The organism is Pseudomonas sp. BAY1663 (assembly GCF_000582595.1).
Taxonomy (GTDB): Bacteria; Pseudomonadota; Gammaproteobacteria; order Pseudomonadales; family Pseudomonadaceae; genus Stutzerimonas; species Stutzerimonas stutzeri_AF.
In genome coordinates this window covers 1-46,669 of sequence record NZ_AZSV01000030.1, presented here as the reverse complement: position 1 = coordinate 46,669, position 46,669 = coordinate 1, and the positions used below count along the sequence as shown (strand labels likewise).

34 protein-coding genes, 3 tRNA genes and 11 pseudogenes are annotated in these 46,669 nt (G+C 66.3%); 24 read left to right on the top strand and 24 right to left on the bottom strand.

Annotation, left to right across the window (positions count from 1 at the left end; translation table 11 throughout):
* Positions 1–192: 192 nt before the first annotated feature.
* Both codB and codA read left to right on the top strand, forming a co-directional pair.
* Positions 193–1,470, top strand: coding sequence for a cytosine permease (gene codB / locus BAY1663_RS10895; RefSeq protein WP_037040493.1), 1,278 nt, complete (start codon positions 193–195; stop codon positions 1,468–1,470).
* Positions 1,471–1,483: 13 nt separating this feature from the next.
* Positions 1,484–2,719, top strand: a complete 1,236-nt coding sequence (gene codA, locus BAY1663_RS10890) for a cytosine deaminase (RefSeq protein ID WP_037040491.1) — start codon at positions 1,484–1,486, stop codon at positions 2,717–2,719.
* Here codA and BAY1663_RS10885 read toward each other — a convergent pair.
* Positions 2,713–3,399 carry a c-type cytochrome gene (locus BAY1663_RS10885; RefSeq protein ID WP_037040489.1) on the bottom strand — a complete coding sequence of 229 codons (687 nt, stop codon included), beginning with the start codon at positions 3,397–3,399 and terminating at the stop codon, positions 2,713–2,715. The two genes, codA and BAY1663_RS10885, sit on opposite strands and share 7 nt — an antisense overlap.
* Before the next feature lie 334 nt (positions 3,400–3,733).
* Between BAY1663_RS10885 and BAY1663_RS10880 the strand changes: the two genes are divergently transcribed.
* A complete protein-coding gene (locus tag BAY1663_RS10880; protein WP_037040487.1) occupies positions 3,734–4,237 on the top strand; it encodes an acyl-CoA thioesterase in 504 nt (167 codons plus the stop codon).
* 109 nt (positions 4,238–4,346) lie between these two features.
* Positions 4,347–4,688 (top strand): zinc ribbon domain-containing protein YjdM, encoded by a 342-nt coding sequence (locus BAY1663_RS10875; protein ID WP_037040483.1) that lies wholly within the window; start codon positions 4,347–4,349, stop codon positions 4,686–4,688.
* A gap of 196 nt (positions 4,689–4,884) precedes the next feature.
* On the opposite strand, the gene BAY1663_RS10870 is transcribed toward BAY1663_RS10875, so the two are convergent.
* Positions 4,885–5,523 (bottom strand): DUF1294 domain-containing protein, encoded by a 639-nt coding sequence (locus tag BAY1663_RS10870; RefSeq protein ID WP_037040481.1) that lies wholly within the window; start codon positions 5,521–5,523, stop codon positions 4,885–4,887.
* 134 nt (positions 5,524–5,657) lie between these two features.
* Here BAY1663_RS10870 and BAY1663_RS10865 point away from each other — a divergent pair, with 134 nt between their 5' ends.
* From BAY1663_RS10865 to zigA, 5 genes and pseudogenes are all read left to right on the top strand, one after another.
* A complete protein-coding gene (locus BAY1663_RS10865) occupies positions 5,658–6,491 on the top strand; it encodes an NYN domain-containing protein (protein ID WP_037040479.1) in 834 nt (277 codons plus the stop codon).
* A gap of 111 nt (positions 6,492–6,602) precedes the next feature.
* Positions 6,603–6,981 (top strand): annotated as a pseudogene (locus BAY1663_RS10860) (hypothetical protein).
* A 139-nt stretch (positions 6,982–7,120) separates the two neighbouring features.
* Positions 7,121–7,919: pseudogene (locus tag BAY1663_RS10855) on the top strand (AadA family aminoglycoside 3''-O-nucleotidyltransferase).
* Between the two features lie 157 nt (positions 7,920–8,076).
* Positions 8,077–8,480: pseudogene (dksA, locus tag BAY1663_RS10850) on the top strand (RNA polymerase-binding protein DksA).
* 271 nt (positions 8,481–8,751) lie between these two features.
* A complete protein-coding gene (gene zigA, locus BAY1663_RS10845) occupies positions 8,752–9,954 on the top strand; it encodes a zinc metallochaperone GTPase ZigA (protein WP_037040477.1) in 1,203 nt (400 codons plus the stop codon).
* A 102-nt stretch (positions 9,955–10,056) separates the two neighbouring features.
* On the opposite strand, the gene BAY1663_RS10840 is transcribed toward zigA, so the two are convergent.
* The gene (locus BAY1663_RS10840; RefSeq protein ID WP_037040472.1) at positions 10,057–10,386 is read right to left on the bottom strand and encodes a four-helix bundle copper-binding protein; all 330 of its coding nucleotides are present in this window, start codon (positions 10,384–10,386) and stop codon (positions 10,057–10,059) included.
* 210 nt (positions 10,387–10,596) lie between these two features.
* On the opposite strand from BAY1663_RS10840, the gene BAY1663_RS10835 reads away from it, so the two are divergent.
* From BAY1663_RS10835 to BAY1663_RS24470, 3 genes are all read left to right on the top strand, one after another.
* Entirely contained in the window at positions 10,597–11,187 is a 591-nt protein-coding gene (locus BAY1663_RS10835; RefSeq protein ID WP_037040504.1) for a YigZ family protein, read from the top strand.
* A 573-nt stretch (positions 11,188–11,760) separates the two neighbouring features.
* Positions 11,761–12,711 (top strand): adenosine deaminase, encoded by a 951-nt coding sequence (locus BAY1663_RS10830; RefSeq protein WP_037040469.1) that lies wholly within the window; start codon positions 11,761–11,763, stop codon positions 12,709–12,711.
* A 106-nt stretch (positions 12,712–12,817) separates the two neighbouring features.
* Positions 12,818–12,982, top strand: coding sequence for a hypothetical protein (locus tag BAY1663_RS24470; RefSeq protein WP_164838449.1), 165 nt, complete (start codon positions 12,818–12,820; stop codon positions 12,980–12,982).
* 6 nt (positions 12,983–12,988) lie between these two features.
* On the opposite strand, the gene BAY1663_RS10825 is transcribed toward BAY1663_RS24470, so the two are convergent.
* Positions 12,989–14,161, bottom strand: coding sequence for a Bcr/CflA family multidrug efflux MFS transporter (locus BAY1663_RS10825; protein ID WP_037040466.1), 1,173 nt, complete (start codon positions 14,159–14,161; stop codon positions 12,989–12,991).
* A 198-nt stretch (positions 14,162–14,359) separates the two neighbouring features.
* On the opposite strand from BAY1663_RS10825, the gene BAY1663_RS10820 reads away from it, so the two are divergent.
* Positions 14,360–15,007 (top strand): TetR family transcriptional regulator, encoded by a 648-nt coding sequence (locus BAY1663_RS10820; RefSeq protein ID WP_037040464.1) that lies wholly within the window; start codon positions 14,360–14,362, stop codon positions 15,005–15,007.
* A gap of 6 nt (positions 15,008–15,013) precedes the next feature.
* Here BAY1663_RS10820 and BAY1663_RS10815 read toward each other — a convergent pair whose 3' ends face one another.
* Complete coding sequence (locus BAY1663_RS10815; RefSeq protein ID WP_037040461.1) at positions 15,014–15,205, bottom strand: heavy-metal-associated domain-containing protein; 192 nt, start codon at positions 15,203–15,205, stop codon at positions 15,014–15,016.
* A gap of 152 nt (positions 15,206–15,357) precedes the next feature.
* Between BAY1663_RS10815 and BAY1663_RS10810 the strand changes: the two are divergent.
* Both BAY1663_RS10810 and cueR read left to right on the top strand, forming a co-directional pair.
* A pseudogene (locus BAY1663_RS10810) lies at positions 15,358–17,737 on the top strand (heavy metal translocating P-type ATPase).
* Between the two features lie 14 nt (positions 17,738–17,751).
* On the top strand, positions 17,752–18,162 hold the full coding sequence (gene cueR, locus BAY1663_RS10805; RefSeq protein WP_037040460.1) for a Cu(I)-responsive transcriptional regulator: 411 nt from the start codon (positions 17,752–17,754) through the stop codon (positions 18,160–18,162).
* Between the two features lie 25 nt (positions 18,163–18,187).
* Here cueR and bfr read toward each other — a convergent pair whose 3' ends face one another.
* The 4 genes and pseudogenes from bfr to BAY1663_RS10780 form a co-directional block, all read right to left on the bottom strand.
* Positions 18,188–18,655 carry a bacterioferritin gene (gene bfr / locus BAY1663_RS10800; RefSeq protein ID WP_037040458.1) on the bottom strand — a complete coding sequence of 156 codons (468 nt, stop codon included), beginning with the start codon at positions 18,653–18,655 and terminating at the stop codon, positions 18,188–18,190.
* A gap of 177 nt (positions 18,656–18,832) precedes the next feature.
* Positions 18,833–20,104: a serine hydroxymethyltransferase gene (gene glyA / locus BAY1663_RS10795; protein ID WP_037040456.1), complete on the bottom strand. Its 1,272-nt coding sequence runs from the start codon at positions 20,102–20,104 to the stop codon at positions 18,833–18,835.
* Between the two features lie 82 nt (positions 20,105–20,186).
* Positions 20,187–21,365, bottom strand: a pseudogene (locus BAY1663_RS23720) (aspartate aminotransferase family protein); the annotation flags it as partial.
* A 17-nt stretch (positions 21,366–21,382) separates the two neighbouring features.
* A pseudogene (locus BAY1663_RS10780) lies at positions 21,383–22,641 on the bottom strand (benzoate/H(+) symporter BenE family transporter).
* A 111-nt stretch (positions 22,642–22,752) separates the two neighbouring features.
* Between BAY1663_RS10780 and BAY1663_RS10775 the strand changes: the two are divergent.
* Positions 22,753–24,239: pseudogene (locus tag BAY1663_RS10775) on the top strand (PLP-dependent aminotransferase family protein).
* Positions 24,240–24,287: 48 nt separating this feature from the next.
* Here BAY1663_RS10775 and BAY1663_RS10770 read toward each other — a convergent pair.
* Positions 24,288–25,174: pseudogene (locus tag BAY1663_RS10770) on the bottom strand (PA4780 family RIO1-like protein kinase).
* Positions 25,175–25,331: 157 nt separating this feature from the next.
* Between BAY1663_RS10770 and ada the strand changes: the two are divergent.
* From ada to BAY1663_RS10755, 3 genes and pseudogenes are all read left to right on the top strand, one after another.
* Positions 25,332–26,370: pseudogene (ada, locus tag BAY1663_RS10765) on the top strand (bifunctional DNA-binding transcriptional regulator/O6-methylguanine-DNA methyltransferase Ada).
* Between the two features lie 51 nt (positions 26,371–26,421).
* Positions 26,422–26,664 (top strand): hypothetical protein, encoded by a 243-nt coding sequence (locus BAY1663_RS10760; RefSeq protein WP_037040451.1) that lies wholly within the window; start codon positions 26,422–26,424, stop codon positions 26,662–26,664.
* 51 nt (positions 26,665–26,715) lie between these two features.
* A complete protein-coding gene (locus tag BAY1663_RS10755) occupies positions 26,716–27,495 on the top strand; it encodes a TatD family hydrolase (protein ID WP_051497125.1) in 780 nt (259 codons plus the stop codon).
* Between the two features lie 39 nt (positions 27,496–27,534).
* On the opposite strand, the gene BAY1663_RS25950 is transcribed toward BAY1663_RS10755, so the two are convergent.
* From BAY1663_RS25950 to nfi, 5 genes and pseudogenes are all read right to left on the bottom strand, one after another.
* Entirely contained in the window at positions 27,535–28,239 is a 705-nt protein-coding gene (locus BAY1663_RS25950; protein ID WP_371257610.1) for a methyl-accepting chemotaxis protein, read from the bottom strand.
* A 150-nt stretch (positions 28,240–28,389) separates the two neighbouring features.
* Positions 28,390–28,596 (bottom strand): annotated as a pseudogene (locus tag BAY1663_RS25945) (HAMP domain-containing protein); the annotation flags it as partial.
* Positions 28,597–30,071: 1,475 nt separating this feature from the next.
* Positions 30,072–30,908: a regulatory signaling modulator protein AmpE gene (gene ampE, locus BAY1663_RS10745; RefSeq protein WP_037040447.1), complete on the bottom strand. Its 837-nt coding sequence runs from the start codon at positions 30,906–30,908 to the stop codon at positions 30,072–30,074.
* 15 nt (positions 30,909–30,923) lie between these two features.
* Positions 30,924–31,475 (bottom strand): 1,6-anhydro-N-acetylmuramyl-L-alanine amidase AmpD, encoded by a 552-nt coding sequence (ampD, locus tag BAY1663_RS10740; RefSeq protein WP_037040446.1) that lies wholly within the window; start codon positions 31,473–31,475, stop codon positions 30,924–30,926.
* Positions 31,476–31,585: 110 nt separating this feature from the next.
* Positions 31,586–32,311 (bottom strand): deoxyribonuclease V, encoded by a 726-nt coding sequence (nfi, locus tag BAY1663_RS10735; protein ID WP_037040445.1) that lies wholly within the window; start codon positions 32,309–32,311, stop codon positions 31,586–31,588.
* Positions 32,312–32,458: 147 nt separating this feature from the next.
* Here nfi and BAY1663_RS10730 point away from each other — a divergent pair, with 147 nt between their 5' ends.
* Complete coding sequence (locus BAY1663_RS10730) at positions 32,459–33,451, top strand: GlxA family transcriptional regulator (RefSeq protein ID WP_037040498.1); 993 nt, start codon at positions 32,459–32,461, stop codon at positions 33,449–33,451.
* A 201-nt stretch (positions 33,452–33,652) separates the two neighbouring features.
* On the opposite strand, the gene zapE is transcribed toward BAY1663_RS10730, so the two are convergent.
* The 3 genes and pseudogenes from zapE to BAY1663_RS10715 form a co-directional block, all read right to left on the bottom strand.
* Positions 33,653–34,747, bottom strand: coding sequence for a cell division protein ZapE (zapE, locus tag BAY1663_RS10725; protein WP_037040443.1), 1,095 nt, complete (start codon positions 34,745–34,747; stop codon positions 33,653–33,655).
* 157 nt (positions 34,748–34,904) lie between these two features.
* Entirely contained in the window at positions 34,905–36,263 is a 1,359-nt protein-coding gene (locus BAY1663_RS10720) for a tryptophan--tRNA ligase (protein WP_037040441.1), read from the bottom strand.
* A 39-nt stretch (positions 36,264–36,302) separates the two neighbouring features.
* A pseudogene (locus BAY1663_RS10715) lies at positions 36,303–36,928 on the bottom strand (alpha/beta hydrolase).
* A gap of 138 nt (positions 36,929–37,066) precedes the next feature.
* Here BAY1663_RS10715 and BAY1663_RS10710 point away from each other — a divergent pair.
* A complete protein-coding gene (locus BAY1663_RS10710; RefSeq protein WP_037040439.1) occupies positions 37,067–37,498 on the top strand; it encodes a YhcB family protein in 432 nt (143 codons plus the stop codon).
* Between the two features lie 168 nt (positions 37,499–37,666).
* Here the strand turns inward: BAY1663_RS10710 and nadC are convergent, their stop codons facing one another.
* Positions 37,667–38,515, bottom strand: coding sequence for a carboxylating nicotinate-nucleotide diphosphorylase (gene nadC / locus BAY1663_RS10705; protein WP_037040437.1), 849 nt, complete (start codon positions 38,513–38,515; stop codon positions 37,667–37,669).
* Between the two features lie 425 nt (positions 38,516–38,940).
* Between nadC and BAY1663_RS10700 the strand changes: the two genes are divergently transcribed.
* The 3 genes from BAY1663_RS10700 to BAY1663_RS10690 all read left to right on the top strand — a co-directional run bounded on the left by BAY1663_RS10700 (position 38,941) and on the right by BAY1663_RS10690 (position 42,856).
* On the top strand, positions 38,941–41,202 hold the full coding sequence (locus BAY1663_RS10700; RefSeq protein WP_037040434.1) for a DUF1631 domain-containing protein: 2,262 nt from the start codon (positions 38,941–38,943) through the stop codon (positions 41,200–41,202).
* Between the two features lie 131 nt (positions 41,203–41,333).
* A complete protein-coding gene (locus BAY1663_RS10695) occupies positions 41,334–41,507 on the top strand; it encodes a DUF3094 family protein (protein WP_037040433.1) in 174 nt (57 codons plus the stop codon).
* A 53-nt stretch (positions 41,508–41,560) separates the two neighbouring features.
* Positions 41,561–42,856, top strand: a complete 1,296-nt coding sequence (locus tag BAY1663_RS10690) for an NAD(P)/FAD-dependent oxidoreductase (protein ID WP_037040431.1) — start codon at positions 41,561–41,563, stop codon at positions 42,854–42,856.
* Between the two features lie 292 nt (positions 42,857–43,148).
* Here BAY1663_RS10690 and BAY1663_RS10685 read toward each other — a convergent pair.
* From BAY1663_RS10685 to BAY1663_RS10665, 5 genes are all read right to left on the bottom strand, one after another.
* Positions 43,149–43,224: transfer RNA gene (locus BAY1663_RS10685), tRNA-Lys, on the bottom strand.
* 5 nt (positions 43,225–43,229) lie between these two features.
* A tRNA-Pro gene (locus BAY1663_RS10680) sits at positions 43,230–43,306 on the bottom strand.
* A gap of 9 nt (positions 43,307–43,315) precedes the next feature.
* Positions 43,316–43,391, bottom strand: a tRNA-Asn gene (locus BAY1663_RS10675).
* Positions 43,392–43,589: 198 nt separating this feature from the next.
* Positions 43,590–46,154, bottom strand: a complete 2,565-nt coding sequence (clpB, locus tag BAY1663_RS10670; protein ID WP_037040430.1) for an ATP-dependent chaperone ClpB — start codon at positions 46,152–46,154, stop codon at positions 43,590–43,592.
* A 165-nt stretch (positions 46,155–46,319) separates the two neighbouring features.
* The coding region (locus tag BAY1663_RS10665; RefSeq protein ID WP_037040428.1) for a polyphenol oxidase family protein at positions 46,320–46,669 on the bottom strand (350 nt) is incomplete at its 5' end.

Genomic DNA, 46,669 nt, shown 5'->3' with positions numbered 1-46,669 from the left:
CCGCCACCGTGCACAGCGGCGCCGGCGCGGTCGAAACCGGTGCACGCCCCCGGCGCGGCGCACCATTGCGTGCCCCCTCGCACGCTCGGCTCGCCGGCGTTTCCCGCGACACTGGCGGCCTGTCCACTCGGTCAACTAATGGCATGACACCTGCTACACCCCGCCACCCCTTCTCGACGCGGAGCAACGACGATGACCCAGCACAGCGACAGCGATTTCCCCTTGAGCGAAGTCCCGGCGAGCGCGCGCAAGGGCCTGTGGTCCACCTCGATCCTGCTGTTCGGCTTCACCTTCTTCACCGCCACCATGTTCGCCGGCGGCAAGCTCGGCCTGGCCTTCGACTTCAAGACCATGCTCTGGGCGGCGGTGATCGGCAACCTGCTGCTCGGCCTCTATGCCGCCGCGCTCGGGCTGATCGCCTGCCGCAGCGGGCTGAACTCGGTGCTGATGGGGCGCTTCTGCTTCGGCGAAAGTGGCAGCCGGCTCTCGGACCTGCTGCTCGGCTTCACCCAGGTCGGCTGGTATGCCTGGGGCACCGCGACCATCGCCATCGTGCTGGTCCGGCTGCTCGAACTGCCGCAAGGCTGGACGATGCCACTGATGGTGCTGTTCGGTTTCGGCTTCTGCCTGACCGCCTTCGTCGGCTACCGCGGCCTGGACCTGCTGTCGCGCGTGGCGGTGCCGGCGATGCTGATCCTGCTGCTGGTGTCGCTGTGGATCGCTACCCGCGACATCGGCGGCCTGCAACCGCTGCTGGCGGTCCAGCCGAGCGAAGAGCTGACCCTGGGCATGGCCATCACCCTGATCTTCGGCACCTTCGTCAGCGGCGCGACCCAGGCCACCAACTGGACACGTTTCGCCAAGAGCGGCAAGGTCGCGGTATGGGCCAGCCTGGTCGGCTTCTTCATCGGCAACGGCCTGATGATCGTCGCCGGTGCCTACGGAGCCATCGTCTACCAGCAGCCGGACATCGTCGAGGTGCTGGTGCTGCAGGGCCTGTCCATGGCCGCGGTGGTGATGCTGTTTCTCAACCTTTGGACCACCCAGGACAACACCATCTACAACTTCGCCGCCGCCGGCTGCAACCTGCTGCGTACCGAGCGGCGCCGGCTGGTGACCCTGGGTGGCGCCTGCATCGGCACGCTGCTGGCGCTCGGCGGCATGTACGAGTTGCTGATCCCGTTCCTGATCCTGCTCGGCTCGATCATCCCGCCGATCGGCGGGGTGATCATGGCCGACTTCTTCTACCGGCACCGCGGCCAGTACCCGAAGCTGGCCGAGGCGCGCCTGCCGAAGTACAACGGCCTGGGCCTGGCGGCCTACGTGCTCGGCGCCGCCTGCGCCTATTTCTCGCCCTGGATCGCTCCCATCGTCGGCATACTGGTGAGCGCCACGGCCTATATTGTCCTGCACGAGGGCCGGCGCCTGGCCCTGTCGCGCACGGTACTGACGCAATCGAGCTCACGCTGAACAAGGAGTCGCCATGAACATCCTCAACGCCCGCCTGCGCGGCCGCAGCGGCCTGTACCGCATCGAACTGGACGGCGCGCGCATCGCCGCCATCAGCGCGCAGCAGGCGCCGGCCGAAGCCAGCGAGGGCGATATCGACGCCGCCAGCAACCTGGTGGTGCCGCCCTTCATCGAACCGCACATCCACCTGGACGCCACCCTTACCGCCGGCGAGCCGGCATGGAACATGAGCGGCACGCTGTTCGAGGGTATCGAGCGCTGGGGCGAGCGCAAGGCGCTGGTCACCCACGAGGACACCAAGGCGCGGGCGAAGAAGACCATCGACATGCTGGTCGAGCACGGCATCCAGCATGTGCGCACGCATGTCGACGTCACTGATCCGACGTTGTCGGCGCTCAAATCGATGCTCGAGGTGCGCGAGGAAACCCGCCACCTGATCGACCTGCAGATCGTCGCCTTCCCGCAGGAGGGCATCGAGTCGTTCAAGAGCGGTCGCGAGCTGATGACCGAGGCGATCGCCATGGGCGCCGACGTGGTCGGCGGCATTCCGCACTTCGAGAACACCCGCGACCAGGGCGTCAGCTCCATCCACTTCCTCATGGACCTGGCCGAGCGCAGCGGCTGTCTGGTGGACGTGCACTGCGATGAAACTGACGACCCGCAGTCGCGCTTTCTCGAAGTGCTGGCCGAAGAGGCGCGGGTACGCGAGATGGGCGAGCGCGTCACCGCCAGCCACACCACGGCGATGGGTTCCTACGATAACGCCTACTGTTCCAAGCTGTTCCGCCTGCTCAAGCTGTCGAAGATCAACTTCGTCTCCTGCCCGACCGAGAGCATCCACCTGCAGGGCCGCTTCGACAGCTACCCCAAGCGCCGCGGGCTGACCCGCGTGGCCGAGATCGACCGCGCCGGAATGAACGTCTGCTTCGGCCAGGACTCCATCGTCGATCCCTGGTATCCCTTGGGCAACGGCAACATCCTGCGCATCCTCGAAGCCGGCCTGCACATCTGCCACATGCTCGGCTACGAAGACCTGCAGCGTTGCCTCGACCTGATCAGCGACAACAGCGCACGCACGCTGAACCTCGGCGAACGCTACGGGCTGGAGGCGGGACGGCCGGCGAACCTGCTGATCCTCTCGGCGCCGGACGATTACGAACTGCTGCGCACCCAGGGCCATGCGCGGGTGTCGATCCGCGCGGGCAAGGTGCTGATGCGCCGGACGCCGGCGCATATCGAGCGTTACTGAGCGGCCACCTTGCGCAGCCGGGTGATGGTGGCCATCTCCTCGGCCGGGCTCAGCTGCAGGTGCGACAGGTAGCTCGCCAGGGCCTCGACGTCCGCCGCGGAGAGGTGCGCGGCCACACCGATCATCACCGACCCGGCACGGCTGGGGTCGTTCTCGCGAAAGCGCGTCAACGCCTTGCGGATGTACTCGTCCGGCTGCCCGGCCAGCCGCGGCATGGTCTCCATACCCTCGGCATGGGTACCATGGCAGCCGGTGCAAGTCGTCCGGAAGATGCGCTCACCCGTCTTGCGCAGCGCCTCGTTCGGCGCGCCTTCCGGCGGGTTGACCTTCTGCTGGCTGAAGTACACCGCGACGTTCACCCGATCTTCCAGGGTGAGGTTCTGGGCCAGCTTGGACATGACGAAGTCGATGCGCTCGCCACTGGCGAACTTCTCGAAGGAGTGGAACAGGTAGAGCGGGTTCTGCCCGGCGAGATTGGGGATGTGCTTGCGCTTGCTGTTGCCGGTCTCGCCATGGCAATAGGTGCAGAACACCGCCCGCTCCTGCCCCGCCAGGCTGGCCTGCTGGCGACGCTGCTCATCGGCCATCAGGTAGTTGAAACGCTCCATCGCCTCCTCGCTGGCATGGGAAAACGGGACGAAGCAGCTGAGCAGGACGAGAACGAGAACAAGAACACGCATGGGGATCATCCGGTACCGAGGTGGTCAGTGGGGCGCTTTTTGTCGCCCGACTATAGGGATGGGAAAAACCCCGAACCCCGGCATAAATCAACAAAAGGCGTTCCCGGCCGGACCGCCCGGCGTCTTTCGTGAAAACCATCACAGTTCACCGCCCCTGGGCCCGATCCGCATGGCAATCCTGCCGTTACGGCAGCCATTACCGCCAACCCACTGCGCGCTTGCGCCGCATTGACGATCGAAAAAAAAGATGAAGCGAATCGAAAAATGCCACACACAGCGGCCGCGTGTTCGACTAAAGTAGCACCCCTTCATCCACCGAGGAGCCGTGACCCCCATGCTAGATGGACATGCAGAGCTGACCATGACCGTACTGATGACGCCGGACAAAGCCAATTTTTCCGGCAATGTACATGGCGGCACGCTGCTCAAGTATCTCGACGAAGTCGCCTATGCCTGCGCCAGCCGCTACGCCGGGCAGTACGTCGTGACGCTCTCGGTGGACCAGGTGGTGTTTCGCCAGCCGGTGCACGTCGGCGAACTGGTCACCTTCCTCGCGTCGGTCAACTACACCGGCACCACGTCGATGGAGATCGGCATCAAGGTGGTCACCGAGGACATCCGTTCGAAGACCGTACGCCATACCAACAGCTGCTTCTTCACCATGGTCGCCCTCGGTGAGGACGGCAAGCCGGTGCCGGTGCCGCCGCTGAATCCGAAGACGCCCGAGCAGCAGCGCCGCTTCGCCCAGGCCTACCAGCGCCGCGAAATCCGCCGCGAGCTGGAACAGCGCTATCGCGACCTGCGCACCGGCAACGAGCCCCTCGCCGCGGTGAAATGACCCTGCCACGCTGCCATGGATGACACGCCGCGTCTCGCGCGGCGCCCCAAGCGGGGCAAAACCTTATACAATGCGCGGCTTTCCGCAAATTCCGACTCGAGGACCTGCCGTGAGCACGCTGCCCCCCTGCCCCAAATGCAACTCCGAATACACCTATGAAGATGGCCAGATGCTGGTCTGCCCGGAGTGCGCCCACGAGTGGTCTGCCACCGAGGAGGCAGCCGCCGGCGAGCAGGACAAGGTGATCAAGGACTCGGTCGGCAACACCCTGCAGGACGGCGACACCGTCACCGTGATCAAGGACCTGAAGGTCAAGGGCTCGTCCCTGGTGGTCAAGGTCGGCACCAAGGTGAAGAACATCCGCCTGTGCGACGGCGACCACGACATCGACTGCAAGATCGACGGCATCGGCGCCATGAAGCTGAAGTCCGAATTCGTCAAGAAAGTCTGAGGCCCCGGCGCTCGACGAAGCCCGGCATCTCGCCGTAATGCTGTTCACTTAACGTCTCAAGCTGGATGTTGGATCTGTAGGAGCGGGCCACCACGCCCGCGATTCGCGCGCATGGCGCGCTCCTACAAACTACTCTCCGTGCTTATCTGAACAGCATTAGGCATCTCGCCGGGCTTTTTCATGCCCGCCATTCGACTCACAGCAAACGCAGCAGCCAGTCCCAGCGCTCGCGGGTGAACCCGCCGCCGATGAACAGCAAATCGATCCAGAACGCCTGGTGCAACGCCACGATCGCCCAGCACAGCAACTGGTAGCCGGGCTTGCGCGTCTTGTGCCGCAGCAGTTGCTGCGCCAGCAGTGCGCCGGGCCAGCCGCCGGCGAGTTCGAACAGATGCAGCGTGGTTTCCGGCGTGCGCCAGCGGTCCTTCAGCGCGCTGCGCTTGTCGCGCCAGTAGAGCCAGAAGGTCAGCAGGCTGGCGAGGGCATAGATCATCAGCGGCACTGCCGAACCCAACCGGTACAGGCTGCCCACCAGCGGCAGCAGGCAGAGCAGCGCGAGCACCAGCAGCTTGGCCGGCCATTGCCGCACCGTACCGGCAAGCCGCCGCGGCGGATGGTTGCGCGTCGACGACACCTCGAGACGCAGCCACTCGGCCCGTGGGCGCCCCTGGCGGTCGTGCCCGAGCACGTAGAGCACCGGGTCTCCCGCCATGGGCCGCTGGCCGCCGCGCACCGCCGAGACATGCACGAACACCTCCTCGCCGCCCTGCTCGGGGCGGATGAAACCGAAGCCCTGCCGGTCGTTCCAGCTTTTCAGGGTGCCACGCCGCTCCATACCCGATTCCGTATCGACGAAAGCGCCATGCTAACCGAGCCCGCACCGCTCGGCATCGCTCGCCACCAGCCGCCTATGGCCATCAGCCGGCCGTCGGCGTTATGGTCAGGCCATCTCCAGTCCAGGGACGCACCATGGCCAGTAAACCCAGCAGTTCGAACAAGCAGAAGCATCTCGCGGTCCTGATCGACGCCGACAACGCCCCGGCGGCCATCGTCGAGGGCCTGTTCGAGGAGATCGCCAAGTACGGCGTCGCCAGCGTCAAGCGCATCTACGGCGACTGGACCAAACCCAACCTGGGCAGCTGGAAGAAGGTGCTGCTGGACCACTCGATCCAGCCGATCCAGCAGTTCGCCTACACCTCGGGCAAGAACGCCACCGACAGCTCGCTGATCATCGACGCCATGGACCTGCTCTACACCCGCCGCTTCGACGGCTTCTGCCTGGTCTCCAGCGACAGCGACTTCACCCGCCTGGCCGCGCGCATTCGTGAAGAGGGCCTGACCGTCTACGGCTTCGGCGAACAGAAGACGCCCTCGCCGTTCGTCTCCGCCTGCGACAAGTTCGTCTACACCGAGATCCTGCGTGCCGACGCGCCGAAGAACGCCGCCGAGGCCCCGGCGCCGGAAAAGCTCGCCGCGGCCGCTGCACAGGTGGAACAGGCGCACGACAAGCCGACCCGCGCAGGCGACAAGGGCACCCCGATCGAGTGCCCGCAGGTTCCGGTGGACTTCATCGCCAAGGTGCTCGACGACCTTTCCGAGGAGGACGACTGGATCCAGCTCGGCACCCTCGGACAGAACATCAGCAAGCTGCGCCCGGCCTTCGACCCGCGCCTGTACGGCTGCAAGAAACTGAGCGACCTGATCGCCGGCCAGCCCAAGCGCTTCGAGCTGGAATCGCGGGGCAGCAGCGCGACCGGCGGCAAGGACCTGTACGTGCGGATCAAGAAGCCGGCCAGAAGCTGAATGGCCTGCCGCACCACCTTGCGCCTCATCATTTGCAACCATTCCTTCGGCGCCGCGCCGAACCGACGACCTCCGCCCCCTTCTAAAGGGGACCGAACTATGGAGGTTCCCATGAGCAAGCAGCTACTCGTCGCCTGCGGCCTGGCGCTCTGCGCGCCGGTCGCCCTGGCCCAGACGCCCGAGCCGGAGATCATCACCCACCTCAACGGCCTGGATATCGAGATCAGCCCATGGGCGTGCCGACCGGGCCCCCGGGGTCGACGGGGAACTGCTCGGCGTGCGGGCGGTGAAGGTGTTCAACCACAGCGGCCAGCAGGTGTCGTGCGAGTTCCACGTGCCGGACGAGGCCCGCTCCGACACCTCCGCCTCGCCGGTATTCAACGTGGCGCCCGGCGCCCAGGCGACCGAGCGCGTGCCGGGCGAGTACTCGCCGGACCAGCCCTACGCCGAGATCACCTGCCGGCCGACCGAACGCACGCCGGGCAATTGAAGCGCGGCCGGTTGATCTTGACCGGCCCGGATCACCGCCACTCGCTTCGCCCGGCATCGACACGAAAGCCCGGGGTCGCCTGCCGCGCCAAGCGCCGGTATCTTCCTTCCGGCTCACGGTCCGCCCAGACTAGGCCACCATGAATCCGCCCATACCCACCGAAATCGCCGAACAGCTGGCCAACGCCTGCGCCGTGCTCAAGCAGCATCTGGGCGAAACGCTGCTGGCCATCCACCTGTTCGGCTCGGCAGTCGACGGCGGCCTCAGGCCGCACAGCGACATCGACCTGCTGGTGACGGTGGGCACGCCCTTGCCCGGCGCGGTACGGCGAGCGCTGATGCTGGACCTGCTGTCGGTTTCGGCATGGCCCGGCACCGATCCATCGCTGCGCGCGCTGGAGGTCACGGTGCTGGTCCGCGACCAGCTGGTGCCTTGGCGCTACCCGCCGCAGCGTGAACTGCAGTTCGGCGAATGGCTGCGCGAACAATTGCTGACCGGCTGCATCCCGCCCGCCCACCCCCGACCCCGATATCGCCATCCTGCTGACCCAAGCCAGGCAGCACAGCCTGTGCCTGACCGGGCCGCCCATGCCCGAGCTGTTCGGGCCGGTCCCCCGGGAAGATCTCGCCAGGGCGCTGGCGGCTACCGTTGCCCAGTGGGGCGAGGCGCCGGACTGGCAGGGAGACGAGCGCAACGTGGTGCTGGCGCTGGCGCGCATCTGGTTCAGCGCCGCCACCGGCGCCATCGCCCCCAAGGATGTCGCCGCATGTTGGGCCCTCGAACGCCTGCCGCCGGAGCATCGCCCCGTCCTGGCCTACGCGCGGGCCGCTTATCTGCAAGGCGCCGACCACACGCTCTCCGGCCGCGCCGAGCAGGTGGCCGCATTCATGCGCTATGCCAGGAGTGTGATCGAGCACCGCCTTTCAGGCACGCGTTAGGCCCGACGCGGCTGCAAGCCCACCCCACCACGCCGCCCTATCAACGTCCGAAACTCTCTGCCGAACGCAGCACCTCTCAAGCAAGACAGGCGGTAGCCTATTCTTCCAAAATATTCGTTATGTTATAACAACAACTAACGATTCACAGAATACCACCATGACCGAAGCCGAACTCCTCGCCCAGCCCGCCAATGCCTACATGAGCGCCGAACAGCAGGCCTTCTTCCGCGACCTGCTGCTGCGCCAGCGCGAAGCGCTGCAGGCGCGCATCGCCGATGAATTCGACGCACTACGCGAGCAGGAGCCCAGCAGCGACCCGGCCGACATCGGCAGCGCCGAGGAGCAACGCCAGTGGCAACTGCGTGTGCTGGGGCGCGAGAAGAAGCTGCTCGACAAGATCGACCATGCGCTCGATACGCTGGCCCGCGGCGAATACGGCTGGTGCCGCGAAACCGGCGAACCGATCGGCCTGCAGCGGCTGCTGCTGCGCCCCACCACGACGTTGTCCATCGAGCGAAGGAACGCCAGGAACAGCGCGAAAAACACACCAGGGTTTGTTGACGTTTCGCTCGCGGCCGCGCCGGAGCCAGTTTTGCGCGGAGCAAGGCATGAGGAGAGAAGTTTGGTTATTCCAAATGAACGACGAGTAACGCAGCACCGCGCAAAACTGGCCCGGCCCGAAGGGTTGCGCGGCAAATGGCACCCGCTGTCGTTGCAGGACTTGGCAAGGGCATAACCATTGTCTGCATCCTGCGCCTAACCGGGTGCCATTTGGCGCAGCAACGCGGCTCGCGCCGAAACGTCAACAGACCCTAACGCCTGAGAGAATCCCATGAAGCGCCTTCCCGTTACCGTACTGTCCGGCTTCCTCGGCGCCGGCAAGAGCACCCTGCTCAACCATGTCCTGAAGAACCGCGAGAACCGCCGCGTCGCGGTGATCGTCAACGACATGAGCGAGATCAACATCGACGGCGGCGAGGTGCAGCGCGGCGTCAGCCTCAACCGCGCCGAGGAGAAGCTGGTGGAGATGAGCAACGGCTGCATCTGCTGCACCCTGCGCGAGGACCTGCTGGAGGAGGTCAGCCGGCTGGCCCGCGATGGGCGCTTCGACTACCTGCTGATCGAATCCACCGGCATTTCCGAGCCACTGCCGGTGGCCGAGACCTTCACCTTCCGCGACGAGCAGGGCCGCAGCCTGAGTGACCTGGCGCGGCTGGATACCATGGTCACGGTGGTCGACGGGGTGAACTTCCTGCGCGACTTCCACGAAGCCGAAAGCCTGGCCAGCCGCGGCGAAACCCTCGGCGAGGAGGACGAGCGCTCGATCACCGAATTGCTGATCGAGCAGGTGGAGTTCGCCGACGTTATCCTGGTCAGCAAAATCGACCTGATCGGCGCCGCCGAACGCGAGGAACTGACCGCCATCCTCGCTCGCCTCAACACCCATGCCGAGATCCTGCCGATGAGCATGGGCCAGGTGGCGCTGGAGCGCATCCTCGACACCGGCCGCTTCGACTTCGAGCGCGCGGCCCTGGCACCGGGCTGGCTCAAGGAAATGCGCGGCGAGCACGTTCCGGAAACCGAGGAGTTCGGCATCGCTTCCAGCAGCTACCAAGCCCGTCGCCCCTTCCATCCGCAACGCTTCTTCGACTTTCTCGCCCGCGAGTGGCGCAACGGCCGGCTGCTGCGCTCCAAGGGCTTCTTCTGGCTGGCCAGCCGGCCGGAGGAGGCCGGCAGCTGGTCGCAGGCCGGTGGCTTGATGCGCTACGACTATGCCGGGCGCTGGTGGCACTTCACGCCCGAGTCGCAGTGGCCGGCGGATGCCGAGAGCCGCGCGGCGATACTCGGCAAATGCCACGGCGAGTTCGGCGATTGTCGGCAGGAACTGGTGTTCATCGGGCAGAACATCGACTTCGCGCGGCTGCGCAGCGAGCTGGACGCCTGCCTGCTGAGCGATGCGGAATGGCTGCTGGGCGTCGAGCACTGGCTACGCCTGCCGGATCCGTTCGGGCCATGGCATGAACAGGTGGCCTGATACGCCAGGCCGGACGTTGCGCCGTACGCGGGCAGCTTGCCGGTTCGGGCTCTCCTGGCAGGACAGGTGAACCAGCAAGCGATCCGATTCAGCCGGCTGGCATCAAGCCGCCATCCGCTCGCATTCCTCGGCACACTGACGACAAGCCCGCGCGCACGCCTGACAGTGGTCGTGCGGATGCTTGGCGCACTCCTCGGCGCAATCGCGGCAGACCTGCGCGCAGAGCTTGCAGGCAGCCGCGGCATAGGCGCTGTCACGCGTCATCAGTACCGAGGCAATCGCACAGGTGTCGGCGCAATCGCGGTCGAGCTCGATACAGCGCGCCATCATCTTCACGTCTTCCTCGCGCAGGCAGGACGCCGCGCAGGTCTCGCAGGCCAGCGCACAGCTGGAACAGGCCTGGATGCACGACTGGTAACTGGAATTGAGCATGGAATTTCCTCCGTTGGCTGCCGGCGGTATGCGGTATCGCCGGGGCCATCGAGCCCACGCGATCCGCGCCTACTAGATAGGCGCCCCGGCAACAGCCGAAGTTCAGCCCATTCGCCCGACGGTAGCCGCGGCCCCGCCCGGACGAAGCACGGCCAGATCGGGGCCGCTACAATGGCCGCCCCATTCATGATCGCCTGCGCCAGACCCGCCATGCCCTTCACCCTTGCCACGCCCTGTGAACTGCTGGAAGTCATCAGCAAGAGCCGCTTTCTCGCCAAGGCAGCGCCGATATCGAGCGCCGAAGAAGCACAGGCATTCATCCAGGCGGTCAGCGACCCCAGCGCCACGCACAACTGCTGGGCCTGGAAGCTCGGCAACCAGTACCGTTTCAGCGATGACGGCGAGCCGGGAGGCACCGCCGGACGACCGATGCTGACGGCCATCGAAGGGCAGGATTTCGACCGGGTGGTGGTGGTGGTGATCCGCTGGTTCGGCGGGATCAAGCTCGGTACCGGCGGCCTGGCACGCGCCTATGGCGGCACCACGGCGAAATGCCTGCAGGCCGGTGAGCGCAGCGAACTGGTGGCGCGCTCGCGCTGCCGCTGCCATTGCCGGTTCGCCGAGCTGGCCTTGCTCAAGGCACGCCTGGCGGATTTCGAAGCGCTGCTCGAGGGCGAGCAGTTCGATGCCGAAGGCGCCACCCTGGATATCGCCCTGCCCGCCGCCAACCTGCCGCCTCTCGAACGGCTGCTCGCCGACATCAGTCGCGGCCGCAGCCAGCTGGAAATGCTGGACGAATAACTTGGCCAAGGCGATCGGAGCCCTGTAGGTTGGCGCTGAGCGCAGCGAAGCCCGACAGGCTCTGGCACGAACGTGTTGGGCTTCGTCGCGCCCTCAGGCTGCGCGCTCCATAACTCTTTCTTTGCCCACAGATACTGTGGACGTCGCTGTGGATAACCCCTGGATGCCGCGCTGCAGCAGCGGACCTGCGCGGCCCGGAAGAAACTGCTCGTTTTTGAACAGACCACCCGATAGCCACCAACGCCGATACTTAACTTGTTGAATTACGTGGTTTTCGACCGACCGGCCCGATAATGACCCATTGCCATCCACCGGCATTCGCAAGGCCTGCAAGTTATGCCCGAATGACGTGGAGAACCTTGTGGATAACATTGGGAACAAACGCGCCGGCACCCGCCAGCACTGGGCTGCAGAGCGCTGGTCGTTTTTTCGCCAATCGCCGGTTCGTCATCAAAGGGCAACGCTGTGCGAGTAGAAGCGCCGCGGCGGCGTATCTTCTGCCACACGACAAATGCCCCATCGCCGGCACAGCCCACTAGAATGAGCCGATACCCGAACGACGAGAATCCAGCAATGTACGAATCGCTCAACAACCTGCCCAAGGCCGAATTGCACTTGCACCTCGAAGGCTCGCTGGAACCCGAACTGCTGTTCAGCCTGGCCGAGCGCAACAAGGTCGCCCTGCCCTGGAAGGATGTGGAAACCCTGCGCAAGGCCTATGCCTTCAACAACCTGCAGGAATTCCTCGACCTCTACTACCGCGGCGCCGACGTGCTGCGCAGCGAGCAGGACTTCTACGACCTGACCTGGGCCTACCTGCAAAAATGCGAAGAGCAGAATGTTATCCACACCGAGCCGTTCTTCGATCCACAGACCCATACCGACCGCGGCGTGCCGTTCGAGGCGGCGCTCAACGGCATCAGCGCGGCGCTGGCTGACGGCCGCGAGTTGCTCGGCATCAGCAGCGGGCTGATCCTCAGCTTCCTGCGCCACCTGCCGGAGGAGGCAGCCTTCAAGACGCTGGAGCAGGCCATGCCCTACCGCGACGCCTTCTTCGCCGTGGGCCTGGACAGCGCCGAAGTCGGCCATCCGCCGAGCAAGTTCCAGCGGGTCTTCGACAAGGCCCGCGCCGAAGGCTTCCTCAGCGTCGCCCATGCCGGCGAGGAGGGCCCGCCGGAGTACATCTGGCAGGCGCTGGACCTGCTCAAGGTCAGTCGCATCGACCATGGCGTGCGCGCCGCCGAAGATCCCAGGCTGATCGCCCGGTTGATCGAGGAGCAGATCCCGCTGACCGTCTGCCCGCTGTCCAACACCAAGCTCAAGGTGTTCGCCGACATGCGCCAGCACAACATCCTGCAGCTGCTGGAGCAGGGGGTGAAGGTCACGGTGAATTCGGACGACCCGGCCTATTTCGGCGGCTACGTCACGGAGAACTTCATGGCCCTGCACGAAAGCCTGGGGATGACCGAGGAGCAGGCCCGTCGCCTGGCGCAGAACAGCCTGGACGCACGCCTGGCGTACTGAGAACCCGGCCCCACCACGTCAGCGGTCGGCGGGTATTGATACCCATCAAAAGCGCAAGGCCCGGTCTCGACTAGACTGGGCTTTCCTTTTCCACGAGGTGATCGCCATGAACATTCTCGTCCGCCCCTTGGCCCCCTTCCCCGACAGCCCCTGGCAGGTGCGACTCGACCACCACAGCGTCACCTTCCGCAGCGAGGCCGAGGCCAAGGCCTTCGTCGATACCCTGCGCCAGCGCCTGAAAGCGCCGCACCCGCTGCCAATCAGCGCCTGAGCCGCCTCACTCGGTACTGGCGCGTGCCGTACCGTAGGCAATCAGCGCCGCCAGCAGCCCGCACAGGCTGATGATCGCCGCCAGCGGCACCGCCGTGCCGTTGTGCAGCGCACCGACCGCCGAGGCGGTCGCCGCGGCGACGCCGAACTGCAGGCTGCCGAGCAGTGCCGAAGCGCTGCCGGCATTGGCGCGCTGATCGGCCATGGCACAGGCCGTGGCGTTGGGCAGCAGGCAGCCGAGGCAGGCCACGCAGCAGAACAGCGGGATCAGCAATGGCCACAGCGCTGCCGGTCGCGCCGCGGCGACGGCCAGCAACACCAGCGCACTGCCGAAGAAGAACCACACCCAGCGCCGCACCCAGAACTCCGGACCGCGCCGGCGCACCAGGCGTACGTTGACTTGCGACATCAGGATGAAGCCGGCGGCATTGATGCCGAACAACCAGCCGAAATGCTCGGCGGGCACGCCGTACAGTTCGATGAAAACGAACGGCGAGCCGGCGATATAGGCGAACATGCCACCCATGCACAGCGCGCCGGTGAGCACGTGCCCGAGGAAGAAGCGATCCCGGAACAGCCGCCGGTATTGGCCCAGCGCACCGGACATGGGCTGGCGGGCGAGCCCGGCCGGGTAGGTTTCCGGCAGCCACAGCGCCACCGCAGCCAGACAGGCGGCACTGAACAACGTCAGCGCGATGAAGATCGAGGGCCAGCCGAACGCCGCCAGCAGCGCACCGCCGCCCAGCGGGGCGAGGATCGGCGCCAGCCCCATCACCAGCATCAGCTGCGAGAACACCTTGGCGCTGGTCCTCGGGTCGCAGAGGTCGCGCACCACCGCACGCGCCACCACCATCCCGGCGCAGCCACCCAGGGCCTGGACGAAACGGACACCGATCAGCCAGTCCATCGAGGGCGCGAAGGCGCTCGCCAGCGAGGCCAGCGCGAACAGCACCACGCCGACCAGCAACGGGCCGCGCCGGCCGTAGCGATCGGCCAGCGGCCCGTAGCCCAACTGGCCGATCGCCAGCCCGATGAAATAGGCCGCCAGCGAAAGCTGCACATGCTCGACGCTGGTTGCAAAATGTCGCGCCAGGCTGGGGAAGGCCGGCAGGTACATATCGATGGCCAGGGGGCCGAAGGCGCTGAGCGCGCCCAGTATGAGGAGGATCCGCAGGGGCATCAGAGGCTCACAGGCAAGGGAAAATGGGGCACCGATGGCATTCGAGCCGACTCGAATGAAGACCCCGGACATTTACAGGAGTGCAAGATGCTGTTACATACACAACCGATTGTAAACCTGCAACGCAACGAGCCGCGCCATTACACTGCCCGGCCCCATCGCTGTTCCTGAAGCGGCCACCCGCCCGAACCTGTCGTCATGCGCCGAACCAAAGAAGAAGCCGAGAAAACCCGTCATGCCATCCTCGCATCCGCCGAGCGGCTGTTCCTGGACAAGGGCGTGGCCCATACCAGCCTCGACCAGATCGCGCGCGATGCCGGCGTGACGCGCGGTGCGGTGTATTGGCATTTCCAGAACAAGGCGCACCTGTTCCACGAGATGCTCGACCAGGTTCGCCTGCCCCCCGAGCAGATGACCGAACGACTCTGCAGCTGCAATCAGCAGCAGTCGCTGCAATCGTTGATCGCCCTGCGCGACCTGAGTGTCGAGGCCATCGGCGCCCTCGCCAGCAACGAGCAGAAGCGGCGCATCTTCACCATCCTGCTGCACCGCTGCGAGTTCACCGAGGAGCTGCGCGACGCCGAGGAGCGCCACGAAGCCTTCATCAACCAGTTCATCGATATGTGCGAGAAGCTGCTGGAGAATGCCGCCGAACATCTGCGCCCCGGTGTCACGCCGCGACTGGCCGCGCTGTCGCTGCATGCATTGATGGTCGGCCTGTTCACCGACTGGACGCGCGACCCACAGCTGTTCGCGGCACAGACCGACGCCCGTGCCCTGATCGATCCGCTGTTCCGCGGCCTGTTGCGCGACTGGCCGGACGACCCGGGCCCGCCCTGCACCTGACCCGCCTCAGCGAACCTGATAGCCCTCCGCCTCGATCGCCGCGCGGATCGCTTGCTCATCCAGCGCGCTATCGACCCGCACCGTACCGGCGGCCAGGTCCACTCGCACCTGCGCCGCCGGGTCGAGCGCCTGGATCGCCTGGATCACCGCACGCTCGCAATGGCCGCAGCTCATGCCCGTCACATTGAATACTTGCATCGTTCTACTCCTTTAGCGGGTGGAGCGCCGATTCTCGACCTTGCCACCCTGGCAAGGTCAATGGGCGCAACTGTCGCAGGTCAAAGGCTTGACCTTTCCATAGGGTTAAGGTCGATCCTGTCCGCCATCGCTATCCAGGAGTACCTCAGCCCATGTCCAGCGCTACCTATACCCTGCCGGTCAGCGGCATGACCTGCGCCAGCTGTGCCGGCCGCGTCGAACGCGCCCTGCTGAAAGTCCCGGGCGTGGAAGCAGCGAGCGTCAACCTGGCCAACGAACAGGTCCGTGTCGAGGCCGCCAGCGGCGATCTCGCCGAGCTGATCCAGGCAGTGGAAAAGGCCGGCTACGGGGTGCCGGCGCAGAGCCTCGAGCTGGCTATCGAAGGCATGACCTGCGCCAGTTGCGTCGGCCGCGTCGAGCGCGCCCTGCTCAAGGTCCCCGGCGTGCGTAGCGCCTCGGTGAACCTGGCCAGCGAACGCGCCCATGTCGAGGTGCTCGGCGCGCCGGAGCCAGCGGCACTGATCCAGGCCGTGGAGAACGCCGGTTACCACGCCACGGCCAGCGCCGACGCACAACCGCAGGCTGACAGGGCCGAACAGCGCCTGCGCCGCGAACGCTGGACGGTCATCGCCGGGCTGCTGCTGGCCGCGCCGCTGGTGCTGCCTATGTTCGCCGAGCTGTTCGGCGGACACTGGATGCTGCCGCCATGCTGCAGTTCCTGCTCGCCACGCCGGTGCAGTTCGTCCTCGGCGCACGCTTCTACGTCGCCGGCTGGAAGGCGCTGCGCGCCGGGGCCGGCAACATGGACCTGCTGGTCGCCATCGGCACCAGCGCCGGCTACGGGCTGAGCCTCTACCAGTGGTGGGCGACGCCGGCCGGGCAGATGCCGCACCTGTATTTCGAGGCCTCGGCCGTGGTCATTGCCCTGGTGCTGCTCGGCAAGTACCTGGAAAGCCGCGCCAAGCGCCAGACCAGCGCGGCGATCCGCGCGCTCGAAGCGCTGCGCCCGGAACGCGCCACGCGGCTGGTCGACGGCCGCGAGGAAGACGTCGCCATCGCCGCTTTGCGCCTCGATGACCTGGTGCTGGTCAAGCCCGGCGAGCGTTTTCCGGTGGACGGCGAAGTGGTCGAAGGCGAAAGCCAGGCCGACGAGGCGCTGATCAGCGGCGAAAGCCTGCCGGTCAGCAAGCAGCCCGGCGATCGCGTCACCGGCGGCGCCATCAATGGCGAAGGCCGCCTGCTGGTGCGCACCACCGCGCTCGGCGGGGAAACCGTGCTGGCGCGGATCATCCGCCTGGTGGAGGATGCCCAGGCGGCCAAGGCGCCGATCCAGAAGCTGGTGGACAAGGTCAGCCAGGTGTTCGTCCCGGCGGTGCTGATGATCGCCGTCGCCACCCTGTTCGGCTGGCTGCTGGCCGGCGCGCCGCTGGAAGTCGCGCTGATCAACGCCGTCGCCGTGCTGGTCATCGCCTGCCCCTGCGCCCTCGGCCTGGCCACCCCGGCGGCGATCATGGCCGGCACCGGCGTGGCCGCGCGCCACGGCATCCTGATCAAGGACGCCGAAGCGCTGGAGGTGGCCCATGCGGTGAATGCCGTGGCGTTCGACAAGACCGGCACGCTCACCTCGGGCAAGCCGCAGATCATCCATCTGCATACCGTGGACGGCGACGAATCCACCTGCTGCGGCTGGCCGGCGCCCTGCAGCGCGGCAGCGAGCATCCGCTGGCGCGGGCGGTGCTGGAGCGTTGCGAAACGGACGGCATCGAGGTGCCGGATGTCGAGAAAAGCCAGGCGCTGAGCGGCCGCGGCATCGCCGGCAGCCTCGACGGCCGGCAGCTGGCGCTGGGCAACCGGCGCATGCTCGAAGAATTCGGCTTGCAGCCGGGCGAGCTGCTGGACACTGCCCAGCGTTGGGAAGCCGAGGGCCGCACGCTGTCCTGGCTGGTGGAAAGCGCGCCGCAGCCGCGCGTGCTCGGCCTGTTCGCCTTCGGCGACAGCCTCAAGGATGGCGCCGCCGCCGCCATCGCCGCGCTCGATGCCCGGCACATCCGCAGCCACCTGATCACCGGCGACAACCGCGGCAGCGCCCGCGTGGTGGCCGAAGCGCTACGCATCGACGACGTGCACGCCGAAGTGCTGCCAGCGGACAAGGCCGCCACCGTCGCCACGCTGAAGCAGGGCGGCGCGGTGGTGGCGATGGTCGGCGACGGCATCAACGACGCCCCGGCACTGGCCGCGGCGGACGTCGGCATCGCCATGGGCGGCGGCACCGACGTGGCCATGCACGCCGCCGGCATCACCCTGATGCGCGGCGACCCGCGGCTGGTGCCGGCGGCGCTGGAGATCAGCCGGCGCACCTACCGCAAGATCCAGCAGAACCTGTTCTGGGCGTTCATCTACAACCTGGTGGGCATCCCGCTGGCGGCCCTCGGCTTTCTCAGCCCGGTGGTGGCCGGTGCGGCGATGGCCTTGTCCAGCGTCAGCGTGGTGAGCAACGCATTGCTGCTCAAGACCTGGAAACCGCAAGACTGAGCGAGGGCAATCCCATGAATATCGGCCAAGCCGCCAAGCACAGCGGGCTCACGGCGAAGATGATCCGCTACTACGAATCCATCGGCCTGCTGACGCCAGCCGGACGCGGCATCAACGGCTACCGCCACTACAGCGAGCGCGATCTGCACCAGCTGGCGTTCATCCGCCGGGCGCGGGACCTGGGTTTTTCGCTGGAGGAAGTCGGCAAGCTGCTGGCACTGTGGCAGGATCGCCAGCGGGCCAGCGCCGACGTGAAGGCGCTGGCCGGCACCCATATCGAGAAGCTGAACCGCAAGATCAGCGAGCTCGTCGGCCTGCGCGATACCCTGCAGGAGCTGGTCAGCCACTGCCAGGGCGACGACCGCCCGGACTGCCCGATCCTCAAGGATCTGGAGTCCGGCGGTTGCTGCGCAACCGCGGAGTGATCGCCGCGCGGCCCGCCGTCGCCGATCAGCTGGCCTGGGATTGCAGGTAGTTCTGCAGGCCGATGCGGTCGATCAGGCCCAGCTGCTGCTCCAGCCAGTAGGCGTGATCTTCCTCGGTGTCCTTGAGCTGGGCAGCGAGCAGGTCACGGGTGGCGTAGTCGCCGTGCTGTTCGGCCAGGGCGATGCCCTTGGCCAGCGCGGCGCGCACCTTGTACTCCAGCGCCAGGTCATTGCGCAGCATCTCCGGTACGCTGTGGCCCGGATTGATCGGCTCCGGCGTCATGTCCGGCGTGCCTTCGAGGAAGAGAATCCGGGTCAGCAGGACATCGGCGTGCTGGGTCTCTTCCTCCATCTCGTGATTGATGCGCTCGTAGAGCCGGGTGAAGCCCCAGTCGGCGTACATGCGCGAGTGCAGGAAATACTGGTCGCGGGCCGCCAGCTCACCGCGCAGCAGCTCCTTCAGGTAGTCGATTACCGGTGCCTGGCCTTGCATTGCGTTCTCTCCATATCCGATGCCGCCCTTCAAGCGGGCAAGCATCCCCGTTGAGCCAGCGGGGGTCAAGCGCGCGAAAGCCGCAGCCGCGCCTCCTGCAAGTGTGGCAGAGCTCCGGCGAAAGTCGACTGCCGCCGCCAATGCCTCAGGGCTCCGCCCGGCCCGCGCAGAGCTTTCTCATTTCGCCGCATATACCGGATAGCGGCGGCACAGAGCCGTCACCTGGTCCCGCACCCGACGCGTCACCTCTTCGCCCGCACCGGATTCCAGCGAATCCAGCACGTCGCACAACCAGCCGGCCAGCCGCTCGCACTCGGCCACGGCGAACCCTCGGGTAGTCACGGCCGGCGTGCCGATGCGCAGCCCCGATGTCACAAAAGGCGAACGAGGGTCATTGGGGACCGAGTTCTTGTTCGCAGTGATATGGGCGGCGCTCAAGGCCCTATCCGCATCCTTGCCGGTATAGGGCCTGGCGGTCAGGTCGATCAGCATCATGTGATTGTCGGTGCCGCCGGAGACGATCCGGTAGCCGCGCTGCTGGAGCATGGCGGCCATGGCCCGGGCATTGGCCACGACCTGCTGCTGGTAGGTCTTGAAGCCGGGCGACAATGCCTCCTTGAAGGCGATCGCCTTGGCAGCGATCAGGTGCATCAGCGGCCCGCCCTGGATGCCAGGGAACACCGCCGCGTCGAGCCTCCTGTAGAAGGCATCACCCTGCGCGCTGGACAGGATGATGCCGCCACGTGGGCCACGCAACGTCTTGTGGGTGGTACTGGTCACCACGTGGGCATGGGGCAGCGGATCGGGGTACTCACCGGCCGCGACCAGGCCGGCCACGTGGGCCATGTCCACCCAGAAGAGTGCGCCCACCCGGTCGGCGATGGCGCGCATGCGAGCCCAGTCCATCTGCCGGGAATATGCGGAGAAGCCGCCGATGAGCAGCTTCGGCCGGGTCTGAAGGGCGATACGCTCCATCTCGTCGTAGTCGATCAGCCCGGTCTCCGGGTCGAGGCCATAGGGAACGATCCTGTAGTGCCGACCGGAAAAGTTGGCCGGATTGCCATGCGTCAGGTGTCCGCCTTGGGCCAGGTTCATCCCCATGACGGTATCGCCGGGATTGACCAAGGCCAGGAAAACGGCGGCATTGGCCTGCGCACCGGCATGCGGCTGGACGTTGGCGTAGTCGCAGCCGAACAGCGCCTTGGCTCGCTCGATGGCCAGGCGCTCGGCTGCGTCGACGTATTCGCAGCCGCTGTAATAGCGTTTGCCGGGGTAGCCTTCGGCATACTTGTTGGTGAAGACCGAATCCTGAACGGCCATTACCAGCGGGCTGGCGTAGTTCTCGGAAGCGATCAGTTCGGCATGGTCTTCCTGACGGCACTCTTCGTGCTGGACAGCCGCAGCGAGTTCGGCGTCGAATTCGGCAAGGGTCACCGACGATTCGTACATGTTGCCCCATGGTGGATGGATGAATAGCGGTTGGCACCGGCCGCCTGCCCGCAGGTTCCTGATGAACCCGGTCAGCGGACCGGGCACCAGCGTTCAAGAGCAGCGCCAGGCGCGCCACGATGTCCTCTATCTGTGCCTCCTCGCATACCAGGGGCGGCAGCAGCCGGATGGTCCGCTCGCGCGTCACGCTGATCAGCAGGCGCTGCTCCTCCAGCGCGCGCCCGACCAGCTCGGTGCAACAGCGGTCCAGCTCGATGCCGACCATCAACCCCAGCCCCCGGATGGAGACGATGCCGGGATGTCCGCCCAACGCTTCCTGGAGCCCCGCCAGCAAACGCCGCCCCAGCGTGGCGGCGCGCTCCGGGATACGGTCGCGTGCCATGATGTCGAGTACCGTGCAACCGACCCGACAGGCAAGCGGGTTGCCGCCGAAGGTGGAACCGTGATGGCCGGGCGAAAACAGCTCCGCTGCCGATCCGCGGGCCAGGCAAGCGCCGACGGGAAAACCGTTGCCCAGCCCCTTGGCCAGGGTGATGACATCCGGTAGCACGCCCGCGTGCTGGTAGCCGAACCAGGTTCCGGTACGGCCCATGCCGGCCTGCACCTCGTCGATGATCAACAACCAGTCGTGCCGGTCGCATAGCGCCCGCAGTGCCTCCAGGTAGCCAGCGGAGGGCGTGCGGACGCCGCCTTCACCCTGTACCGACTCGAGTAGCACCGCCACGATGTCCGGCGTGCTGCCAGCCGCGCGGCGGGCCGCTTCGATGTCGTCATAGGGTATGCGCAGGAATCCCGGCAGCAGCGGCTCGAAACCTCGCTGCACCGCCGGATTGCCGGTGGCGGCCAGGGTCGCGATGGTGCGACCGTGAAAGCTGTTTTCCATCACCAGCACCTGGGGCTGCGTCACCTTTCTTCGGTTGCCGTGCAGCCGCGCCAGCTTGAGCGCGGTCTCGTTGGCTTCGGCCCCGGAGTTGCAGAAAAACGCCCGCTGCATCCCGGATAGCTCGCACAGCCGCTGGCCCAGGCGCTCCTGCCAGGCAATGCCGAACAGGTTCGAGGTGTGCAGCAGCAATCCAGCCTGCTCGGCGATGGCCGCGGCGACTTCCGGATGAGCATGGCCGAGGTTGGCGACAGCGACACCGGCGATGGCATCCAGGTATTCGACCCCGCGGTCATCCCAAAGGCGCGCGCCGCATCCACGAACGAAGGAAACCGACTGCCGTGCATAGGCCTGCATCAAATGAGCGTCGGCTGGGGGCATGGACGGAGCTGACGGCATCATTTACCCACCTCCTGACCGCCGGCGGGGGCGGCAGCAGGATCGAACGCGCTCGTGGAAGCGCCCTGGCGACGCGGCAAACGGCCATTGAGCAGCGCATAGGCCACCAGGCCGATCACCAGCCCCCAGAAGGCACCGCCAATCCCTAACAGGGTGATGTTGGCGGCGGCGGCCAGGAAGGTGATCAGGGCCGCTTCGCGGGTGTTCGGATCGGACATCGCACTGGCGAGGCTGCCGCCAAGGGTGCCCAGCAGAGCCAGCCCTGCCAGCGTGGTGATGAACGTCGCCGGAAAGGCCATGAACACGGCGGCGAGCGTGACGCCGAAGACACCGACGAGGATGTAGAAGACACCTGCCGCAACACCTGCAATCCAGCGCTTGGATGGATCTTCATGGGCCTGCTTGCCGGTACAGATCGCTGCGGTGATCGCTGCGATGTTGAATGCATGCGAGCCGAACGGAGCCATGAGCAGCGAGCCCAGCCCGGTGACGGTCACGATGGGATTGGCACTGGTGGTGTACCCGTCATTGCGCAGCACCAGCATGCCGGGCATGTACTGCCCGGTCAGGGTGATCAGGAATAACGGCAAGGCGACACTCAGCAAGGCGTTGAACGAGAACGCCGGCATGGTGAGGATAGGCGCGGCGAGCTCGAACTCCAGCCTCGACAGATCGACCCGCCCCTGAACAAGCATGAGGACCACCCCCAGCAGCAGGATGCCGACCACCGCGTAGCGTGCGGTCAGGCGCTTGAACGCGACATAGGCGACGATCAGCAAGCCCGCCAGCAGGGGGTCGAGGCTCATCCCGCCGAAAGCGCCGATGCCGAACTGAAGCAGAATGCCGGCCAGCAGTCCGGCAGCCAGGCCCGGAGGGACTCGCTGGATGATCCTGTCGAAACAGCCCGATAGGCCGAGCGCTATGAAGCAGCGGCCGAGATCAGATACGCCCCCACCGCCTCGGCATAGGACGTCGTCCCCAGCGCCACGACGAGAAACGCCGCCGCCGGCGTCGACCAGGCGGTGATGATTGGCGCACGGGTGATCCAGCTGAGGAGTATCCCGGTCACCCCCACGCCGATGGACACGGACCACACCCACGAGGCCGTCAGTTGCGGGCTGAGTCCCGCCGCCTTGGCAGCCTGGAAGACCAGGATAAAGGTGCCACCATAGTTGACGATGACCGAAACGAGCCCCGCCACGATGGGATGGGTGAGATCGCCTGGGCGGATGGACGATGGTGCTGTGAAGGACGACATGTTCTATCCCCGACTCCTTGGAAGATTGGCGCCTGGCCCGAAGTGAAGTAGGTTTATACGCCCGAAATGGAAGGCTGTTCCCCGCCACTTTCCTGAAGGAAGGCAGACCAATTGTTCAAGCATTCCCAACTCGAATCCGTCAAAGCCTGGCTAGCGAACCCCGCACATGCAGCCTTTCCGTTGCATTCACGCATCCAGCGGGCGATCCGGCAGTTGATCCTCGACGGAGCGCTCGGCGTCGGGAAGCCGCTCCCGGCATCGCGGGCACTGGCCAAGTCGCTCGGCGTCTCCCGGGATACCGTCGAGGCCGCATACGGCCAGTTGCACGGCGAGGGTTACATCGAGCGGCGCGTAGGCAGCGGCAGCTTCGTTTCGCACATGGCGCAGCGCGTGCCGGGACGCCACCTGTCGCAGCGCCGCAAGCCGTCGCAGGACCCGCCCCCCAACCTCAGCCGGCGCGGTAGCGCGATGCTTGAGGGGGGCGGAGTGCGTGATTTCCTGACACCCCGCCCGTTCGCACCGGGCGTGCCGGAAACGCGGGGGTTCCCTCTACAGATCTGGGAGCGCCTGGAACGGCAGGTTCTGAAGGAGTATGCAAACAAGGCCCTGCTGCATGGCCATCCGCAAGGAATGGAACCGCTGCGCCGCGCCATTGCCGATTACGTCAATCTCGAACGTGGCGCACATGCTACGGCCGAGCGCGTGCTGATCCTGACCAGCTCGCAGCAAGCCATGACGTTGTGCGCCCACGTACTGCTCGATGCCGGCGACCGGATCTTCGTCGAAGATCCGCTATACCACGGGGCCCGCAAGGCATTCGATGCCGCCGGCCTCGCATGCCTCCCCATCCCCGTGGACGCTCACGGCATGCGGGTCGAAGTCCTGCGCAATGCCTCGACCCCCGCCAAGGCGGTCTTCGTGACCCCGTCGCACCAGTTCCCGACCGGCACCACACTGCCCCTGGATCGGCGGCTGTCGCTGATCGAATGGGCCAGGCAACACCCGGCCTGGATCATCGAAGACGACTACGACAGCGAATTCCACTATGCCGGCAAACCGACAGCCTGCGTTCAAGGGCTGGATTCGCACGAGCGCACGATCTATATCGGCACGTTCACCAAATCGCTGTTTCCCGGCCTGCGGATCGCCTATGCCGTGCTGCCCGCGCAACTGGTGCAGCCCATGACCGTGGCCCGCACGCTGCTCGACGGGCACAGCGCCACGATCCCGCAGCTGACCTTGGCCCGGTTCATCGAAGGCGGTCATTTCGGCGCGCATGTGCGCACCATGCGCAGCATCTATGCACACAGCTCGCGACACTGGAGCGCCTCGTCCGCCAGCACCTTGGCGCCTACGTCGAGCCGAGTGTGCCGACCGGGGGCATGCAGATGCCCTGCCTGCTCACCAGCGGTCTTTCCGAGCAGGCGGCTATCAACGCCGCACGCCGGGCCGGCATCGAACTCATGGGGTTGACGGGGTTGCACGCGTCGAGCGATTGCAGGGCCGGATTCCTGATGGGGTTTGCCGCCTATACGCCCACCGAGCTGGAAGCGGCGGTCAAGCAGCTCGCCTGCGCGTTCCAGGCGCTCGAAGACTGACTACGGCCCGCAACCACGCGCGCGCGGAGCGAACCCGCGGCGGCGGCTTCACCCGCGCAGCCACGGCGGCGGCGGCTCGTCCTCGGCGCCTCGTCGGCGTTGCGCAGCGCCTCGCGCCGCGCCTGCTCGGCCAGGGTCGCCTTGATTTCGCGCATCACCGCGGCGATGTCGGCGGCGTCCTCCGGCTCGGCGAACGCGCCGGTGAGCGCCGTCTCCGGCGTCAGCTTGCCCTGCTCGTAGAGCGCCCACATCTCCTTGGCGTAACGGGTGTACTTGAGCTCCGGCGCGAAGCGGCCGAAATAGGCGGCCATGTTGCCGACGTCGCGTTCGAGCATCCCGAACGCGTGGTTGTTGCCGGCGGCATCCACCGCCTGCGGCAGGTCGATGATCACCGGGCCGTGCTCGTCGAGCAGCACGTTGAACTCCGACAGGTCGCCATGCACCAGCCCCGCGCAGAGCATCTTCACCACCTCGTGGATCATGAAGGCATGGAATTCGCGGGCATCGTCCGGATGCAGCTCGACGTCGTTGAGCCGCGGCGCCGCATCGCCATCCTCGCCGGCGATCATCTCCATCAGCAGCACGCCGTCGAGGAAATCGTAGGGTTTGGGCACCCGCACGCCGGCGTCGGCCAGGCGGAACAGCGCGGCGACCTCGGCGTTCTGCCAGCTCTCTTCCTTCTCCTTGCGCCCGTGCCGGGAACCCTTGGCCATGGCGCGGGCATCGCGGCTGTTGCGCACCTTGCGCCCCTCCTGATACTTCACGGCCTGGCGGAAACTGCGTTTGTTGGCTTCCTTGTAGACCTTGGCGCAGCGCAGCTCGTCGCCACAGCGCACCACGTATACCGCCGCTTCCTTGCCGCTCATCAGCGGCCGCAGCACCTCGTCGATCAGGCCATCCTCGATCAGCGGTTCGAGTCGTTTAGGCGTTTTCATCAGCGGCTTGCAGGTCCTTCTCGTCAATGCGGTGCTGCAGGTTACGGTAATCGCCAGCGGGCTTCCATGTTCCCCATCGAGTTTGAAAGCACGCTTTGGATTGGCGCACAACCGGCCCAGGGACGACAATCGCACCATCGGATCATGGAGCACCGTCATGCTCGACCAAGACCGCTGCTGGCAAGCCCTGTGCGAACGCGACGCCGCCTTCGACGGCCGCTTCGTGTTCGCCGTGCGCTCGACCGGCATCTTCTGCCGCCCCAGCTGCCCGGCCCGCCGGCCGCTGCGCGAACGGGTGAATTTCTATGACAACGCCGCAGCGGCCGAAGCCGCCGGCTTTCGCCCATGCCGGCGCTGCTCGCCGCAGGGCAGAGCCGAGCCAGCAGCTCGATGCGCTGGTGATCGCCGCCTGCCGCCTGCTCGACGAAGCCGAAGGACCACTGCCCTTGCGGCAGTTGGCGGCGCGCATCGGCCTGTCGCCGGCCTACCTGTCGCGCGCCTTCAAGGCGCGTACCGGGCTGACGCCGCGCGCCTGGGCCGCAGCCCGGCGCCGCGAACGGCTGGAAGCGCAGCTGCCGGATGCCACGTCGGTGCTGGGTGCCGCCCTCGCCGCCGGCTATTCCGGAACCCGCGCGCCCTATACCGAAGCCACGGCGCTGACCCCAGCCCAACGCCGGCGCAAAGGCGCCGGGGAAAGCCTGCGCTACGCGCTGGCGCCCTGCCCGCTCGGCCTGCTGTTGGTCGCCGCCAGCGACAAGGGCGTCTGCGCGCTGCTGTTCGGCGACGACGAGGCGACGCTGGAGGACGAGCTGCGCACGCGCTTCGGCGCCGCCCAGCTACAGCGCGACCAGGCCGGGCTGGGCGACTGGCTGCAGGCGATCGTCGAGCAGCTGGAGGAGCCCCGGCACGCCGCACAGCTGCCGCTGGACCTGCGCGGCAGCGCCTTCCAGCAGCGCGTCTGGCAGGCACTGCAGCAGATTCCGGTCGGCGAGACCCGCCGCTACGGCGAACTCGCCGAAGCGCTCGGCAGCCATGCCCGCGCGGTGGCGCGGGCCTGTGCCAGCAATCCGGTCGGGCTGCTGGTGCCCTGCCACCGGGTGGTCGGCAGCCAGCAGGCGCTGACCGGCTATCGCTGGGGGCTGGCGCGCAAGGCGGCGCTGCTCGAGCACGAGGCACGGCACAAGACGGGAGATTGAGCGAATTCTGGCGGTCGGATGGTTTAGCCCCCCGCGAAACCGAGAACCGCCATGACCGAATTGAAGCGCTACCGCATCCACTACCGCATCAACGGCCAGCCCGCCTCGCTGGTCATCAGCTCCTTCGAGCAGCCGGGTCTCGAGCAGGCCGAGCTGGAGATCCTCCTGCAGCACGTGCACGAGCCGCGCGCGGCGATCGATGCGCCGTGGGAAAGTCCGATCCGCCCGAGCGAGGAGAGCCGCATGGCCGAACTGGGTGTCAGCGACATCCAGATCGAGGAGGAAACCCGTTGATCCCGCGGTAGCATTGTCCTTATCCAGCCGCAGGCCGAACGGAATTTCATCGTGCAGTTGATCGACACCCACACCCATCTCGACTTCGAGCATTTCGATGCCGACCGCGAGCAGGTCCTGGCGCGCTGCGCGGCCAGCGGCGTCGAGCGTATCGTCGTGCTCGGCGTGCACGAAGGAAACTGGCAGCGGGTCTGGCAGCTGGCCTGCGAGCAGCCGGCGGTGCATGCCGCGCTGGGCCTGCATCCGGTGTTCCTCGAACGGCACCGCGACGAACACCTGCAGGCGCTGCACAGCTGGCTGCAGCGCCTGCATGGCGAGCGCAAGCTCTGCGCCATTGGCGAGATCGGCCTGGACTACTACATCGACGATCCCGACAGCGAGCGCCAGCAGCGTCTGCTCGAAGCGCAGCTGGACATGGCCGCGGAATTCGCCCTGCCGGTGCTGCTGCACGTGCGCCGCGCCCATGCGCCGATGATCGCCACGCTCAAGCGGCACCGGCTCGAACGGGCCGGCATCGTCCATGCCTTCAGCGGCAGCTGGGAGGAAGCGCGCGAGTACCTGCGCCTGGGTTTCAGGCTCGGCCTCGGCGGCGCCGGCACCTGGCCGCAGGCGCGGCGCATGCAGCGCGTGCTCCGCCAGTTGCCGCTGGACGGCATCGTGCTGGAAACCGACGCCCCGGATATTCCGCCGGCCGGCCACGGCGGCGAGCGCAACAGCCCGGAGCTGCTGCCGGAAATCTGCCGGAGCCTGGCCAGCATCAAGGGCATCGACGCCGAGGAACTGGCCGCCGCCAGCTACCGCAACAGCTGCGAGCTGTTCGGCTGGCCTTGAGCCCGCCCCTCTCCTGACGCGGCCTTTGTCGCCGAGCGCTCAGACGCGGAACGCCGCGATCAACGTCTGCAACCGCCCCACCAGCTGGGTCAGCTCGCGGCTGGCTTGTTCGGTGTGCCCGGCGCCTTCGGCGGTGCGCTGGCCGGCCTCGTTGATGGCGACGATATTGCGGTCGATATCGTGCGCCACCGCGGTCTGCTGCTCGGCGGCGGCGGCGATCTGCTGGTTCTGGTCGACGATCAGGCCCACCGCCCCGAGGATATTCTCCAGCGCCTGCTCCACCTGCGCCGACTGGCCAACGGTGTCTTCGGCCAGTGTGTGGCTGGCGTGCATGGTCTTCACCGCCGCGCCGACGCCCCCCTGCAGCCGCGCGATCATCTGCTCGATCTCCGCAGTCGACTGCTGCGTGCGCTGGGCCAGCCCGCGCACCTCGTCGGCGACCACGGCGAAACCACGGCCCTGCTCGCCGGCCCTCGCCGCCTCGATGGCGGCGTTGAGTGCGAGCAGGTTGGTCTGTTCGGCGATGCCCTTGATCACGTCGAGCACCTGGCTGATCGCCTTGCTGTCGCCAGCCAGCTGATTGATCACGCCAACCGACTGCTCGATCTCCTCGGCCAGCCGCTGGATACCACCGACCTGCGCCACCACCAGGCTGCGACCGCTGACGGTTTCCTCGTTGACGCTCTGCGCGCTGCCCACGGCGGCCTCGGCACTGGTGGCGACGGCCTGGGCGGTGGCCGACATCTGGTTCATCGCCGTGGCCACCTGCTCGATCTGGCTGCGCTGCTCGGAGACCGTCTGGTTGCTCTCGCCGGAAACGCTTTCGACCCGGCCGGCCTGGCGCTCGACCTCGGCGACGGTCTGCCCGACCCGCTCGATCAACTCGCGGATCTGCGCCACGGTGGTGTTGAAGACCTGGCCCAGTTCGCCCAGCTCGTCGCGGCTCTGCACCGCGTAGCGCACGGTCATGTCGCCGGCGGCGACCTGGTCCATGACCACGCCCAGGCGCTTCAGCGAGGCCCGCGTGGAGACATAGAAACCGGCGTAGAGGTAGGCCACCAGCCCCAGCACCACCGCCAGCGCCGACAGCAGCAAGGTCATCAGCAGGCGCTTCTGCTCCAGCCGTTCGCCGAGTTGCACCTCGAGGAAATCGAGAATGGCGTCGTTCAGCTGGTAGGTCTTCGCCATCTCGGCGCTGATCTGGTCGTAGAACGCGTCCCAGGGGCGCTCGAAGGCATCGGCCATGATCACCTCGTCCTGGAAGATGTCCGCGCTGGCCTGCAGCGATTCGCGGCTGGCGCCGGCATGCACGTCCAGCCGGCTGCGCACGGCCGCGCTGCCGCCGATGGCGTCCTGCAGCTGCACCGCGTATTGCGCCTGCTGTTTCTCCAGCTCCAGCACGAGGTTGTCCAGCGTGTTGCTGGCATCGGAATTGAGGTAGCCCTGGCCAAAGGTGTACGCGCCCACCGCACGCCCCTGGCCCAGCAGCATGCTGATGGCCGGCGTCACCGAGGTCAGCAGCTCGGAGAGCTGGCGCACCTCGCGGTCGGCGTCCTGGCTCAGGCCCGACTGCCCGGCGACCAGCTTGATCAGTACCTGCGACTGGCCCAGCAGCACCTGCGCCATCGCCGCCTTCGACTGCAGCGACTGCTCGGCCTGGGCGGCGCCCAGCGCGGCGACGAGTTCGTCGCGGCGACCGTTGAACTCGGCCACCTGCTCCGCGGCCTCGCTGACCGGTTCGAGCGCCTGCAGCTGCGCCGAGAGTTCGCCCTCCACCTTGCCCAACCGGGCGATCAGCGTCTCGACGTTGCCGGCCTGGCCGATGATCGACTCGATCTGCACCAGGTCCTTCCAATCCTCCATGCTGCGCCGCACTTGCAGCGCCGCACCGAGCAGCTCGAGGCTGCGCAGCTCCGTGCGGGTGCCGACGAACTCCCGGTACGAATCGCGCACCAGGTAGAAGTTGCTCAGCAGCATGGGAACGAAGAAGAGGACGCTGACCAGGCTGAACTTCATGCCGAAACTCAGCCGGTTCATGAACGCGACAGCGGGATATAGCAGGCTATTCACACGACGTCTCCCAAATATTATTGGTATCGCTTACGGCCGGCGCGGGCCGTAGCAGGGTTCGTCAGAGAGGTGGCATCGAGCCGAGTTATACGGGATATCGGTTCGCTGTTTTGTAACTTAAGGTAATGGCCAGGTGACATCAGCCCGACGAGCGGTCGGCCGCGGATGGCAAGACGTCTGGCATGCGGGTTATGCGGATGCACCCCGAAACGATCATGGAACGATCATATGAGTCGGTATTCAGATGGCAGGCCTGCATCACCACCAGGGCACGCTCGCAGGGCCGAGATGCACGAGTCTTTCCTAGGGAGCGGCCGAAATCGACTTGCCTGACTCAGATCTCTTGCCGTTTCGCGCCGAGTACTCCGGCTCGTACCTGCAGCGCTCTGTCTCCTTATGTAGGAGCAGGCCATGCCTGCGAACAGGGCCGACAACATCGGTACGGCTGCTTTTTCGCGGGCATGGCCCGCTCCCACGACGGTCGGGAACCGGAACGGCAACAGGCCCTAGGCCAGGATCGTCCAGATCGCGATGACCGCATACCAGAGCACGCGGGTGCGCACCAGCAGCGCAGTCAGGCCATCGAGCCGGTCGATGCCGGCCTCACCGTCGCTCGCTGCCGGCAGGTCGGCGGCCAGCGGTCCGGCATCGGCGAGCAGGCGCGGGGCCGGGACGTCCCAGCTCAGCAGCTCGTGCAGCAGCGCGCGATTGACCGCGACGAAGTTGCCGACCAGGGCGAAGCTGGCCAGCAACAGGCGTACCGGCAGCCAGTCGAAGGCATGTCGCAGCTGCTCGGCGCGCTCGCGCAACCCGGCCTGCTGCGCGTGCGCCATGCACAGCGCCAGCAGCCGATAGGCCAGCGCCGCCATCGGCCCGAGCAGCAGGTACCAGAAGATCACCGCGAAGAAGCCTTCGTAACTGCGCCACAGCAGGTGCGCCTGGACCGCCTGCAGCAGGCCCGACGGACTCTCCGCGCGCAAGCCGGCATCGCGCTCGGCGGCCAGCGCCGCGGCCTCCTCGTCGCCGCGCCGCCAGGCATCGCGGAAGGCGCCGAGTTCGGTCTTGGCGTGGCCGCGGCCGAGGCTGTAGAGCAGCACCAGCAGGTGCAGCGGCAGGCTCAGCCAGCCGTAGGCCAGCGGCTCCAGCGCCAGCAGCAACAGGCCGAGCAGCAGCACCGGCAGCAGGACCAGCACCAGCAGCGCCAGCCAGGGCGTGGCGCTCAGGCGTGGGCTGGCTTCGACCTGGCGTAGCCGCGCGAGCCAGAAGCCATCGTGCTGCAGACGCGGCCGCCAGTCGGAGAACTTCTCCACCAGCAGCACCAGCAGGACCACCAGAAAACTCATCTTCGCTTCCTTCCGTCAGCAGGTAATGGCAGCCGCGCGCAGGCGCGACCAGTCGAATGCAGGGCCGGGATCGGTCTTGCGCCCCGGTGCGATATCGCTGTGGCCGCAGACCCGCCCGGGGGTGATGGCCGGATAGGCCCGCAGCAGCAGCCGGCAGAGGGCGACCAGCGAACGGTACTGCGGCTCGGTGAAAGGCTCGCAGTCGGTGCCCTCCAGCTCGATGCCGAGGGAGAAATCGTTGCAGCCCTCGCGCCCCTCGAAACAGGACACGCCGGCGTGCCAGGCGCGGTCCAGGCAGGAGACGAACTGGGTGATCGCGCCATCGCGCTCGATGAGGAAATGCGCCGACACCTGCAGCCCGGCGATCTCCTCGAAGAACGGATGCTCGCCGCACGGCAGGCAGTTCTGGAAGAACTGCTGGACCTTGCCGGTGCCGAACTGGCCAGGCGGCAGGCTGATGTTGTGGATGACCAGCAGCGAAATCTCGCCATCCGGGCGCTGATTGAAGTTCGGTGACGGACAGTGGCGGATGCCGTGGCACCAGCCCGTCGCGGAGTCCAAGTGCATCGTGCGGGCCCTTGCTGACTGCAGCCTCGCAGGCTATCGCCTGCCGCCCGCCGGCTGCAAGCGTGCGAATGTATCGAGACACTGGCGCTCGGTGCGGCGGACGGCACCCCTCACTCGATAGATAGCCGCAGGCGGGCAGCTTTCTCGTCGCGGCGCGAGGCCAGGCGGTCGGCCAGCCGGGTCGGCTCGGGCAAGCGATAACGGGTCACGTACTGCATCACCAACTGCGGCGCCGTGGCCAGGCTGACGCGATTGCCCGGCGAGACGATCAGCGGTCGCACCTTGTCCTTGCTGCGCAACACGCTGCCGATCACCTCGCCGCTGCGCTTGTCGCGCAGGTCCACCCGTGCGCCACGGGCCAGGCCCAGCTCGTCGTGCTCGCCGGTGAGAATCTTCTTCGCCACGCCGATGGTCGGCAGCCCGGTCACCACGCCGAGATGCGCGGCGATTCCCAGCCGCCGCGGATGGGCGATGCCGTGGCCGTCGGAGAAGATCAGGTCGGGCACTTCCGGCAGCGCCTCGAGGGCCTGCAATACCGCCGGCAGTTCGCGGAACGACAGCAGCCCCGGGATGTAGGGCATGCTGGTGGGAATCCGCGCCAGGCTCTGGGCGACCACCTCCAGCGTCCTCGCATCCAGCAGCACCACGGCGGCGCGGGTGATGGCGCCGCCTTCCTCGAAGCCGACATCCACCCCGGCGATCAGGCGCAGGGGCGGAAAGTCATCCTCCAGCCGCACCTGCTCCGCCAGGGTCTTCTGCATCTGCCGCGCCGCGGCAGGCGTGCCGTCCCAGTCGCCGAACGGCGCGGCGGGATAGGGATGTTGCGCATCGCTCATGGTTTTCTCCTGCATGTCAGCCGTTCGACGTGTCGGCACAGGGGGCGGTTCAGTCACGCCGCGCTGGACAGCCGCGCAAAAAAATAGGACGCTCCAGCCACCTTGCGGCAGTTTTACCGCATCCACAATAATCAGAATCGCATGCCCATGGCCAATTCCGAATCACTCAAGCACATCGGCATCCTCGCCAGCGAAGGTGTCTTCGCCTCGACGCTCATGCAGGCCAAGGACTTCTTCCACATGGCCAGCCTGCGCCACGGCAAGCAGCTCGGCCTGGACCTGACGCCCGCCTTCGAGACCCGCCTGGTCAGCCCGGACGGCAAGCCGGTGACCACCTTCAGCGGTACCGTCATCGACGTGGACGGCGCCTTGAGCGACGCCGACCTGATCATTCTGCCGGCCTTCTGGGGCGATTTCGATGCGCTACGCAAGCGTTACCCGCAGGTCACGCCCTGGCTGCGCGAGCGGCACGCCGCCGGCAGCGCGATCTGCGGCGAGGCCACCGGGGCGTTCTGGATGGCCCAGGCAGGCCTGCTGGATGACCGCGAGGCGACCACCCACTGGCGCTTCTGCAGCGAGTTCGCGCAGCGTTTCCCACGGGTGCAGCTCAGCACCGACAAGCACCTCACCGACAGCGACAACCTCTACTGCGCCGGCGGCACCACCTCGGCCTGCGACCTCTACATGTACCTGGTGGAGCGCTTCTGCGGCGCCAACGTGGCGCAGGGCATGGCCCGCGACGTGCTGTTCGAGCTGCAGCGCAGCTACAGCCCGGGACGGCTCGGCTTCGGCGGGCAGAAGCTGCATCTGGATACGCGCATCCTGCAGATCCAGGAATGGCTGGAAGCCCACTTCGCCGATAAATTCCGCTTCGAGGATGTGGCGCGCCAGCACGGCATGAGCATCCGCAACTTCATGCGCCGTTTCCAGGCCGCCACCGGCGACAAGCCGCTGCACTACCTGCAGCGCCTGCGCATCGAGACGGCCAAGAGCCTGCTGGCCACCACCGGCAAGAGCATCAAGACGATCAGCTACGAAGTCGGCTACGACGACGCCAGCTTCTTCGCCCGCCTGTTCCGCCAGCACACCGAGCTGTCACCGAACCAGTATCGGCAGCAGTACCGGCATAAGAGCAGTTGAAAGCGAGAAGCTGGAAAGCGTTCGGCGCAGCGTAAAAGGCTGCAAGCTTGCACGGCTTCCCGTAGGAGCCAGCTTGCCGATCGCCCGCAAGCGGGCTCCTACAGAGGGCCCTTTCGGAAGTCGAACGATTACTGAGACCGTAGAACAACCTGCCAAGCGTCTACTGCCTTTGCTTCCAGCTTCAGGCTTCCAGCTGCTTCCCTACGGCTTATGCGGCCGCGCCAGGTATTCGTGGGACTGCATCTCCAGCAGGCGGCTGAGGGTGCGCTGGAATTCGAATTCCAGGCGGCCGCCGGCGTAGAGGTCCTTGAGTTCCACTTCCGCGGAGAGGATCAGCTTGACGTTGCGGTCGTAGAATTCGTCGACCATGTTGATGAAGCGGCGGGCCATGTCGTCCTTGGCCACGTTCATCTGCTCGATGTTGGAAACCAGCACGGCCTCGAAGATCTTGCCCAGTTCGATGTAGTCGTTCTGGCTGCGCGGCCCGTCGCAGAGGGCGCGGAATTCGAACCAGGCGACATCGTTGGCGACCTTGCGCGCCATGATCTCGCGGTTCTCGATCATCAGCGCCTCGTTCTCCAGCACCGTGCAGTTTTCCGTCAGCAGGCTGCGGAAGCTCTTCTCCAGGCTCTGCTCGGCCTCGGCGTCCAGCGGGAAGTGATAGAGCTCGGCCTGTTCCAGTGCGCGCAGGCGATAGTCGATACCGCTGTCGACGTTGACGATCTCGGTGTGCTTCTTCAGCAGTTCGATCGCCGGCAGGAAGCGCGCACGCTGCAGGCCATCCTTGTACAGCCCGTCCGGTACGATGTTGGAGGTCGCGACCAGGCTCACGCCGTTCTTGAACAGCTCGTCGAGCAGGGTGGCGAGGATCATCGCGTCGGTGATGTCGGAGACGAAGAACTCGTCGAAGCAGATCACCCGCGCCTCGTCGGCGAAGCGCTTGCCGATGATGGTCAGCGGGTTCTTCTCGCCCTTGAGGGTTTTCATTTCCTCGTGCACGCGCTTCATGAAGCGGTGGAAGTGCGTGCGCATCTTCTGCTTGAACGGCAGCGCGTCGAAGAAGGTGTCGACCAGGTAGGTCTTGCCGCGGCCCACGCCGCCCCAGAAGTAGATGCCCTTGATCGGCTCCGGCTGCTTCTTGCCGAACAGCTTGCCGAGCAGGCCGCTCTTGTTGCGATCGTCGGCCACCAGGTCGTCGTACAGGCGTTGCAGGTGGCGCACCGCGTTTTCCTGGGCGGCGTCGTGGAAGAAGTCAGGACGTTTCAGGTCGGCCTGATAGCGCGCAAGAGGAGTCATGGCGGAGTCTGGGTAGTGAAACGGGGCCGACACTTTAGCCGCGCCCTCGGTGGTTGGCAATTTACTCAGGTCGTTCAAACGTCGGTCCTCCCGGGACTGCCGTGCAAGGGCGCAATGCGCCGAGGCCGCGCCATGCGCAGCCTGGCGGGCGCCGTCGTTACTCGACGAGTGTGGCCAGCGCCTCGCGCACGCGCAGCATGGCGGCGTCGAGGGCGTCGGCGTTCTCGTAATGCGGGCTGTCGGCGATGCATTCGTCGTCCAGCCACAGGGTGAACTGATCGCCCTCGTCCTCGCGAAGTTCCAGGGCATCCGGGCCGCCGGCGATCAGCCGCTGGGTCAGCACGCCGATGGCCTTCGGATTGCTCAGCGGCCGCGACAGCAGCAGCTCCTCGCCATCGGGGGCGAAGAAGCGGAAACGGAAGGCGCCGTCGGCCTCGCGGAAACTGGCGAAGCGCGCCGCCTTGCTGGCCTTCTTCTTCGCCGGCGCGGCACTTTTCACCTCGCTACGGAAATTGCGCAGGCCCACCGCCTCGCGCAGTTCGCCGAGGAACGGCGTGGCGATCCGCCGGGCCTTGGCGGCGCCGGCCTGGAGGATATCCTCCAGCTCGGCGGGCTTGGCGATCAGCGCATGGTACAGCTCGCGCGCCTCGCCCAGCTCGTTGTCGAGCAGTTGGAACAGGCGCTGCTTGGCGTCGCCCCAGGCCAGCCCGTCGAGCAGTTCCTGGCGGAAGCCGGCCTGCTGCGCCGCGGTGGCGAAGGCCTGGTAGAGGGTGAACAGGTGCGAGCTGTCCGGATCCTTGGGCTCGCCCGGCAGCCGGGAGTCGGTGACGATGCGGGCGATGGCGCCCTTCAGCTCCTTGGCGCTGCCGAACAGCGGGATGGTGTTGTCGTAGCTCTTGGACATCTTGCGCCCGTCCAGCCCCGGCAGGGTGGCCACGCCATCCTCGATCACCGCCTCGGGCAGGGTGAAGAACTCCTTGCCGTTGCCGAACAGGTGGTTGAAGCGCTGCGCGATGTCCCGCGCCATCTCCACGTGCTGGATCTGGTCGCGCCCCACCGGCACCTTGTGCGCGTTGAACATCAGGATGTCCGCCGCCATCAGCACCGGGTAGCTGTACAGGCCCATGGTGACGCCGGCGTCCGGGTCCTCGCCGTTCTCGACGTTCTTGTCCACCGACGCCTTGTAGGCATGGGCGCGGTTGAGCAGGCCCTTGGCGGTGACGCAGGTCAGCAGCCAGGTCAGCTCGGGGATCTCGGGAATGTCGGACTGGCGGTAGAAGGTCACGCGCTCGGCATCCAGCCCGCAGGCCAGCCAGGTCGCGGCGATCTCCAGGCGCGAGCGCTGGATGCGCAACGGGTCGTCGCACTTGATCAGCGCATGGTAGTCGGCGAGGAAGTAGAAGGAGTCCGCCGCCGCGTCGCGGCTGGCCAGGACCGCCGGCCGGATCGCCCCGGCGTAGTTGCCCAGGTGCGGCGTGCCGGTGGTGGTGATGCCGGTGAGGATTCGGGTGTTCATGTGCAATACATCTCGCTCATTGCCGCCGGAGCCGGGGCACTACAGCCGCGGAGCGACCAGTTCCTTCAGCTCGACCAGCTTGCCGTGAAAAAGTGGCCGCATTCTGCCACTTTCAGCAGCTCATGGGGGCGCTGCAGGCCGGCGGAGAAGGCATAAACCGACTCGGCATCGATCACTTCGTCCTGCTCCGGCTGGATGATGGTCAGCTCGCAGCGCTCGGCCAACGGCCGGTCGAGCAGGCGCGATACCGCCGGCGCCACCATCAGCAGGCGCTGCAGCGCCACGCCCTCGGCTTCCAGGCGGGCAGCCAGGCGACCGGCGACGAAACCGCCGAAGGAGAAACCCAGCAGGGTCAACGGCAGCCCGGGCTGCTGCGCCATCAGCCAGCGCAGCGACGCCTCGGCGTCGTCCACTTCGCCCTCGACCATGTCGTGCGTACCGGCGCTGGCGCCGACGCCGCGGTAGTTGAAGCGCAACGTGCTGTAGCCGGCATCGCGTGCCGTGCGCTGCAGGGTCGAGACGACCTTGTTCAGCATGGTGCCGCCCTTGACCGGGTTCGGGTGGCAGATCAGGGCCAGCCCCTTGGCCTGGGGCTGTTCGAAGTACAGACCTTCCAGCACACCGCAGGGGCCGTCGAGAGAGAGGGGGGTTTCGCGTTTCAACAAAGCAGGAACTCCGTGACCTTGGGACGAGTCGACTCGTCTTGCTAACTAGCTGCCGGTGACCGCTGCCTCGCGCCGCGGTATACAGAGCAGGTACGAGACGTTAACGTAAGCACAGCCGTTTATATAGAGGAAGGACTCGTGGAACAGACCCTCGCGACCTGGTTGCTCCCGATCGTCGGCCTGATCGCCGGCATCGCCATCGGTTATCTGGTGGCTCGCAGCAGCACGCCGAACCGCACACAGCGTCAGGTCGACGACCTGCAGGAGCGCTTCGACACCTATCAGAGTGAGGTGGTCACCCACTTCAACACCACTGCCAGCCTGCTGCGCAAGCTCACCAGCAATTACCAGGACATCCAGGATCACCTGTCCGACGGGGCCAACCGCCTGGCACTCGACGAACAGACCCGCCAACGCCTGCTGGCCTCGTTGCACAGCGAGGAGAGCAATGGCTCCCGCGAGCGCCTGTCCTCGCTGGCCTTCACCGAGCCGCCGAAGGACTATGCACCGAAAAGCGACGATACCCCCGGCACCCTGCACGAGAACTTCGGCCTGAAGAGCCGTCACTGATCGTCCTGCCTGGCGCAACGCCTCAGCCGTTTCGATACAGTGGATTGAAGTTCAAAAGCATCGCCCCGAGGTCGGGCCTCCCACAAAAGCAGCCTGCACACCTCCGCCCCTTGTGAGGGGCGCGCCCTCGCGGCGATGCAGGCCGAGGGCGCGCCAAAGACCTGAAGCCTACTGGCGCAGCCGCATCGACAGGTCCACCGCGTGCACATGCTTGGTCAGCGCGCCAATGGAGATGTAGTCCACGCCCGTTTCCGCGACGCGGCGCAGCGTCTCGTCACTGATCCCGCCCGACGCCTCCAGCTTGGCCCGGCCGGCGGTGATGCCGACCGCCGCACGCATGTCGTCCAGGCTCAGCTCGTCGAGCATGACGATGTCGGCGCCCGCCTGCAGGGCCTGCTCGAGTTCGTCGAGGCTTTCCACCTCCACCTCCACCGGCTTGCCCGGGGCGATGCGATGCGCGGCGGCGATGGCGGCGGCGATGCCGCCACAGGCCGCGATATGGTTTTCCTTGATCAGGAAGGCGTCGTACAGACCGATGCGATGGTTGTGGCAGCCGCCGCAGGTCACCGCGTACTTCTGCGCCAGGCGCAGCCCGGGAATGGTCTTGCGCGTGTCGAGCAGCCGAACCCCCGTCCCCTCCACCATGTCCGCATAATGACGGCAGCGCGTGGCGACGCCGGAGAGCATCTGCAGGAAGTTCAACGCACTGCGCTCGCCGGTGAGCAGCGCGCGCGCCGGGCCTTCGAGCTGGAACAGCACCCGGTCCGCCTCGACCCGCTCGCCGTCGGCGACCTGCCAGTGCACGGCCACCCGCGGATCGATCTGGCGAAACACCGCATCGACCCAGGCCACACCGCTGATCACCGCCGTCTCGCGAGTGATGACCGCAGCATGCGCCAGGCGCTCGGCAGGGATCAGCTGGGCGGTGATATCGCCGCTGCCGATGTCTTCGGCCAGGGCCCGGCGGACATTGGCGTCGATTTCGGCAGTCAGATCGGCAAGGGTAAGATTCGGCATGGTCGGCTCCTCAAGGTTGCCGGGATTATAAGGGCTGCGCCGGCCGGGCGCAGCGGCGGGCCAGCCATGCTCACGAAGCACCCACCGGCGATTTCTGACCGCTCGGCGGAAAAGCCGCGAGTATCTGTGAGCTGAGTCATGTCCAATGAAAAACCGGGGTTGGCATGCGATCATGATGCTTATAATGGCTTCAAGAAAATTGACGCCACACAAATGACGATGTCCCGGCGGCGAGCACCGTTGTAAAACCGAAGCGCTCGACTATGCTGCGTTGGAATCCGGTTTCGACAAGAGTTCTCCGCGCTGGATCGCGGGCTCGCCTGATTGCCTTTCGCCTTGCTCTGCCACCGTGCTTACCTTTATAAGACGCTGATCAAACAAAGCGTTGTGACCGCCCCCAAGCCGGCGACCGCAGGAGAGTCTCGATGCGAACCGATGCGAAAGTGGTGCACCTGAACAAGGCCGCCCCTGAGCGCAAGCCCTCTTCACCGGCAGGAAGACTGCCCGTGGCGCTCATCAGCGTGCGCGACAAGGCCGCCCAGCACCTGCGCCAGGCCCTGCAGTCGCTTTTCGACAATGCCGATGACTCGCTTTTCGAGATCGCCGACCGCGCCACCAGCAACGCCGAGCAGAACGCCTTCTTCGAAGCCATGCGCGACCTGCGCATGAAGCGTCGCAACATCGAACGCGGGTTCCTGCAGCAGCTGTTCGAATCCTTCGCCACGCTCAATCAGTACGAGATCGGCAAGCCGCCGGCGCTCGAAAACGTATCGTTCGACAACCTGTCCCTGGTACAGAACGACGAACTGGAAGAGTCCGTCGCCATCGACACCATGGTCGCCAAGGTCATGAGCCGTGCCGCGCAACCGCTGGGGCACCTGACCACCCGCATGAATGCGCTGATCAGCAAGAAGCTCGACGACAAGAACAACCCGCTCGGGCCCCATGCGCTCTGCGACTATTTCATCGAGGCCTGCAGCAGCCTTGGCGTGGGCATCAAGGTCAAGCTGATCATCTTCAAGCTCTTCGAAAAATACGTGCTGGGCGACCTCGACCAGCTGTATGCCGAGGCCAACCAGACCCTGGTCGCCGCCGGCATCCTGCCGGAACTGCAGTCCGCACCGCCACGCCGCCAGCAGCGCCCCGGCATGCCAGCCGGCAGCCATGTACCGGCCGCATCGCTTGGCCAGGCCAGCCATGCCGACGAGGGCTTGCAGGAGGCCGCCTTCAGCGCCCTGCACAACCTGCTTTCGGAGCTGCGCGGCAGCAGCGCCCTGCCCGCCCGCAGCATTCCCAGCGACGCCATTCCGATCTCCAGCAACGACCTGCTGCGTCTGCTTTCACACATGCAGACCCGCACCCCGCAGGCCGTCGACGACTTCGACCTGCAGGAACAGCTCGGCAATCTGCTGAGCCGCGTCAGCGCCAAGAGCGGCAAGTCACGCGTGGTCGGCGAGATCGACGACGACGTCATCAACCTGGTCTCCATGCTGTTCGAATTCATCCTCGACGACCGCACCCTGCCGGACTCGCTCAAGGCCCTGATCGGACGCCTGCAGATCCCGCTGCTCAAGGTCGCGGTGCTCGACAAGACCTTTTTCAGTCGCGGCAGCCATCCGGCTCGCCGCCTGCTCAATGAAATCGCCGCTGCCGCCATGGGCTGGGGCGACCAGGACGAGGCCCAGCGCGACAGCCTCTACCAGAAGATCGAACAGATCGTGGCACGCCTGCTCAACGATTTCGTCGACGACCCCACCCTCTTTTCCGAGCTGCTGGCCGACTTCCTTGCCTTCGTTGGCGACGAACGGCGCCGCAGCGAATTGCTCGAGCAGCGCACCCGCGATGCCGAGGAAGGCCGCGCCAAGGCCGAGATTGCCCGCCAGGAAGTGGAGCAGGCCCTGAACCAGCGCCTGCTCGGCAAGACCCTGCCGGAAGTCGTGGTACGCCTGCTGCAGGAGGCCTGGAGCAAGGTCCTGCTGCTGACCTGCCTGAAACACGGCACCCAGTCCGCGGAATGGCAGGCCGCCCTGGACACCATGGATGATCTGGTGTGGAGCGTGACGCCCCACAACGACGACGCATCCCGTGAGCGTCTGCTCGAACTGGTGCCGAGCCTGCTCAAGGCCCTGCGCGAAGGCCTGGTCAGCGCCGCCTTCGACCCCTTCTCCACCGGCGATTTCTTCACCCAGCTCGAGGCGCTTCACGTCCAGACCCTGCAGCGCTATCAGCAGCCCGAGAGCCTGCCAGAGGAAAGCCAACCAGCGACCGGCGAGCCGGAGGTTCATTCCGAAGCCCCTGCCGCGACCGAGACGGCGCCGGCCATGGTCGAAGTCGTCGAGCAGATCGTCCTGCTGGCGCCCGGCGAAAGCCGCGAACCGGAGCCGGAAATCAGCCTGCCGGACAATGATGCGGCCCTGGTTCAGGTCGACAACCTGCGTGTCGGCAGCTGGGTCGAGTTCCAGGAGGACGAGGAACACAAACTGCGTTGCAAGCTGGCCGCGGTGATCAAACCCACCGGCAAATACATCTTCGTCAACCGTACCGGCATGAAGGTCCTGGAAAAGACCCGCATGGGGCTGGCGAGCGAATTCCAGCGCGGCGCCATCCGCCTGCTCAACGACACGCTGCTGTTCGATCGCGCCCTGGAATCGGTAATCGGCAACCTGCGCAAGCTGAAGAACAGCTGACCGCCGACGAGCGGGCCGAGAGGCCCGCCATCCCTGAATTCCCGCCACCTTCCCTGCCGCAACGGCCCATAGTTCGTGCTTGGCTTTTGATCCCGCACAGTTAGAATGCCTGCATCCCCTTCGAGGTGCTTATGCCCAGCCGCCTGAATCCCGAAGACCAGCAGCGCGTCGACGAATACCTGCGCGCACCCCAGCACCAAGTCGAGCGCCAGCCATTCCGCCCCTGGCTCCTGCTCCTGCTCGTGCTGGCCGTGGTGATCGGTCTCGGGCTGCTGAGCCGCCTCCTGAGCCGCCTGGTGTCATGAGCCCGCTCCCCCAGTCGCGCCGCCGATTTCCTTGCAGCCTATGAGTCATTTCCATGTCACATCGAATCGTAATCGTCGGCGGCGGCGCCGGCGGGCTGGAGCTTGCCACCCGCCTGGGTAGGTCCCTGGGCAGGCGCGGCAAGGCCCGCGTCACCCTGGTGGACGCCAACCTCACGCACATCTGGAAACCGCTGTTGCACGAGGTCGCCGCCGGCTCGCTGAACTCCTCCGCCGACGAGCTCAACTACGTGGCCCAGGCCAAATGGAACCATTTCGAGTTCCAGATGGGCCGCATGGCGGGGCTGGATCGCGCCAGCCAATGCATCCAGCTGGAAGCCACCCGGGACGAGTTCGGCATCGAACTAGTTCCCGCCCGCTCGCTGCACTACGACACCCTGGTCATCGCGGTCGGCAGCACCACCAACGATTTCGGCACGACGGGCGCTGCCGAGCACTGCATCTACCTCGACACCCGCGAGCAGGCGGAGCGCTTCCACCGGCAATTGCTGAGCCACTACATGCGCGCCCACGCGGGCGAAAGCGGCTCCAGCGACATCAGCATGGCGATCGTCGGAGCCGGCGCCACCGGCGTCGAGCTCGCGGCCGAACTGCTGCATGCCGCCAAGGAGCTGGCCGCCTATGGCCTGGACGGCATCAAGCCGGAGAACGTGCGGATTACCCTGATCGAGGCCGGACCGAAGGTGCTGCCGGCGCTGCCCGAGCGTATCAGCCAACCCGTCCACCAGACGCTGCTCGACCTGGGGGTGAAGGTGCTCACCGGGGCCGCGGTCAGCGATGTCAGCGCCGAAGGGCTGCATACCAAGCAGGGCGAATTCATTCCAGCCAGCCTCAAGGTCTGGGCGGCGGGAATCAAGGCACCGGCCTTCCTACGCGAACTCGACGGCCTGGAAACCAACCGGATCAACCAGCTGGTGGTGCATCCCACCCTGCAGTGCACTCGCGACGACAATATCTTCGCCTTCGGCGACTGTGCGGCCTGCCCGCAGCCGGACAGCGACCGCAACGTGCCGCCCCGCGCGCAGGCAGCCCACCAGCAGGCTTCGCTGCTTGCCCGCTCGATCCGGCTACGCCTGGAGGGCAAGCCGCTGCCGGGTTACCGCTACAAGGACTACGGCTCGCTGATTTCACTGTCGAGCTTCTCGGCGGTGGGCAACTTGATGGGCAACCTCACCGGCAACGTCATGCTCGAAGGCTGGCTGGCGCGGATGTTCTATATCTCGCTGTACCGCATGCACCAGATCGCGCTCTACGGGATACCGCGGACACTGCTGATGATGCTGGGCGACAAGCTCAGTCGCAGTACCGAGCCTCGGTTGAAGTTACACTGAGGGGCCCTGTACACAGGTCGGAGCCCATAGCCTGAGGCGCACAGGCCGGGCCGGGGCACGTAGCGTAGGTTGGGTCGGGGCGCGCAGCCTGAGGAGCGCAGCGACGAAGCCCAACACGTTCGTCGCCCCTGTTGGGCTTCGCTACGCTCAGCGCCAACCTACCCGTGAACGTCCGGGCCAGAATCCGAACCCAACACGTCCAGCAAGCCCTGCAACACAAAACGAGGACATAAAAAAGCTGGATGCCCTTTCGGATCATCCAGCTTTTTCGGCTTCCCGCGGAAGCTTCGTATGGTGGGTCGTGTAGGATTCGAACCTACGACCAATTGGTTAAAAGCCAACTGCTCTACCAACTGAGCTAACGACCCGCAAATGGTCGGGGTAGGGGGATTCGAACTCCCGACATCCTGCTCCCAAAGCAGGCGCGCTACCGGACTGCGCTATACCCCGATTGGAATTTGGCTCCGCGACCTGGACTCGAACCAGGGACCCAATGATTAACAGTCATTTGCTCTACCGACTGAGCTATCGCGGAACGACTCGCTATTCCAGCTCTTCAGCGGTTACGTTCCCGCTTCAGAGGCGCGCCATTTTACGGTTCCCGGCACCGCTGTCAAGCCTGGAAATGCGATTCCTGACAATACTTTGCGCCTCTTCGAGGCAAACGCCCGAGATGCCCCGGTGACTGGAACGCGCCCCGGGCGTCGGCACCCCGGGGCGGCGTCGGCCAGTATCAGTCGAAGACGATCTGCTCGCCTTCGACCCGCGCCTTGACCGTGCTGCCCGGCGCGAACTGGCCGGAGAGGATCTGCTGCGCCAGCGGGTTCTCGATCCAGCGCTGGATCGCGCGCTTGAGCGGCCGCGCGCCGTAGACCGGGTCGTAGCCGACGGCGATCAGCTTGTCCATCGCCTCCTGGGTCAGTTCCAGGCCCAGCTCGCGTTCGGCCAGACGCTTGCGCAGGCGACCCAGCTGGATCTCGGCGATGCCGGCGATCTGCTCGTGGCCCAGCGGATCGAACACCACCACCTCGTCGATGCGGTTGATGAACTCCGGCCGGAAGTGGTGAGACACCGCATCCATCACCGCCGCCCGCTGGGCCTCCGGATCGCCGACCAGCTCCTGGATCTGCGCCGAGCCGAGGTTCGAGGTCATCACCACCACGGTATTGCGGAAGTCCACGGTGCGCCCGTGGCTGTCGGTCAGGCGACCGTCCTCGAGCACCTGCAGGAGGATGTTGAACACGTCCGGATGGGCCTTCTCCACCTCATCGAGCAGGACCACCGAATACGGCTTGCGGCGCACCGCCTCGGTCAGGTAGCCACCCTCCTCGTAGCCGACGTAGCCCGGCGGGGCGCCGATCAGGCGAGCCACCGAATGCTTCTCCATGAACTCGGACATGTCGATGCGAATCATCGCCTCCTCGGTGTCGAAGAGGAATTCGGCCAGCGCCTTGCACAGCTCGGTCTTGCCCACCCCGGTCGGGCCGAGGAAGAGGAACGAGCCGCTCGGCCGGTTCGGGTCGGCCAGCCCGGCGCGCGAACGGCGCACGGCATTGGCCACGGCGACCACCGCCTCGTGCTGGCCGATCACCCGCTGGTGCAGCATGTCTTCCATGCGCAGCAGCTTCTCGCGCTCGCCTTCGAGCATCTTCGACACCGGAATGCCGGTCCACTTGGAGACCACCTCGGCGATTTCCTCGTCGGTCACCTTGTTGCGCAACAGCTGGTTCTCCGCCTTGCCGTGCTGGTCGACCATCTGCAGGCTGCGCTCCAGATCGGGGATGATGCCGTACTGCAGCTCGGCCATGCGCGCCAGGTCGCCCTTGCGCCGCGCGGCTTCGAGGTCGGCCTTGGCCTGCTCGATCTTCTGCTGGATCTGCGCCGAGCCCTGCACCTCGGCCTTCTCCGACTTCCAGATTTCCTCGAGGTCGGCGTATTCCTTCTCCAGCTTGGCAATGTCGCCCTCGAGCTTGGCCAGGCGTTTCTTGGTCGCCTCGTCGTCTTCCTTCTTCAGCGCCTCGCGCTCGATCTTCAGCTGGATCAGGCGGCGATCGAGGCGGTCCAGCTCCTCAGGCTTGGAGTCGATTTCCATGCGGATGCGGCTGGCGGCCTCGTCGATCAGGTCGATGGCCTTGTCCGGCAGCTGGCGGTCGGTGATGTAGCGGTGCGACAGCTTGGCCGCGGCGATGATCGCACCGTCGGTGATGGTCACCCCGTGGTGCACCTCGTAGCGCTCCTTGAGGCCGCGCAGGATGGCGATGGTGTCCTCCTCGCTCGGCTCGTCGACCAGCACCTTCTGGAAGCGCCGCTCCAGCGCGGCGTCCTTCTCGATGTACTGGCGGTACTCGTCCAGCGTGGTGGCGCCGACGCAATGCAGCTCGCCGCGCGCCAGCGCCGGCTTGAGCATGTTGCCGGCGTCCATGGCGCCCTCGGCCTTGCCGGCGCCGACCATGGTATGCAGCTCGTCGATGAACAGGATGATCCGCCCTTCCTGCTTGCTCAGCTCGTTGAGCACCGCCTTCAAGCGTTCCTCGAACTCGCCGCGGAACTTGGCGCCGGCGATCAGCGCGCCCATGTCCAGCGCCAGCAGGCGCTTGTCCTTGAGGCCGTCGGGCACCTCGCCGTTGACGATGCGCTGGGCCAGGCCCTCGACGATGGCGGTCTTGCCGACGCCCGGCTCGCCGATCAGCACCGGGTTGTTCTTGGTGCGCCGCTGCAGCACCTGGATGGTGCGGCGAATCTCGTCGTCGCGGCCGATCACCGGGTCGAGCTTGCCGTCCTCGGCGCGCTTGGTCATGTCCACGGTGTACTTGTCCAGCGCCTGACGCGACTCCTCGGCGTTGGGATCGTTGACCGCCTCGCCGCCGCGCAAGTTGGCGATGGCGTTCTCCAGCGCCTTCTTGCTCACGCCCTGGGCCAGCAACAGCTTGCCCAGGCGGGTGTTGCCGTCGAGCGCGGCGAGCAGCACCAGCTCGCTGGAGATGTACTGGTCGCCCTTCTGCTGGGCCAGGCGATCGGCCTGGTTGAGCAGGCGCGCCAGGTCCTGGGACAGGTTCATGTCGCCGGTGGGGTTCTGCAGCTTGGGCAGTTGGTCGAGTTCCTTGGTCAGCGCCTGGCGCAGGGCGTTGATGTCGAAGCCAACCTGCATCAGCAGCGGCTTGATCGAGCCGCCCTGCTGCTCGAGCAGCGCCTGCATCAGGTGCAGCGGCTCGATGGAGGGGTGATCCAGGCCGACGGCGATGGACTGGGCGTCGGAGAGTGCAAGCTGCAGCTTGCTGGTCAAACGATCGATACGCATGGACGTTCATCCTCAAGGTAAAGGCAGGCCGGCGCGTGAATCGCCATTACAGAAACCTGCGAGATGCAGCATAGATGAGGATGATTGTTGGAGATTCAAGGCAGATGACATTGATGCAGGTCATGCCCGGACCCGACAGTCACGCCTGGCGATGGTGCGCCGGGGCTAGCGCTCCAGCCAGACCAGGCTGGCGAAGCGGCCAGTATGCGGGGTGCGGCGGTAGGAATAGAAACGCGGATCGGCGAAGGTGCACAGGCCGCCGCCGTACACCGCGTTCACGCCACGGGCAGCCAGGCGGATACGCGCCAGCTGGTAGAGATCGGCCATGAAGCGCCCGGCATTGTGGCTCGGCGCAAATGCCTCGGTGGCGGCCGCGTGCTGCGCCAGGAAGGCCTCGCGCACTTCGGGCCCGACCTCGAATGCCGCCGGGCCGATAGCCGGGCCGAGCCAGACCAGCAACTCCTCGGCCGGCACCGCCAGCGCCTGCAGCGTCGCTTCGAGCACGCCGCCGGCCA

Excerpts from the sequence above, each read along its gene's own strand:
- BAY1663_RS10695 (WP_037040433.1), top strand. The coding sequence starts at position 41,334 with ATGCCCAGCCGCCTGAATCCCGAAGACCAGCAGCGCGTCGACGAATAC.
- BAY1663_RS25950 (WP_371257610.1), bottom strand. The coding sequence starts at position 28,239 with ATGTCGGCCACCGCCCAGGCCGTCGCCACCAGTGCCGAGGCCGCCGTG.
- BAY1663_RS24470 (WP_164838449.1), top strand. The coding sequence starts at position 12,818 with ATGAACATTCTCGTCCGCCCCTTGGCCCCCTTCCCCGACAGCCCCTGG.
- BAY1663_RS10820 (WP_037040464.1), top strand. The coding sequence starts at position 14,360 with ATGCGCCGAACCAAAGAAGAAGCCGAGAAAACCCGTCATGCCATCCTC.
- ampD (WP_037040446.1), bottom strand. The coding sequence starts at position 31,475 with ATGCACTTGGACTCCGCGACGGGCTGGTGCCACGGCATCCGCCACTGT.
- BAY1663_RS10835 (WP_037040504.1), top strand. The coding sequence starts at position 10,597 with ATGCCCTTCACCCTTGCCACGCCCTGTGAACTGCTGGAAGTCATCAGC.
- BAY1663_RS10760 (WP_037040451.1), top strand. The coding sequence starts at position 26,422 with ATGACCGAATTGAAGCGCTACCGCATCCACTACCGCATCAACGGCCAG.
- clpB (WP_037040430.1), bottom strand. The coding sequence starts at position 46,154 with ATGCGTATCGATCGTTTGACCAGCAAGCTGCAGCTTGCACTCTCCGAC.
- BAY1663_RS10815 (WP_037040461.1), bottom strand. The coding sequence starts at position 15,205 with ATGCAAGTATTCAATGTGACGGGCATGAGCTGCGGCCATTGCGAGCGT.
- BAY1663_RS10825 (WP_037040466.1), bottom strand. The coding sequence starts at position 14,161 with ATGCCCCTGCGGATCCTCCTCATACTGGGCGCGCTCAGCGCCTTCGGC.
- BAY1663_RS10885 (WP_037040489.1), bottom strand. The coding sequence starts at position 3,399 with ATGCGTGTTCTTGTTCTCGTTCTCGTCCTGCTCAGCTGCTTCGTCCCG.
- BAY1663_RS10865 (WP_037040479.1), top strand. The coding sequence starts at position 5,658 with ATGGCCAGTAAACCCAGCAGTTCGAACAAGCAGAAGCATCTCGCGGTC.
- BAY1663_RS10690 (WP_037040431.1), top strand. The coding sequence starts at position 41,561 with ATGTCACATCGAATCGTAATCGTCGGCGGCGGCGCCGGCGGGCTGGAG.
- ampE (WP_037040447.1), bottom strand. The coding sequence starts at position 30,908 with ATGAGTTTTCTGGTGGTCCTGCTGGTGCTGCTGGTGGAGAAGTTCTCC.
- cueR (WP_037040460.1), top strand. The coding sequence starts at position 17,752 with ATGAATATCGGCCAAGCCGCCAAGCACAGCGGGCTCACGGCGAAGATG.
- bfr (WP_037040458.1), bottom strand. The coding sequence starts at position 18,655 with ATGCAAGGCCAGGCACCGGTAATCGACTACCTGAAGGAGCTGCTGCGC.
- BAY1663_RS10700 (WP_037040434.1), top strand. The coding sequence starts at position 38,941 with ATGCGAACCGATGCGAAAGTGGTGCACCTGAACAAGGCCGCCCCTGAG.
- nadC (WP_037040437.1), bottom strand. The coding sequence starts at position 38,515 with ATGCCGAATCTTACCCTTGCCGATCTGACTGCCGAAATCGACGCCAAT.
- codA (WP_037040491.1), top strand. The coding sequence starts at position 1,484 with ATGAACATCCTCAACGCCCGCCTGCGCGGCCGCAGCGGCCTGTACCGC.
- nfi (WP_037040445.1), bottom strand. The coding sequence starts at position 32,311 with ATGAGCGATGCGCAACATCCCTATCCCGCCGCGCCGTTCGGCGACTGG.
- glyA (WP_037040456.1), bottom strand. The coding sequence starts at position 20,104 with ATGTACGAATCGTCGGTGACCCTTGCCGAATTCGACGCCGAACTCGCT.
- zapE (WP_037040443.1), bottom strand. The coding sequence starts at position 34,747 with ATGACTCCTCTTGCGCGCTATCAGGCCGACCTGAAACGTCCTGACTTC.
- codB (WP_037040493.1), top strand. The coding sequence starts at position 193 with ATGACCCAGCACAGCGACAGCGATTTCCCCTTGAGCGAAGTCCCGGCG.
- BAY1663_RS10880 (WP_037040487.1), top strand. The coding sequence starts at position 3,734 with ATGCTAGATGGACATGCAGAGCTGACCATGACCGTACTGATGACGCCG.
- BAY1663_RS10870 (WP_037040481.1), bottom strand. The coding sequence starts at position 5,523 with ATGGAGCGGCGTGGCACCCTGAAAAGCTGGAACGACCGGCAGGGCTTC.
- BAY1663_RS10730 (WP_037040498.1), top strand. The coding sequence starts at position 32,459 with ATGGCCAATTCCGAATCACTCAAGCACATCGGCATCCTCGCCAGCGAA.
- BAY1663_RS10830 (WP_037040469.1), top strand. The coding sequence starts at position 11,761 with ATGTACGAATCGCTCAACAACCTGCCCAAGGCCGAATTGCACTTGCAC.
- zigA (WP_037040477.1), top strand. The coding sequence starts at position 8,752 with ATGAAGCGCCTTCCCGTTACCGTACTGTCCGGCTTCCTCGGCGCCGGC.
- BAY1663_RS10840 (WP_037040472.1), bottom strand. The coding sequence starts at position 10,386 with ATGCTCAATTCCAGTTACCAGTCGTGCATCCAGGCCTGTTCCAGCTGT.
- BAY1663_RS10720 (WP_037040441.1), bottom strand. The coding sequence starts at position 36,263 with ATGAACACCCGAATCCTCACCGGCATCACCACCACCGGCACGCCGCAC.